51 protein-coding genes and 2 riboswitches (2 of these 53 running past the window's edge) are annotated in these 57671 nt (G+C 65.4%); of the genes, 37 read left to right on the forward strand and 14 right to left on the reverse strand.

Annotated elements, in window-relative coordinates; genetic code table 11:
- The 12 genes from secA2 to ADBZ9O_RS18085 all read left to right on the forward strand — a co-directional run.
- A protein-coding gene (gene secA2 / locus ADBZ9O_RS18030) for an accessory Sec system translocase SecA2 (RefSeq protein WP_526524191.1) crosses the window boundary here: on the forward strand, positions 1-1620 show its 3' portion. The gene continues 729 nt to the left of window position 1, outside the view; 1620 of the gene's 2349 nt are visible here — the last part of the coding sequence; its start codon lies off the left edge, out of view; the stop codon is at positions 1618-1620.
- 25 nt (positions 1621-1645) lie between these two features.
- Complete coding sequence (locus tag ADBZ9O_RS18035; RefSeq protein WP_526524193.1) at positions 1646-2242, forward strand: CDP-alcohol phosphatidyltransferase family protein; 597 nt, start codon at positions 1646-1648, stop codon at positions 2240-2242.
- A 1-nt stretch (position 2243) separates the two neighbouring features.
- The gene (locus ADBZ9O_RS18040) at positions 2244-3161 is read left to right on the forward strand and encodes a DUF881 domain-containing protein (protein ID WP_526524195.1); all 918 of its coding nucleotides are present in this window, start codon (positions 2244-2246) and stop codon (positions 3159-3161) included.
- Positions 3158-3490, forward strand: a complete 333-nt coding sequence (locus ADBZ9O_RS18045) for a small basic family protein (RefSeq protein WP_526524197.1) — start codon at positions 3158-3160, stop codon at positions 3488-3490. The genes ADBZ9O_RS18040 and ADBZ9O_RS18045 overlap by 4 nt, the downstream gene beginning before the upstream one ends.
- A gap of 9 nt (positions 3491-3499) precedes the next feature.
- Positions 3500-4225 (forward strand): DUF881 domain-containing protein, encoded by a 726-nt coding sequence (locus ADBZ9O_RS18050; RefSeq protein WP_526524199.1) that lies wholly within the window; start codon positions 3500-3502, stop codon positions 4223-4225.
- Between the two features lie 54 nt (positions 4226-4279).
- A complete protein-coding gene (gene gcvH, locus ADBZ9O_RS18055) occupies positions 4280-4675 on the forward strand; it encodes a glycine cleavage system protein GcvH (RefSeq protein WP_526524201.1) in 396 nt (131 codons plus the stop codon).
- 141 nt (positions 4676-4816) lie between these two features.
- On the forward strand, positions 4817-5284 hold the full coding sequence (gene garA, locus ADBZ9O_RS18060; RefSeq protein WP_526524203.1) for a glycogen accumulation regulator GarA: 468 nt from the start codon (positions 4817-4819) through the stop codon (positions 5282-5284).
- Entirely contained in the window at positions 5285-6028 is a 744-nt protein-coding gene (ftsR, locus tag ADBZ9O_RS18065) for a transcriptional regulator FtsR (protein ID WP_526524205.1), read from the forward strand.
- A gap of 169 nt (positions 6029-6197) precedes the next feature.
- A complete protein-coding gene (locus ADBZ9O_RS18070; protein WP_526524207.1) occupies positions 6198-6692 on the forward strand; it encodes a bifunctional nuclease family protein in 495 nt (164 codons plus the stop codon).
- Positions 6693-6923: 231 nt separating this feature from the next.
- Positions 6924-7532, forward strand: a complete 609-nt coding sequence (locus tag ADBZ9O_RS18075; protein ID WP_526524209.1) for a MerR family transcriptional regulator — start codon at positions 6924-6926, stop codon at positions 7530-7532.
- 45 nt (positions 7533-7577) lie between these two features.
- Positions 7578-7675: riboswitch (glycine riboswitch) on the forward strand.
- A riboswitch (glycine riboswitch) is annotated at positions 7676-7811 on the forward strand.
- 40 nt (positions 7812-7851) lie between these two features.
- Entirely contained in the window at positions 7852-10674 is a 2823-nt protein-coding gene (gene gcvP, locus ADBZ9O_RS18080) for an aminomethyl-transferring glycine dehydrogenase (RefSeq protein WP_526524210.1), read from the forward strand.
- A 594-nt stretch (positions 10675-11268) separates the two neighbouring features.
- Positions 11269-13605: an Ig-like domain-containing protein gene (locus ADBZ9O_RS18085; RefSeq protein WP_526524212.1), complete on the forward strand. Its 2337-nt coding sequence runs from the start codon at positions 11269-11271 to the stop codon at positions 13603-13605.
- On the opposite strand, the gene ADBZ9O_RS18090 is transcribed toward ADBZ9O_RS18085, so the two are convergent.
- From ADBZ9O_RS18090 to ADBZ9O_RS18130, 9 genes are all read right to left on the reverse strand, one after another.
- Positions 13602-15596 (reverse strand): substrate-binding domain-containing protein, encoded by a 1995-nt coding sequence (locus tag ADBZ9O_RS18090; RefSeq protein ID WP_526524214.1) that lies wholly within the window; start codon positions 15594-15596, stop codon positions 13602-13604. The genes ADBZ9O_RS18085 and ADBZ9O_RS18090 overlap by 4 nt on opposite strands.
- Before the next feature lie 65 nt (positions 15597-15661).
- Positions 15662-17851: a malate synthase G gene (locus tag ADBZ9O_RS18095; RefSeq protein WP_526524216.1), complete on the reverse strand. Its 2190-nt coding sequence runs from the start codon at positions 17849-17851 to the stop codon at positions 15662-15664.
- A 56-nt stretch (positions 17852-17907) separates the two neighbouring features.
- Positions 17908-18777 carry a 3-methyladenine DNA glycosylase gene (locus tag ADBZ9O_RS18100; RefSeq protein ID WP_526524218.1) on the reverse strand — a complete coding sequence of 290 codons (870 nt, stop codon included), beginning with the start codon at positions 18775-18777 and terminating at the stop codon, positions 17908-17910.
- Entirely contained in the window at positions 18770-19843 is a 1074-nt protein-coding gene (locus tag ADBZ9O_RS18105) for a CBS domain-containing protein (protein WP_526524220.1), read from the reverse strand. The genes ADBZ9O_RS18100 and ADBZ9O_RS18105 overlap by 8 nt, the downstream gene beginning before the upstream one ends.
- A complete protein-coding gene (locus ADBZ9O_RS18110; RefSeq protein ID WP_526524222.1) occupies positions 19843-21228 on the reverse strand; it encodes a CNNM domain-containing protein in 1386 nt (461 codons plus the stop codon). Before ADBZ9O_RS18110 ends, ADBZ9O_RS18105 begins: the two co-directional genes overlap by 1 nt.
- A 230-nt stretch (positions 21229-21458) precedes the next feature.
- On the reverse strand, positions 21459-22904 hold the full coding sequence (locus ADBZ9O_RS18115; RefSeq protein ID WP_526524224.1) for a GuaB1 family IMP dehydrogenase-related protein: 1446 nt from the start codon (positions 22902-22904) through the stop codon (positions 21459-21461).
- 3 nt (positions 22905-22907) lie between these two features.
- Positions 22908-24365 carry an NADP-dependent phosphogluconate dehydrogenase gene (gene gnd / locus ADBZ9O_RS18120; protein WP_526524226.1) on the reverse strand — a complete coding sequence of 486 codons (1458 nt, stop codon included), beginning with the start codon at positions 24363-24365 and terminating at the stop codon, positions 22908-22910.
- Positions 24366-24410: 45 nt separating this feature from the next.
- Positions 24411-25361, reverse strand: a complete 951-nt coding sequence (locus ADBZ9O_RS18125) for a M56 family metallopeptidase (RefSeq protein ID WP_526524228.1) — start codon at positions 25359-25361, stop codon at positions 24411-24413.
- 14 nt (positions 25362-25375) lie between these two features.
- Positions 25376-25792 (reverse strand): BlaI/MecI/CopY family transcriptional regulator, encoded by a 417-nt coding sequence (locus ADBZ9O_RS18130; protein WP_526524230.1) that lies wholly within the window; start codon positions 25790-25792, stop codon positions 25376-25378.
- A 231-nt stretch (positions 25793-26023) separates the two neighbouring features.
- Here ADBZ9O_RS18130 and ADBZ9O_RS18135 point away from each other — a divergent pair, with 231 nt between their 5' ends.
- The 8 genes from ADBZ9O_RS18135 to ADBZ9O_RS18170 all read left to right on the forward strand — a co-directional run bounded on the left by ADBZ9O_RS18135 (position 26024) and on the right by ADBZ9O_RS18170 (position 31772).
- Complete coding sequence (locus ADBZ9O_RS18135; RefSeq protein WP_526524232.1) at positions 26024-26842, forward strand: iron reductase; 819 nt, start codon at positions 26024-26026, stop codon at positions 26840-26842.
- Between the two features lie 134 nt (positions 26843-26976).
- Positions 26977-27393, forward strand: a complete 417-nt coding sequence (locus tag ADBZ9O_RS18140) for a PaaI family thioesterase (protein WP_526524234.1) — start codon at positions 26977-26979, stop codon at positions 27391-27393.
- A 24-nt stretch (positions 27394-27417) separates the two neighbouring features.
- Entirely contained in the window at positions 27418-27720 is a 303-nt protein-coding gene (locus ADBZ9O_RS18145; RefSeq protein ID WP_526524236.1) for an urease subunit gamma, read from the forward strand.
- Positions 27721-27732: 12 nt separating this feature from the next.
- Positions 27733-28044, forward strand: a complete 312-nt coding sequence (locus ADBZ9O_RS18150; RefSeq protein WP_526533262.1) for an urease subunit beta — start codon at positions 27733-27735, stop codon at positions 28042-28044.
- Positions 28044-29765: an urease subunit alpha gene (locus ADBZ9O_RS18155; RefSeq protein WP_526524238.1), complete on the forward strand. Its 1722-nt coding sequence runs from the start codon at positions 28044-28046 to the stop codon at positions 29763-29765. The genes ADBZ9O_RS18150 and ADBZ9O_RS18155 overlap by 1 nt, the downstream gene beginning before the upstream one ends.
- A 6-nt stretch (positions 29766-29771) precedes the next feature.
- Complete coding sequence (locus ADBZ9O_RS18160) at positions 29772-30407, forward strand: urease accessory protein UreF (RefSeq protein ID WP_526533264.1); 636 nt, start codon at positions 29772-29774, stop codon at positions 30405-30407.
- Between the two features lie 10 nt (positions 30408-30417).
- The gene (gene ureG, locus ADBZ9O_RS18165; RefSeq protein WP_526524240.1) at positions 30418-31125 is read left to right on the forward strand and encodes an urease accessory protein UreG; all 708 of its coding nucleotides are present in this window, start codon (positions 30418-30420) and stop codon (positions 31123-31125) included.
- Positions 31125-31772: an urease accessory protein UreD gene (locus ADBZ9O_RS18170; protein WP_526524242.1), complete on the forward strand. Its 648-nt coding sequence runs from the start codon at positions 31125-31127 to the stop codon at positions 31770-31772. Before ureG ends, ADBZ9O_RS18170 begins: the two co-directional genes overlap by 1 nt.
- A gap of 2 nt (positions 31773-31774) precedes the next feature.
- Here the strand turns inward: ADBZ9O_RS18170 and ndh are convergent, their stop codons facing one another.
- The 3 genes from ndh to ADBZ9O_RS18185 form a co-directional block, all read right to left on the reverse strand.
- Positions 31775-33160: a type II NADH:quinone oxidoreductase Ndh gene (gene ndh / locus ADBZ9O_RS18175; protein ID WP_526524244.1), complete on the reverse strand. Its 1386-nt coding sequence runs from the start codon at positions 33158-33160 to the stop codon at positions 31775-31777.
- 120 nt (positions 33161-33280) lie between these two features.
- Complete coding sequence (locus ADBZ9O_RS18180) at positions 33281-34210, reverse strand: LLM class F420-dependent oxidoreductase (protein ID WP_526524246.1); 930 nt, start codon at positions 34208-34210, stop codon at positions 33281-33283.
- Positions 34211-34289: 79 nt separating this feature from the next.
- Positions 34290-34967 carry an SDR family oxidoreductase gene (locus tag ADBZ9O_RS18185; protein WP_526524248.1) on the reverse strand — a complete coding sequence of 226 codons (678 nt, stop codon included), beginning with the start codon at positions 34965-34967 and terminating at the stop codon, positions 34290-34292.
- A 162-nt stretch (positions 34968-35129) separates the two neighbouring features.
- Here ADBZ9O_RS18185 and ADBZ9O_RS18190 point away from each other — a divergent pair, with 162 nt between their 5' ends.
- The 4 genes from ADBZ9O_RS18190 (at position 35130) to ADBZ9O_RS18205 (ending at position 38512) form a co-directional block, all read left to right on the forward strand.
- Positions 35130-35924 (forward strand): ABC transporter permease, encoded by a 795-nt coding sequence (locus ADBZ9O_RS18190; protein WP_526533266.1) that lies wholly within the window; start codon positions 35130-35132, stop codon positions 35922-35924.
- Positions 35925-37037, forward strand: a complete 1113-nt coding sequence (locus ADBZ9O_RS18195; protein ID WP_526524250.1) for a sulfate/molybdate ABC transporter ATP-binding protein — start codon at positions 35925-35927, stop codon at positions 37035-37037. It begins immediately after the preceding gene.
- Between the two features lie 105 nt (positions 37038-37142).
- Positions 37143-38141 (forward strand): APA family fibronectin-binding glycoprotein, encoded by a 999-nt coding sequence (locus tag ADBZ9O_RS18200; RefSeq protein WP_526524252.1) that lies wholly within the window; start codon positions 37143-37145, stop codon positions 38139-38141.
- Between the two features lie 47 nt (positions 38142-38188).
- Positions 38189-38512, forward strand: coding sequence for a GlsB/YeaQ/YmgE family stress response membrane protein (locus ADBZ9O_RS18205; RefSeq protein WP_526524254.1), 324 nt, complete (start codon positions 38189-38191; stop codon positions 38510-38512).
- Positions 38513-38516: 4 nt separating this feature from the next.
- Here the strand turns inward: ADBZ9O_RS18205 and ADBZ9O_RS18210 are convergent, their stop codons facing one another.
- Positions 38517-39011 (reverse strand): hypothetical protein, encoded by a 495-nt coding sequence (locus tag ADBZ9O_RS18210; protein WP_526524256.1) that lies wholly within the window; start codon positions 39009-39011, stop codon positions 38517-38519.
- Positions 39012-39110: 99 nt separating this feature from the next.
- Here ADBZ9O_RS18210 and ADBZ9O_RS18215 point away from each other — a divergent pair, with 99 nt between their 5' ends.
- Positions 39111-39695, forward strand: coding sequence for a CGNR zinc finger domain-containing protein (locus ADBZ9O_RS18215; protein WP_526524258.1), 585 nt, complete (start codon positions 39111-39113; stop codon positions 39693-39695).
- 4 nt (positions 39696-39699) lie between these two features.
- Here the strand turns inward: ADBZ9O_RS18215 and ADBZ9O_RS18220 are convergent, their stop codons facing one another.
- Entirely contained in the window at positions 39700-40464 is a 765-nt protein-coding gene (locus ADBZ9O_RS18220) for a CPBP family intramembrane glutamic endopeptidase (RefSeq protein ID WP_526524260.1), read from the reverse strand.
- 100 nt (positions 40465-40564) lie between these two features.
- Between ADBZ9O_RS18220 and ADBZ9O_RS18225 the strand changes: the two genes are divergently transcribed.
- The 12 genes from ADBZ9O_RS18225 to ADBZ9O_RS18280 form a co-directional block, all read left to right on the forward strand.
- Complete coding sequence (locus ADBZ9O_RS18225) at positions 40565-43030, forward strand: phosphoketolase family protein (RefSeq protein WP_526524262.1); 2466 nt, start codon at positions 40565-40567, stop codon at positions 43028-43030.
- Positions 43031-43054: 24 nt separating this feature from the next.
- Positions 43055-45352 (forward strand): CaiB/BaiF CoA transferase family protein, encoded by a 2298-nt coding sequence (locus tag ADBZ9O_RS18230; protein ID WP_526524264.1) that lies wholly within the window; start codon positions 43055-43057, stop codon positions 45350-45352.
- A gap of 8 nt (positions 45353-45360) precedes the next feature.
- Positions 45361-46773 carry an aldehyde dehydrogenase gene (locus tag ADBZ9O_RS18235; RefSeq protein ID WP_526533268.1) on the forward strand — a complete coding sequence of 471 codons (1413 nt, stop codon included), beginning with the start codon at positions 45361-45363 and terminating at the stop codon, positions 46771-46773.
- 24 nt (positions 46774-46797) lie between these two features.
- On the forward strand, positions 46798-48285 hold the full coding sequence (locus ADBZ9O_RS18240; RefSeq protein WP_526524266.1) for an acetyl-CoA acetyltransferase: 1488 nt from the start codon (positions 46798-46800) through the stop codon (positions 48283-48285).
- Between the two features lie 68 nt (positions 48286-48353).
- Positions 48354-49730, forward strand: a complete 1377-nt coding sequence (locus ADBZ9O_RS18245; RefSeq protein ID WP_526524268.1) for a dicarboxylate/amino acid:cation symporter — start codon at positions 48354-48356, stop codon at positions 49728-49730.
- A gap of 22 nt (positions 49731-49752) precedes the next feature.
- A complete protein-coding gene (locus ADBZ9O_RS18250) occupies positions 49753-50472 on the forward strand; it encodes a hypothetical protein (protein WP_526524270.1) in 720 nt (239 codons plus the stop codon).
- Between the two features lie 99 nt (positions 50473-50571).
- Positions 50572-50907, forward strand: coding sequence for an L-rhamnose mutarotase (locus ADBZ9O_RS18255; protein ID WP_526524272.1), 336 nt, complete (start codon positions 50572-50574; stop codon positions 50905-50907).
- Positions 50908-50929: 22 nt separating this feature from the next.
- On the forward strand, positions 50930-52288 hold the full coding sequence (locus tag ADBZ9O_RS18260; protein ID WP_526524274.1) for an MFS transporter: 1359 nt from the start codon (positions 50930-50932) through the stop codon (positions 52286-52288).
- Positions 52285-53418 (forward strand): L-rhamnose isomerase, encoded by a 1134-nt coding sequence (gene rhaI / locus ADBZ9O_RS18265; RefSeq protein WP_526524276.1) that lies wholly within the window; start codon positions 52285-52287, stop codon positions 53416-53418. Before ADBZ9O_RS18260 ends, rhaI begins: the two co-directional genes overlap by 4 nt.
- 2 nt (positions 53419-53420) lie before the next feature.
- Positions 53421-55457 carry a bifunctional aldolase/short-chain dehydrogenase gene (locus ADBZ9O_RS18270; protein WP_526524278.1) on the forward strand — a complete coding sequence of 679 codons (2037 nt, stop codon included), beginning with the start codon at positions 53421-53423 and terminating at the stop codon, positions 55455-55457.
- Positions 55454-56902 carry a rhamnulokinase gene (locus tag ADBZ9O_RS18275; RefSeq protein ID WP_526524280.1) on the forward strand — a complete coding sequence of 483 codons (1449 nt, stop codon included), beginning with the start codon at positions 55454-55456 and terminating at the stop codon, positions 56900-56902. Before ADBZ9O_RS18270 ends, ADBZ9O_RS18275 begins: the two co-directional genes overlap by 4 nt.
- A gap of 5 nt (positions 56903-56907) precedes the next feature.
- On the forward strand, positions 56908-57671 hold the 5' portion of the coding sequence (locus tag ADBZ9O_RS18280; protein WP_526524282.1) for an alpha-hydroxy acid oxidase. It continues 472 nt past the right edge of the window; the window shows 764 of its 1236 coding nt (coding positions 1-764); the start codon lies at positions 56908-56910; the stop codon falls past the right edge of the window.

Consider the following 57671-nt stretch of genomic DNA (forward strand, 5'->3'; position numbering starts at 1 on the left):
ACGCCGCGGCTGGAGATCGTCGCGCTCGTCGGCACCATGACCGCCGATGTGGACTACGCCGTCGACCCGGACCGGCGCAATGTGCACCTGACCGAAATGGGCGCCCAGAAGGTCGAAGCGGCCCTCGGCGGTATCGACCTGTACTCCGAGGAGCACGTCGGCACCACGCTCACCGAGATCAACGTCGCGCTACACGCCTACGAACTTCTGGTCCGCGACGTGCACTACATCGTGCGTGACGGCGCGGTGCACTTGATCAACGCCTCGCGCGGCCGGATCGCGTCGCTGCAGCGCTGGCCCGACGGGCTGCAGGCCGCGGTCGAGGCCAAGGAAGGTATCGAGACCACCGAGACCGGTGAGGTCCTCGACACCATCACCGTGCAGGCACTGATCAACCGGTACCCGACGGTCTGCGGGATGACCGGCACGGCCCTGGCCGCCGGCGAACAGCTGCGCCAGTTCTACAAGCTCGGTGTCTCACCGATCCCGCCGAACACGCCGAATATCCGTGAAGACGAGACCGATCGCGTCTACATCACCACTGCGGCCAAGATCGAAGCGGTGATCGAGCACATCAGCGAGGTGCACGCCACCGGCCGGCCGGTGCTGGTCGGTACCCACGATGTCGCCGAATCCGAAGAATTGCACGAGCGGCTGCTGCGCCGCGGTGTGCCCGCGGTGGTACTGAATGCCAAAAACGATGCCGAGGAAGCCGCCGTCATCGCCGAGGCCGGCGCCCTGAACGTCGTCACCGTCTCCACCCAGATGGCCGGGCGAGGCACCGATATCCGGCTCGGTGGGTCGGCCGAAAATACCCATGACGAGGTCGTCGAACTCGGTGGCCTGCACGTCGTGGGTACCGGACGGCACAACACCGAACGCCTAGATAACCAGCTGCGTGGTCGCGCCGGCCGCCAGGGTGACCCCGGTTCGTCGGTGTTCTTCGCCAGTTGGGAAGACGAAGTGGTCATCGGCTATCTGGAGAACGACAAGCTGCCCACCGAAACCGATGACGACGACGGCAGGATCTCCAGTCCCAAGGCCGCCACGCTGCTGGACCATGCCCAGCGCATCGCCGAAGGTCGGCTGCTGGAAGTGCACGCCAACACCTGGCGGTACAACCAGCTCGTCGCCCAGCAGCGCGCCATCATCGTGGAACGCCGCAACACCCTGTTGAGCACGTCGGCAGCCCGCAACGAACTCGAAGAGCTCGCGCCGGCGCGCTACGAGGAACTCGGCGGCCCGGACGGGCCGCTGTCCGAGGAACAGCTGGTGCGGATCTGCCGGCTGATCATGCTCTATCACCTCGATCGCGGCTGGGCCGACCACCTGGCCTATTTGACCGATATCCGGGAGAGCATCCATCTGCGGGCGCTCGGGCGACAGAACCCGCTCGACGAATTCCACCGGATGGCTGTCGACGCCTTTGCCTCACTGGCGGCCGACGCCATCGAGGCCAGCCAGCAGACATTCGAGACTGCCGATCTGGTCGACGGTGAAGTCGGGCTCGATCTGTCGAAGCTGGCCCGGCCCACGTCGACGTGGACCTATGTGGTGCACGACAACCCCCTGCAGGACGACACGCTCTCCGCGCTGAGCCTGCCCGGCGTGTTCCGATAGACCTGCCCGCACTAGGTTTAGCCCCATGACGCCACCGGGTGGCAATACCGACCGGGTGCTGACCGTGCCGAACGTGCTCAGCGTGGTGCGCCTCGTCCTGATCGGCGTCTTCGTCTATCTGCTGCTCTGGACCGACGCCTACGCACTCGCTGTCGCCGTCCTGATGATCTGCGGCGCGTCGGACTGGCTCGACGGCAAGCTGGCCCGCCTGCTGGACCAGTACTCCCGGGTGGGCGAGCTGCTCGATCCGGCCGTCGACCGGCTCTTCATGGTCATCGTGCCGATCTCGTTCGCCATCGCCGGGATCGTGCCCTGGTGGGTCATCGTGGTGCTGATCGTCAGGGACGGTCTGCTGGCGGCGATGCTGCCGATCCTGCGCAGTCGCGGCCTGTCCGCCCTACCCGTCACCTATATCGGGAAGGCGGCGACGTTCGCATTGATGTCGGCGTTCCCACTGATCCTGTTGGGCCAGTGGGATGCCCTATGGAGCCGCGTCATCGGCGCCTGCGGCTGGGCGTTCCTGATCTGGGGCATCGGTATGTACCTCTGGGCGTTCGTGTTGTACGTCATTCAGCTCGTCCTGGTGGTCCGGCAGATGCCCAAGATCCCGAATGCGAGATGACGTGCCCGACCGTCTGACCGGACGAGGTGACCCCGCTCTCGGCGGTTACGACCCCGACGCCGGACTGAGCCCGCGCCAAGCCGCAGCGGTGCACAAACTTCCCGTGCCGTCGCTGCTGCGCTCGCTGCTCTCTGAACACCTCGACCCCGGCTACGCCGCGGCGGCCGCCGGCCCCACCAGCTCGCGTGCGGTGGGCTGGGTCTGGCAGGCCGTTGCCGCGCTGTTGATCGCCGCCGTCTTCGCCGCCGCCGTCGCGCAGGCCAGGTCGGTGGCGCCCGGCGTCAGCGCCGCCCAGCATGTGCTGGCGGGCAGCGTCCGTTCCGCCGAGGGCACCACCGACGACCTCACCCGGCGCCGCGACGAGCTGGCCACCGAGGTCGACGACATTCAGCGCCGCCAACTCAAAGACGACGCAGAGGGCAGGCAGCTGCTGAGCGGTCTGGACGCGCTCACCCTGGCCGGTGCGAGCACCCCGGTGATCGGTCCCGGCCTGACGGTGACGGTCAACGATCCCAGCGTCAGCAGCGACCTCACCGATGTGTCCAAACAGCGAGTCCCCGGCAGCCGGGCGGTGATCCTCGACCGCGACCTGCAGCTGGTCGTCAACTCGCTGTGGGCCTGCGGCGCCGAAGCCGTCGCGGTCGGCGGTATCCGGATCGGGCCGAACGTGACCATCCGGCAGGCGGGCGGCGCGATCCTCGTCGACAATCACCCGATCAGCACTCCGTACACCATCGTGGCGATCGGCCCGCCGAACTCCATGCGCGAAGGTTTCGAGCACAGCTCCGGGTTGATGCGGATGCGGCTGCTCGAAACGTCCTACGGCGTGGGGGTGAGCGTGAGTGCGGGCGACGGACTCACGGTGCCCGCAGGTGCTGTCCGAGATACCAAGTTCGCCAAGCGGATCGGAGCCTCATGATCGGAATCGCCGCGCTCGTGGTCGGCATCGTGTTGGGCCTGATATTTCATCCCAGCGTTCCCGAGGCCATTCAGCCGTATCTGCCGATCGCTGTCGTGGCCGCCCTCGACGCCGTCTTCGGCGGATTGCGCGCCTACCTGGAACACATCTTCGACGCGAAGGTGTTTGTGATCTCGTTCGTGTTCAACGTCTTGGTCGCCGCCCTGATCGTCTACGTCGGCGATCAGCTCGGGGTGGGCACCCAGCTGTCCACCGCGATCATCGTCGTTCTCGGCATCAGGATCTTCGGCAACGCCGCCGCCCTGCGGCGACGTCTGTTCGGGGCGTGACATCCAGATATGACTGAACAGCCACCCGCCAAGCCGCGCCGGACACGTTCCCAGGTGACGTTCGGGGCGCTGGCGGCGTTGCTGTGCCTGGTGCTGGGGGTGGCCATCGTCACCCAGGTCCGGCAAACCGAAACCGGCGACGCGCTGGAGACGGCCCGGCCCGCCGACTTGCTGGTGCTGCTGGATTCGCTGCAACAGCGTGAGGCCGCGCTGAATACCGAGGTCACCGAACTGCAGCGCACGCTGGCGTCGTTGCAGGCATCGGGCAGCTCGGATCAGGCCGCGATCGACAACGCCAGAGCGCGTCTGGCCGCACTGTCGATTCTGATCGGCACGGTCGGTGCCACCGGGCCCGGTGTGATCATCACCATCGACGACCCTGCTGGAGGGGTGGCACCCGAGACGATGCTCGACGTGATCAACGAATTGCGGGCCGCCGGTGCCGAAGCCATGGAGATCGCGGCGGGCAATCAGGCGGTGCGGGTGGGTGTCGACACCTGGGTCATTGGACGCCCCGGCGCGCTGGCCATCGACAGCCTCACCCTGGCCCCGCCGTATTCTGTTCTGGCTATTGGCGATCCACCCACTCTGGCCGCTGCGATGAATATTCCTGGCGGTGCCGTCGACAGCGTGGAGCGGGTGGGCGGCACAATGGCGGTCCAACAGACTGACCGTGTTGACATCACCACCTTGCGACAACCGAAACCCCGCCAATACGCTCAGCCCGTCAAATGAGCCACGACCGCTCGACGACCTGAGCCCGGCCCAGCCGCATCACGAGGGAGAATTGTGACCGAGATCCCACCCGATCTGCACTACACCGTCGAACATGAGTGGGTTCGCCGCACCGCTGACGACACCGTCCGCGTCGGTATCACCGACTTCGCCCAATCCGCGCTGGGCGATGTTGTCTTCGTGCAGCTGCCCGATATCGACAGCCAGGTGAGTGCGGGGGAGTCATTCGGTGAGGTGGAATCGACCAAGTCGGTCTCTGACCTGTACGCCCCGGTTTCAGCGAAAGTGGTTGCGGTCAACGGTGATCTGGAAGCCAGCCCGGACCTGGTGAACTCCGATCCCTACGGTGACGGATGGTTGCTGGAACTGCAGGCCGACCCGGCTGTACTCGACGAGAGCCTGGCCGGTTTGCTCGATCCAGAGGCGTACCGCGCCACATTGACCGAATGAATGTTGTTAGGGTTCCTGCCAGCAGCCTTTCCGGCCGTGCTGGGCACAATGAGGCTCGTCGCACGGTAACGTCGAGTCGACGGTTAGGGCGGGCCAAGACCACTGGCAATATCGCCACAAGCAGCCTGTGAGGAGCAGCGAGTGACGGATAAGGACAACGACTTGTCTGAGGAAGTCACCGTGGAGACGACATCTGTCTTCCGTGCGGACTTCCTCAATGAATTGGATGCCCCGGCGACAGCCAGCGGCGATGGGACGGTCTCGGGAGTCGAAGGACTCCCGGTGGGATCGGCTCTCCTCGTCGTCAAACGCGGGCCCAACGCCGGATCCCGGTTCCTGTTGGACCAGGCGACCACGTCGGCCGGCCGGCACCCCGACAGCGACATTTTCCTCGATGACGTCACTGTCAGTCGTCGCCATGCCGAGTTCCGGTTGGAGACGGGTGAATTCCAGGTGGTCGACGTCGGCAGCCTCAACGGCACCTACGTCAACCGCGAGCCGGTGGATTCGGCAGTGCTGGCCAACGGCGACGAGGTGCAGATCGGGAAGTTCCGGCTGGTATTCCTGACCGGACCGAAAACCGACGACGATGGGGGAACGGGCGGCTAGATGACACAGCCCGATACTCCCGCACTTGCCGGGATGTCGATCGGAGCGGTGCTCGAGGCGCTACGACCCGATTTCCCGGATGTCACCATTTCCAAGATTCGCTTCTTGGAGGCCGAGGGTCTGGTCACGCCGGAACGCTCTGCGTCGGGGTATCGGAGATTCACCGCCTATGACTGTGCGCGGTTGCGGTTCATCCTGACCGCGCAGCGCGATCAGTATCTGCCGCTGAAGGTGATCAAGGCCCAGCTGGACGCCCAAGCGGACGGCCAACTGCCCGAGAGTGGAACGTCTTATGGCGTACCGCGTTTGGTACGTGATGCGGACACTTCCGGACAACCCGGCGACATGCGGGCCGCTACGGCGGCCTCCGCCCGGGTCCGGCTGCGTCGCGAGGACCTCCTGGAGCAGTCCGGCGTCGATGACGCCTTACTCAGTGGGTTGATCAAGGCCGGCGTGATCAGTTCCGGGCCCGGCGGATTTTTCGACGAGCATTCCGTGGTGATCCTGCAGTGCGCGAGCGCGCTGGCCGACTACGGCGTCGAGCCCCGTCATCTGCGGGCATTTCGCTCAGCGGCCGACCGGCAGTCCGATCTGATCGCGCAGATCGCAGGCCCGATGGTGCGGGCCGATAAGGCGGGCTCCCGCGACCGAGCCGACGATCTCGCGCGGGAGGTGGCCGCACTGGCCATCACCTTGCACACGTCGCTGATCAAATCAGCCGTGCGCGACGTGCTCCACCGCTAGGCCCAGATGGAAGTCCTCGTCTCCGGGCTGGCACTTCGGCAGTCGAACCAAGGCAGGGCTAGACTCCGTTAACGGGTTGGTGTTCGGCACGCGCCGGAGGGATGTGCTTTGAGAATCCCGCACCACCGGCCCTTTTCCAGCAGCGCGGTTGTGCGGAGGGCAGACACAGATGGGTGAAGTTCGTGTGGTCGGCATTCGCATCGAGCAGCCTCAGAATCAACCGGTATTACTCCTCCGTGAGTCCAATGGAGACCGGTATTTGCCCATCTGGATCGGGCAGTCTGAGGCGTCGGCGATCGCCCTGGAACAGCAGGGCCACGAACCGGCTCGACCGCTTACTCACGATCTGATTCGCGATCTGATCACCGCCCTTGGGCATTCGCTCAAGGAAGTACGAATCGTCGATCTGCAGGAAGGCACGTTCTACGCCGACTTGATTTTCGACCGCGATATCAAGGTCTCGGCCAGGCCATCGGATTCTGTGGCCGTTGCCCTTCGCGCCGGCGTACCGATCTATGTCGAAGAGGCAGTGCTGGCCGAGGCCGGCCTGCTGATTCCCGATGAGAACGACGAAGAAGCCACTGGCGCTGTCCGCGAGGACGAGGTAGAGAAGTTCAAGGAATTCCTCGACAGCGTGTCGCCCGATGACTTCAAGGCGACCTGAGCATCACCAGATCGTCGAACATCACGGATGCGTCTCATCTGGTAGTGAGGGTTCGACACGCCCGAGAATTCACGACCCACGGCGGTCGAAGCGGCCATACTTGGCGGACGAAGACGGGGTCCAGGATTGCATCGGGAGCCCCACAGGAAGCGTATGCTCGGGACACTCGGGCTCGGGCATGGCGACTGGAGACGGCCGCAGTGACGAGGCCGATCGGCGAGAGGATTCAGGGTGGGTGACCAGCCACGTCAGGAGCAGCTAGAGCTCGACGCCACAGGTGACGAGGCTGCCGTGACGGAGCCGGTGCAGGGTGGTCTGTTCCCCGACGATTCGGTTCCCGACGAGCTCGTCGGCTACCGCGGGCCCAGTGCCTGCCAGATCGCCGGCATCACCTATCGGCAGCTCGACTATTGGGCGCGTACCTCTTTGGTCGTGCCCTCCATCCGCAGCGCCGCCGGATCGGGCAGCCAACGGCTGTACTCGTTCAAGGACATCTTGGTTCTCAAAATCGTGAAGCGACTCCTGGATACGGGCATCTCGCTGCACAACATTCGCGTCGCCGTCGATCATCTGCGCCAGCGCGGAGTATCCGACCTGGCGAATATCACGTTGTTCTCCGACGGCACCACGGTCTATGAGTGCACCTCCGCCGAAGAAGTCGTCGACCTGCTGCAGGGCGGCCAGGGCGTATTCGGTATCGCTGTCAGCGGCGCGATGCGTGAGCTGACCGGTGCGATCGCCGACTTCCCCGGCGAGCGGGCCGACGGCGGCGAGTCGATCGCCACTCCCGAAGACGAACTGGCCTCGCGGCGTAAGCACCGCGACCGCAAAATCGGCTAGATCGGCGAGATCGTTTCGACCCGCTAGAGCTATGCTGTTGGGGCATCGCCCTGTGCGGGAGAGTTCCGTGATTGCCAGTCACGGACGCCGAAGGAGCAACACCTCTCCGTCAACCTCTCAGGCCCCCGGACCGCACCAGGCCACGATGCCTCTGGAAAGCGGTGGAACTCGGACTCGAAAACCGGGCCACCCGCCCATGGGGAAAGGCAACGCCGACACTTAGCCGTCGGCCGCCGAATCTCTCAGGCGCCCGGTCGGGTGGACGACAGAGGGAGAGGAACACGACGTTCCGCCCTGTGCCGCGCCGAGGAGTTCCGAATTGTCTGAAGCCCGTTTTGCCGATCGCCATATTGGTCCCGACAATGACGATGTCGCCACGATGCTCGACGTCATCGGGGTCGATTCGCTCGATGAGCTTGCCGCCAAGGCACTTCCCGCGGGCATCCTCGACGCGGTCGACGCCGACGGCATCGCGCCCGGCCTCGATCGGCTGCCACCCGCGGCCACCGAGCATGAGGCGTTGGCCGAGCTGAAGGCGATGGCCGATACCAATACCGTCGCCGTCTCGATGATCGGTCAGGGCTATTACGACACCCTGACGCCACCGGTGATCCTGCGTAACGTCCTGGAGAACCCCGCCTGGTACACGGCCTACACGCCGTATCAGCCCGAGATCAGCCAGGGCCGGCTCGAGGCGCTGTTGAATTTCCAGACGATGATCGCCGACCTGACCGGGCTTGATGTCGCCAACGCGTCGATGCTGGACGAAGGTACCGCCGCCGCCGAGGCGATGACGCTGATGCACCGCGCAGTGCGCGGCCCGGCCAGCAAGCTGGCCGTCGATAGCGATGTATTTGCCCAGACGGCAGCCATTCTGGCCACGCGCGCTGAACCACTCGGTATCGAGATCGTCACTGCCGATCTGCGTGCGGGCCTGCCAGAGGGTGACTTCTTCGGCGTGATCACCCAGCTGCCCGGCGCCAGCGGTCGGGTTACGGACTGGACGGCACTGATCGAACAGGCCCACGAACGCGGCGCCCTGGTCGCCGTCGGTGCCGATCTGCTGGCCCTGACGTTGATTGCCTCGCCCGGTGATATCGGTGCCGATGTGGCCTTCGGTAGCGCTCAACGATTCGGCGTGCCAATGGGATTCGGCGGACCACACGCCGGCTATTTGGCCGTGCACACCAAACAGGCAAGGCAGCTGCCCGGCCGCCTCGTCGGGGTGTCGGTCGACAGCGACGGATCACCTGCGTATCGGCTGTCTCTGCAGACTCGTGAGCAGCACATCCGCCGCGACAAGGCGACCAGCAATATCTGTACCGCGCAGGTGTTGCTGGCGGTGATGGCCGCCATGTACGCGAGTTATCATGGCGCCCAAGGGCTTACCGCGATCGCGCGTCGTGTACACGGGCACGCCGAGAAGATCGCGACCGCGCTGGGCGATGGGCTGGTCCACGACAAGTACTTCGACACGGTGCTGGCTCATGTCCCCGGGCGAGCCGACGAGGTGATCGCCGCGGCAAAAGCCAGTGGCATCAACCTATGGCGGGTCGACGCCGATCACGTGTCGGTGGCCTGTGACGAAGCCACCACCGACGCTCACGTGGCTGCGGTCCTGGCGGCCTTCGGTGTTTCCGCTGTGGAACCTGTCTGTGCGGGAATCATCAACCGCAGCTCGGTATTCCTGACCCACCCCGCCTTCACCACCCACCGCACCGAGACCTCGATGATGCGGTATCTGCGCATGCTGGCCGATAAAGACATTGCCTTGGACCGCAGCATGATTCCGCTCGGTTCGTGCACCATGAAATTGAACGCCGTCGCCGAGATGGAAGCGGTCACCTGGCCGGAGTTCTCCCGTCAGCACCCGTTCGCGCCTGCCTCGGACACCCCGGGACTGCGGAAGTTGATCGCCGACGTCGAGGGCTGGCTGACCGAACTCACCGGTTATGACGGAGTGTCGTTGCAGCCCAACGCCGGATCGCAAGGGGAGTACGCCGGCCTGCTGGCGATCGCCGACTATCACGCCTCCCGCGGTGAGAAGCATCGCGATGTGTGCCTGATCCCGTCCAGCGCGCACGGCACCAACGCCGCGTCGGCCGCTCTCGCCGGGATGCGCGTGGTCGTGGTGGCCTGCCGGGAGAACGGCGATGTGGACCTCGATGATCTGCGGGCCAAAATCGAGGCGCACGCCGATAAGTTGTCGGCGCTGATGATCACCTACCCGTCGACCCACGGGGTGTTTGAGCATGACATCGCCGATATCTGCGCTGCCGTACACGATGCGGGCGGTCAGGTCTATGTCGACGGCGCCAACCTGAATGCTCTGGTGGGGCTGGCACGGCCCGGGAAGTTCGGTGGCGATGTCAGCCACCTGAACCTGCACAAGACGTTCTGCATTCCCCACGGTGGCGGTGGCCCAGGGGTCGGCCCGGTCGCAGTGCGTTCACATCTTGCGCCGTTCCTCCCCGGCCATCCGCTGGCAGCCGAACTGCCGCACGGACATCCGGTGTCGTCGGCGCCGTACGGTTCGGCGTCGATCCTGCCGATCACCTGGGCCTACATCCGGATGATGGGTGCAACCGGATTGCGCGCCGCGACGCTGACGGCGATCGCGTCGGCCAACTACATCGCTCGCCGCCTCGACGAGTACTACCCGGTGCTCTACACCGGCGAGAACGGCATGGTTGCCCATGAGTGCATCCTTGACCTGCGTGGGATCACCAAATCGACCGGCGTCACCGTCGACGATGTCGCAAAACGGCTGGCGGACTACGGCTTCCACGCACCGACGATGAGCTTTCCGGTCTCAGGCACGCTGATGGTGGAGCCGACCGAAAGTGAAAGCCTGGCCGAGGTGAACGCATTCTGTGAGGCGATGATCGCGATCAAGGCCGAAATCGACAAGGTGGGTTCCGGTCAGTGGCCGGCGGATGACAACCCGCTGCGCGGTGCCCCGCATACCGCGGAGTGCCTACTGGTGCAGGAATGGAACCATCCCTACACCCGTGAAGAGGCGGCCTATCCGTTGGGCAAGAACTACCGTCCCAAGGTCTGGCCGCCGGTCCGCCGAATCGACGGTGCCTACGGTGACCGCAACCTGATGTGCTCGTGCCCGCCGGTGGAAGCGTTCGCCTGACCGGTTGCTCGGCACTGTGCCAGCACTCGTTTTTCCGTTGCGTTGCCAGCTCGGTCGGCAGCGTCGAGATCGAACTGAGGACGCCGCCGTGCGCGGATTAGCCGGTGTGCCCGTTCGGTTCACCGACTCGGTGGCGGTGCCTAGCGCAGCAACGGAGGCCTGACGCATTGGACACGCATACGGTGCGATCTGTAGGAGCACCGAAATTGTTGTCCAACAAGCGGTTTCATATTTTGACCGATGGCGTTGATGGCCGGAGGAATCCCGTACGGGTCATGGCACAGCTTTCTCGTGCAGAGATGTGATGCCCGTGGTGCCTGCGCCCCCGGTCGGTTTGCCGGCGACAGGCGCAGATTTCTTCGGCTTGTCGAGCATGGCCCGTCGGATCCATCCGAGGTTCTCTTGCCAGTGCAACTAACTGAGAATTTCCTGCACCCAACACGGTAAACATGCTGGTAGCGTCCTCCCGGCTTGTTACTTTTGAGGGGGGTCTCAATGGCACGTCAGGTTTCGATGCGCAAGCCTCGGACTAGTAGCTACCGACACAAGCGCCGGTCCGGGGTGAAATCAGAGAAGTGCCTACGATGGCTGCGAGTGGGGGCCTTCACTGCGGGCCTTGGCGCGGCGATGACCGTCGGGCATGGTGTTGCCGCAGCCTCTACCGGCGATGGTTCAGCTAGCGCTGGCGCTACCGCGCACTCGTCGTCGCACAGCTCCAAGGCGACGCGGTCGGCCAGTCCAAAGCCGAAATCGCCCCCAAGCTCGACGCTATCGGCTGCGAATGTGAAACCTGCTGACAGCACCAAGATTTCGTCGACTCCGGCGAGCAAGCGCAGGCTGGCAGTACAGTCGACGGAGACCTTCGCGCATGCCGCGACGACCACCGCGGACCCGGCCGGCGGTTTTCTGGATGACATCGTCCACCAGTTCTTCAACACCAGCCCGACGCTGACGCCGGCCCAGAAGAGCAATTCACTCGACGGCGGGGTTACCGGAACACTCGGAGCTGCCGACGCCGACGGAGATCCATTGGTCTACACAGTGACGGAACTTCCGGCGCACGGCGAGGTGACGATCCACGCGGACGGCAGCTACGACTACACGCCATCTGCGCTGGGCGACTCTGCACAGACCGATTCGTTCGTCGTCACTGTCACCGAAGCAAACGCAGACACCCATGTTCACGGCCCATTGGGACTGTTGACCGGGCTGCTCAATGCGCTTACTTTCGGCGCGTTCCAGTTGAACGACGGCCGAAGTGCCTCCACCACAGTGCCGGTCACCGTGCTGCCGGCCGGCACGATCGGACAGGTCCAGGGGATACCCAACAGTCCAACGGTGTTGGGCACCACCGGGATCGGCTACCAGCCGGTTATCGGCGGAGTCTTCGGACTACCGACTGGACCGACCAGGGTCTTGGTGATAGGCCCGGACGGCTCGGCCATCGCCACCGGCGACATCCCGGGTATCACGACATCTCAACAGATGCTCCAGGCACCGAACGGCGGCGCCTTCCTGCTCACCTACAACGTGCTCAATAACCAGAGCACGCTGTCGTACATCAGCACCGCTGGGCAGGTGACGAGTTCAACCAGCGGCGATGAAGTGATCGGATCGGTGTTCGTCGATCCCGACGGCACCGCCTACATGACAACGGGCACGATCAGCCTGCTCGGTGCCGGCCAGATCACCGTCACCGCGGTCAATGCAGACGGTACCGTCGCAACCCGGTCATTCGCCGGACTCACCGACCAAGGTGTCCAGGTAGGTACCGACGGCACGGCCTACCAGGGGTACCAGGATGCCGACGGCGTCAAGGTCTTCATTTGGAAATCCGATGGCTCCACATCGACCACGGCACCGGTTTCCGGTGAGCTGGTTGGTGTTTCGACGGGACCGGGCGGCGTCAACTATCTCACCATCGATACCACCGATGACACTGGCGAAAGCACGAAAATCTACAACGTCACGTCGGCGGGCCTGGGCGCGCAGCGCGTCCTACCCGGTGCGCCTTCCGGGGTAGTGGCCTTCGGAGCCGATGGTAGCGCCTACCAAGTCACCAGCAACGGTAATGTCTTTGACTTCGACCGAAGTGTGCGGATCTCGGTCATCACCCCGGCTGGTGTCATCATCGGTGCACCGACGGGCGGAGAGTTTTTTGCCTTGAGCAACGTCCAGGTGGCGTCGGACGGCACCGCGTATTTCCCCATCGGATTTGATTCGCCCCATAACCTGGGCTCGCGAATCGTGATCGTCAAACCCGATGGGTCGATCAAAGTAGTGCCCGTCGATTCTCTGTACGCGGCATTCGATGTCGTCATCGGTCCGGACGACAAGTTGTATATACGCGATAGCGCTGGCACCGTCGTCGCTCCCAACGGGACCAAAACTGGAACCCACCTCATCCTCGATTTGGTGTTCGGCTCCGACGGGACGCCTTACGAAAGAATTTTCGTCGACGGCGGGTCCGGGGTGACGAATCTCAAGACCGGTGTGACCAGCGCGGCGTTGCCCGGCGGGGGCAACGGGGGCTCTCTGACCGTGGGCACAAACGGTGTCGCGTACGTGACGTCAAACACTGGCCCAGAAGGGGTTTCACCCGACACCGTCAACATCCTGGCGGTCAATCCCGACGGGTCGACGCTGGCCACCCTCACCCAGTCGGGCATCACCGTCGATGTCGGGATCAACGAGACCACCCACACGGCGTACGTGACGATTCTCGATGTCGACGAGAACCAGGTACCGAGCATCACCGTCTGGTCGATCGCATCCAACGCCACCGTCACCAAACTTGCCACGTACGCCAATCAAGCTAGCAGCGGCCCGGTGACCGTCGCACCCAGCGGTGCGGTCTACCTGACGACGTTCACCGTCAACGAATCGCTACAAGCGATCACCAACGTGCAGGTGGTAGTGGCGCCGGCTTAGCTCAGCATTGAGTTGACCGCCGTGGCCAGCTCAGGTGAATCCGACGCGGGCACGTTCTGGTAGGTGCCGCCGCTGATCTGGGCAACCGACTCCCAGGTGGCCCGGTCGGGATCGTTGCCGACGTTGATCACGTCGACCGCAACGGGTCGGGCCGGATCGGCACTCTGGCGGATCAGGTCTTGCAATCCCGCGGCGTCCAGCGATTGATCGGTGTGCGGGCCGGAGGTGATCACCAGCACCGAATTGTTCTGTCCCTGGCGGAAGTTCGTCAACGCGTCAGCGTAAACGTTGCGCAAGGTGGTGAACGATACGGCGCCGCCCGCCGTGCTCAGGCCCTGCAGGGTAGAGGTGAGCACCTGGCTGCGGGGCTTGCCGTCGATGTCATCGCCGAGCGGGCCCAAGGTGACCTGGGTGGTGCCCGTGCTGGCGTCGAATGTGGTCAAGCCGATTGCCGCATTCGGTGGCAGCGCGGTGATCCTGGCCTCGAGCGCGGTGGCCACCGGCGCGAGATTGAGCGAACGATCCAACATGATCGTGGTGGCCGGTCCGGTGGAGGGAGTGGATAGTGCGTTCGCCAGCGTCGCGCGGGTGCTGTCGTCACCGACCGACAACGTCGCCCCCAACGCAGGGAAGCTGATCACGTCGTTGGCCGGTGGAGTCCCACCACCGTCGGTGCGAAAACCCGCCTTGGTCAGTTCGGCGAGCTGCTCGGGTTTGCGCAGGAAGCGCTCGAATTCGCTTGCCGCACTGACTTGTTCTTCGCCGAGCCAGTCGCCGCCGAGCAGGACCGTGGGGAAGTCCGCGACCGCCACCGGTCCGGGTGGCAGCCAGGACGCGAGGTCGGTCTTGGCGTCTGCCAACCCGGCGGCCCGTTTGAACAGCTGCTGTTCGGTGGTGACGACGGCGTGCACTGGTGCCGCAGCGGGATCACTGGCCTGGAGCAGCGCGTTCATCGCTTCGTCGGCAGAGTTGTTGTCCAACTTCGGCTGCCCGGCGACCAGCGCACTGACCGCAGCCGAACCAGCGGTGGGCGGTGCACCGGCGGGAGCCGAGGCCGCCGCGACCGCTTCGGCCGCCAAGTACGAACCGTCGCTGTCCCCGGTCATCGGTAATGCCAAACGCAGTCCACCCCAGCCCGGCAGGTTCACACCATCCAGGCCGGCAGGATTGTTCTGGAGCGCCGGCAGCGTCGACCAGTTCTGTTGATCGAGAGCCGATTTGAGCTCCGGGCGGACCGCGAGCACCACCGGCGACGTGACCAGCGACTTGCTGGCGCTGACGGTCTTGGCGTCGACCGCGCTCTGCAGACGTGCCACCGATATGGAACTACCCGGTATCCACAGGGCCGGCTTTTCGCCGAGATCCGCAGGCCAGTTCCCGATCAGACCCCCAACGACGGCATCGGAATCGGCGGCCTTGACCTCGATCGACAGGCATTTATCCCCGACCGGCTTCGCCGTTTCGTTGAAGGTTTTGGCCGACTGACTGATCAGATCGGCAATGGCGGGATCGGCGAGCACGGCGACATTCGATTTGCCGTCCAGACAGGTGGCCGCCGCCTGCTTGGAGCGATCCCCGAGCACATCGCCGAAGAATCGCCACAGGATGACGGCCGCCACCACCACGACAACGGTGACCAACGCTGCGATCACGCCTACGCTCACGCCGCGCCGACCCTGCGCGGCTATGCGGTGGCTACCGGTCCATTCCCCGGTGTTGACATGCCCGCCAGAGACCTGGGTTGGGGGCAGCGGGGGTTGGGCGGCGGGCAGCACCGCGGTGTGGTCGTCGTAATCGTCGGTGTAATCGCGGGTGTAGTCGTCGGTGTATCTGCGACTCTCCGACGGTGGGTCGTCGGCGTCGTAGTCGTCGGCGGCGTAGTCACCGTCACCGTCGTCGTAATCGTCGTTGTAGTCACCATCGACGTGGTCGGCGGGCTCGTCACCAGAAGGATCAGCGTCGTCAGGCCCGGGAATACTGTGTCTACCCACGCCTACTAGACCTTTCCATCGACCCCGTTATCGCCTTACCTGTGCGCACCCCGCGCCGAGTGTAGTCAGCCGGCAACACTGGCCTTGAACTCGCGACGACGTCGGTGCAGGATCGGCTCGGTATAGCCGTTGGGTTGCGCGGCACCGGACAGGATCAGTTCCTCTGCTGCGGCAAAGGCGATGCTGGTCTCGAAATCCGGGGCCATCGGCCGGTAGGTGGAATCGCCGGCATTCTGCCGGTCAACGACAGGTGCCATCCGTTCCAGGCTGGCCCGCACATCCTCGGCCGTGATCACGCCGTGGCGCAACCAGTTCGCCAAGAGCTGGCTCGAAATACGAAGTGTGGCGCGATCTTCCATCAGTGCGATGTCGTGGATATCGGGCACCTTGGAGCAGCCGACACCGGCGTCGATCCAGCGCACCACATAGCCGAGGATGGACTGGCAGTTGTTGTCGACCTCTTGGTGGATCTCTTCGGATGACCATTTCAACGAAGCGTCGGCCAGCGGAATGGTCAGCAACTCATCGATGGTGGTGCGGGTTTGGCCCTCGAGTTCTTTTTGCACCGCGAACACGTCCACCTGGTGATAGTGCAGCGCGTGCAGCGTGGCGGCCGTCGGCGACGGCACCCATGCCGTGGTGGCACCGGCCTTCGGCTGACCGATTTTCTGCTCGATCATGTCGGCCATCAGGTCAGGCATTGCCCACATACCCTTGCCGATCTGCGCCTTACCGGACAGACCAGCGGCCAGACCGACATCGACGTTCGCGTCTTCATAGGCCTTGATCCACGGCTGCGATTTCATGGTGCCCTTGCGGACCATTGGTCCGGCTTCCATGGACGTGTGAATCTCGTCGCCGGTGCGGTCGAGGAATCCGGTGTTGATGAACACCACCCGGTCGGCGGCCGCTTTGATCGACGCCTTCAGATTGAGCGTCGTGCGCCGCTCTTCGTCCATGATGCCGACCTTCAGGGTGGCCTGCGGCAGCCCGAGGACATCTTCGACCCGGCTGAACAGCTCGCAGGTGAAGGCCACTTCGTCGGGGCCGTGCATCTTGGGCTTGACGATGTAGACCGAGCCGGTCCGGCTGTTGAGCAGGGGACCGTTCCCGTCGGAATCTTTCAAGCCGTGCATCGCGATCAAACTGGTGAACAGGGCGTCCTGGATGCCTTCGGGGATTTCGTTCCCGTCTGCGTCGAGGATCGCGTCATTGGTCATCAGGTGGCCGACGTTGCGGACGAACAGCAGGCTGCGCCCGGGCAGGGTCAACTCACCGCCATCGGGCGTGCTGTAGGTGCGGTCGCCGTTGAGCACGCGGGTGAAGGTCTTGCCACCCTTGCTGACCTCTTCGCTCAGATCGCCGCGGTTCAGACCCAGCCAGTTGCGGTAGCCGAGCACCTTGTCGTCGGCGTCGACGGCGGCCACGGAATCCTCGAAGTCCATGATCGTGGTGATCGCCGATTCCAGGACGACATCTTTGACGCCGGCCTGATCGGTCGACCCGACGGGGGAGTCGGGGTCGATGAGGACCTCAATGTGTAGACCGTGGTTCACCAGCAACAGCGAGGTCGGGTGTTCGGGCTCGCCCAGATAGCCCGCGAACTGCTCGACGGTGGCCAATCCGGCCGAGAGATCATCGCCAAGTCTGACGAGCAGTTGGCCGTCCTCGACGGTGAAACCGCGTGCCTCGGTCCAGGACCCCGACGCCAGCGGCGTGGTGTCGTCGAGGAACTTGCGTGCGAAGGCGATGACCTTGTCGCCGCGGACCCGGTTGTAGCTGTCGCCCTTCTCGGCGCCGTCGGTTTCCGCGATGACGTCGGTGCCGTACAGCGCGTCATAGAGCGAACCCCAACGCGCGTTGGATGCGTTGAGTGCGAAGCGGGCATTGAGCACCGGCACCACCAGCTGCGGTCCCGCGGTCGAGGTGATTTCGGGATCCACGCCTGCGGTGGTGATGGTGAAATCGTCGGGTTCTGGCTGCAGATAGCCGATTTCGATCAGGAACGCCTTGTACGCCTCGGGGTCATGGGGTTCGATCGCCCGCATCCGGTGGTACTTGTCGATCTGCGCCTGCAGTTCATCGCGGCGGGCCAGCAGCTCTTGGTTCTGCGGCGTCAGATCGGTGACGACTTTGTCCACCCCCGCCCAGAAGCTGTCCGGGTCGATCCCGGTGCCAGGCAGCGCCTCGTTGGTCACGAAGTCGTGCAGCACTTTGGCCACCTGTAGGTCGCCCACGGTCACACGCTCAGTCATTGGTCCTCCTCGCCCGGCAATTGATCCATCTTATCCGTCACCCACCAGCGCTCCGGTCAGGCGGCGGCCTGCAGCAGCAGGTCACACTGTCGCCGTAGTGCAGATCGCAGTGGTTCCGCACGGTGTGCCAGATCACTCTGGCAACGCACATACTCCGCCCGACCGGATGGCTCTTCCACCCGGATGGGGGTGTATCCGTAGGCGTGTAAGTCATACGGGCTGGCGCGCATGTCCAGCTCACGAGCGTCGGCGGCCAGCTCGAGGCAATCGAGTAACAGTCCTGAGTGCGCCAGCGGCCCCAACTTGTAGCACCACTTGTACAAATCCATCGTGGCGTGCACGCAGCCCGGTTGTTCGCGCTGTACCTGGGTGTCCCGAGTCAGGGCGGTGACGTTGCGGGGCGCGGCAGCGGGGGTGAAGAAGCGGAACGCGTCGTAATGGCTGCACCGCAGCGGCGACGCGGTTTCGACCACCTGGTCAGTGCCCGCCTGCCCGAGTCGCAACGGCACCGCAGAATGACGCACTTCGTCGCTTCGGTAGACCATCGCCCATTCGTGCATACCGAAACAGTTCAGCTGCGCGGGTCTGGCGGCGGTCGCGGCGAGCAACTCGGCGATGAATTCCACGGTCTTGCGTCGGGCATCCAGATAGTCCGCGCCGACGGTCACTCCGCCCGGCACGGCGACATAACCTGTGCGGCCCAGGTATTGGGCCGCGGCATCGCCGGTCAGGATGTGGCCGTAGCCGGGATTCCAGCGCAGCAGTTGGCGGGGCCGCAAGCTGTAATACGAAAAGAGGAAGTCCCACACCGGATGCGGTTCGCCGGCCGCGGCGCGCTCACGGTGTGGTGCGACGAAACGCTCCGCCCGCTGCCGATGCGCCTCGGCGCGCGTGATCCACGTGTCTGCGACCGCCAGGTCAGACACGGTGTGTGCCGTCCCGGACGGTACCGACGAGGTCTTCCACCAGATCTTCGAGCGCGACCATCGCCACCACCGGCTCGTCGGTCGCGGGATGCTTGGCGGAGCTGGTCACCAGGGCAAGGTGGCTGTTGCTGCGGCGCAGCCGCGACAGCGCATCCGGCAGCGGCAGCGTCTCGGGCAGCCGCGGTAGCGGTCGCACGACGGACAGATCGATGACCGTGTCGGGATCGTCGTCCAGGGCCAGCAGGTCCTTGATGTGCAGATAGCCGATGTAGGCACCGTCGCCGTCGACCACGGGGAAGCGGGAGTAGCCGGTTTCGGCCAGTGCCTGCTCGACCGCGCGCACCGCCGGGCCGCTGCCAGGGGCGGCCACCGGCACGGCTCGGATATCGCTCAGCGGTAGGGCGACGTCGGCCACCACCCGGTTGCGAATCTGCAGCGCCCGTGTCAGCCGGGTGTGCTCCTCGGGATCGAGCAGACCTTCCGATACCGATTCGGCGATCATCGCGGAGAGTTCGACGGTGGAGACGGTGATGGCGAGTTCGTCGACGGCCTCGACGCGCACGGCTCGCAGGGTGATGTTGGCGCACCAGTTGTAGAACGCGATGAGCGGCCGGACCGCCCGCACGTAGAGCAGATACGGCGGGATCAGCAGCATCGCGGCCGACTCGGGCCCGGCGATCGCGATGTTCTTGGGCACCATCTCGCCGAGCAGCACGTGCAGGATGACCACCAGCAGCAGCGCCACCACGAATGAGACGGTGTGCAGGAGCGCGTCGGGGATACCGAGCAGGTCGAAGGGCTTTTCCAGCAGGTGGGCCACTGCGGGTTCGCCCACGCGGCCCAGCAGGATCGAACAGATGGTGATGCCGAGCTGGGCGCCCGCCAGCATCAGCGAGAGCTGTTCACCGGCCCGGATGACGGCGACAGCGCTCTTTTTGCCCTGCTCGGCCAGCGCTTCGAGTCGGTCGCGGCGCGCCGAGATCAGCGCGAACTCCGAACCGACGAAGAAGGCGTTCGCGGCGAGCAGCAGAACCGTCAGCAGGACGCCGAAGATATCGGATCCCATCAGCGTCCCTTCCGGTCATCGGAGCTGTCGTCCCCGGAGTTCTCGGAGCGTCGGCCCAGATAGTTGAGTTCGAGTTGATCGATCCGGCGACCGTCCATCGCCACCACGGTCGCCTGCCAGTGCACGGGATCCTCCAGCGGACCGTCGGGGTCGAACGCGGTGAGCTCGACGGACTCCCCGGCTTCGGGGATATGGCCGAGCTCCTGCAGGACGAGCCCGCCGATGGTGTCGTATTCGCCTTCGGCTGCGCGGTATCCGGTCGCGGCGGCGACCTCGTCGATGCGTAACAGCCCGGAGACCTGCCAGCCGTTCCCGGCGATCACCACATCGGGCGTGGCGTCATCGTGTTCGTCGCGGACATCGCCGACGATCTCCTCGATCAGATCCTCGACGGTGACCATGCCTGCCGTGCCGCCGTACTCGTCGACCACCAGCGCGGTTTGCAGGCCGTTGGCGCGGATCTGGGTCATCACGGCGTCGCCGTCGAGGGTCGACGGCACCACCGCCACCGGCTGCGCCACCGACGACAGCAGTGTGCGCTTACGGTCGGCGGGCGCGATCTCGAAGACCTGTTTGACGTGGACGATGCCGATCGTCTCGTCGAGGTCGCCTTCGACGATGGGGAAACGGGAGAACCCACTCTCGGTGGCGGCGGCAACGAGATCGGCAACCGACTCATCGGCCTGCAGCACCACGATTTTCGAGCGGGGCGTCATCAGTTCGTCTGCGGTCAGTTCGCCGAATTTCAGCGACCGGTCCACCAAGGTGGCGGTCACCGCGTCCAGGGAACCGTGGCGAGCCGACGTGCGCACCAGGGATACGAGTTCCTGAGGTGAACGGGCGGACCGCAATTCCTCGGCGGGTTCGATACCGAGACGGCGCAGGATCCAGTTGGCGGTGCCGTTGGTGGCGAGGATGGCCGGTTTGAGGATCATCGAGAAGACCAGCTGCAGACCGGCGACGGCGCGGGCGGTCGCGACGGGTCTGGCGACAGCGAGGTTCTTGGGCACCAGTTCGCCGAAGATCATCGACACCGAGGTGGCGATCAGCAGTGACAGCGCCAAAGCGATCCCGCCGGAAACGCCCGCAGGCAGTCCGAGGGCACGCAGGCCGGGCTCGATCAGCCTGGCCACCACAGGTTCGGCCAGATAACCCGTCGCCAAGGTGGTGATCGAAATGCCGAGCTGGGCGCCGGAGAGTTGGAACGACAGAGTCTTGTGGGCGCGCTGGACGAAGAGGTCGCGCCGGTCACCGGATTTCGCGTTGTTGTCCACGGTGCTGCGCTCGAGCGCGGTCAACGAGAATTCCGCGGCCACGAACAATGCGGTGCCCGCGGTCAGGATGATGAACGCCAGCAGGCTCAGCGCTGTGAACCAGGCGCTCATAGTTGCACCACCGCTGGCATATTCAGTGAGAAGAAGCCGGGCCGCGAGCCCGGCTGCCTACTGGATGGCTCGGCGTCCTGCGCGTCGTCCGAATGATCCGCGGTGACGACCGCCGGACCGTCGGCATCGATAGGTACCTGCGGCATTACTTTGCTAAGTGCCTGTGGCACTGAAGCCCTCTCCCTTAGTGGAAGACCTCATCGTACCGGGGCGGGCGCGCGCAGAACGACTCACCAGCCGGTAGGCAGCGGATGGCCCTCGGCGAACCCGGCCGCCGACTGCACCCCGACGACGACCTGTTCGTGCAGCTCCGCGATGGTCGACGCGCCCACGTAGGTGCAGGTACTGCGCACCCCGGAGGTGATGTGGTCCAACAGATCCTCCACGCCACCGCGGGTGGGGTCCAGGCTCATCCGCGACGTCGAGATGCCCTCCTCGAAGAGTGCCTTGCGGGCCCTGTCGAACAGGCTGTCACCGGCGGTGCGGGCCGCGACCGCCCGTTTGGAGGCCATTCCGTAGCTCTCCTTGTACAGCTGGCCGTCACGGTCGCGCAGCAGATCGCCGGGGGATTCGTAGGTGCCGGCGAACCAGGAGCCGATCATCACGTTCGACGCACCCGCGGCCAGGGCCAGGGCAACATCGCGTGGATGACGAATCCCCCCGTCGGCCCATACATATCCACCGAGTTCCTTTGCTGCAGAAGAACATTCCAGCACGGCAGAGAATTGCGGCCGGCCGACACCGGTCATCATCCTGGTGGTACACATGGCGCCGGGGCCGACACCGACCTTGACGATCGACGCGCCGGCGCTGAGCAGATCGCGGGTGCCCTCGGCGGAGACCACATTGCCCGCCGCCAGAGGCAGGCCAAGATCCTGCGCAGCCACGATCTTGATCGCGTCGAGCATCTTGCGCTGATGTCCATGCGCGGTATCGACTACCAGAACGTCGACCCCGGCTTCGGCCAGCGCCCGCGCCTTCGCGCCGACGTCACCGTTGATCCCGACCGCCGCAGCGATGCGTAACCGGCCTGAGGAGTCCACCGCCGGGGTGTAGATCCCGGCCCGGATCGCCCCGGTCCGGGTCAGCACACCCGCCAGGGTGCCGTCGGCCTCGGTCAGCACGGCGACGTCTGTGTGTTTTCCGGATGAGTGTTCGAAGAGGTCGAAGACTTTGCGCGGGTCGGTACCCAGCGGGGCGGTGACGAAATCACTGATCGCGATATCGCGCACCCTGGCGAACCGGTCGACACCGACACACGCCGCCTCGGTGACCAGCCCGATCGGTCGGCCCTCGAACACCACGACGGCAGCGCCGTGGGCCCGCTTGTGGATCAGTGCGGTGGCATCGGAGACCGAATCGTCCGGCGCAAGCGTGACCGGGGTGTCTGCGACGAGATCCCGGCTCTTGACGAAGTCCACCGTCTGTTTGACGGCATCGATCGGCAGATCCTGCGGCAGGACCACGATCCCGCCCCGCCTGGCCACTGTCTCCGCCATCCGGCGGCCGGCGACCGCCGTCATGTTGGCCACCACCACCGGGATGGTGGTGCCGGTGCCGTCGGCGGTGGACAGATCGACATCGAACCGCGACGTGACATCGCTGCGATTGGGCACGATGAACACATCGTCGTAGGTCAGGTCATAGGGCGGCTGCTGGCCCGGCAGGAACTGCAAAACTCAGGCCTCGATCTCGCTGCGGTCGCCGCTCCACAACGTGTGGAACTTCTTGTCACGGTCGGCGTCGATGCGCCCATAGGTGTGCGCGCCGAAGAAATCGCGCAGCCCCTGGGTCAGCGCGGCGGGCAACCGCTCGGTGCGCAGCGCGTCGTAATAGGACAGCGCCGAGGCGAAACCGGGGACCGGGATGCCCAGCTCGGTGGCGGTGACCACGACGCGGCGCCAGCTGTCGATCCCCGCCTCGACGGCATCGCGGAAGTACGGCGCGGCGATCAACGTGGCCAGCTCCGGGTCCTGGTCGTAGGCCTCTTTGATGCGGTTGAGGAATTTGGCCCTGATGATGCAGCCGCCACGCCAGATGGTGGCCATATCGCCCAGGGTGATGTCCCAGCCGTATTCGGCGCTGCCGGCCTGAATCTGGTTGAACCCCTGGGCATACGCGATGATCTTCGACGCATAGAGCGCCTTGCTGACGTCGTCGATGAACTGGGTGGCATCTGCCGGCTTTGCACCCAGAGTGCCCGAGGCGAGGCCGGTGGTGGCCTTGCGCTGCGCGACGGAGCCCGACAGCGCGCGCGCAAAGACGGCTTCGGCGATACCGGTGACGGGTACGCCCAAGTCCAGCGCCGATTTCACCGTCCAGCGCCCGGTGCCCTTCTGTTCGGCCTCGTCGATGATGACGTCGACCAGCGGTTTGCCGGTTTTGGCGTCGACCTGCTGGAGGACATCGGCGGTGATCTCGATGAGGTAGCTGTCCAGATCGCCCTTGTTCCATTCGGCGAAGATCTCGGCAATCTCTGGCGCGGATTTGCCGAGCCCGTCGCGCAGGAGCTGGTAGGCCTCGCCGATCAGCTGCATATCGGAATACTCGATGCCGTTGTGCACCATTTTCACGAAGTGCCCAGCCCCGTCCGGGCCGATGTGGGTGCAGCACGGCACACCGTCGACGTGAGCGGAGATGTCCTCCAACAGCGGGCCGAGGGATGTGTAGGACTCGGCGGGGCCGCCGGGCATGATCGAGGGACCGTTGAGTGCGCCCTCTTCGCCGCCGGAGATGCCCGCGCCGACGAAGTGCAGGCCGCGATCGCGAATGGCCTTCTCGCGCCGGATGGTATCGGTGTAGAGGGAGTTGCCGCCATCGATGATGATGTCGCCTTCCTCCATCGCATCGGCGAGCTCATTGATGACGGCGTCGGTCGGATCGCCCGCCTTGACCATGATGATGACGCGTCGCGGCTTCTCCAGGGCGGCCAGGAACTCCGGGATTGTTTCGCTGCGGACGAAGTTGCCCTCCGAGCCGTGGTCGGCGAGCAGCGTGTCGGTCTTGGCAACGCTGCGGTTGTGCAGCGCGACGGTATAGCCGTGATGTGCGAAGTTGCGTGCGAGATTCGAGCCCATCACCGCCAACCCGGTGACCCCGATCTGTGCGGTGCCGTCAGTGGAATCCTGGCCAGTCATGTAAAGCCTTTCGGTTTAGTTGTCGCACAGCATTATTCGAAGAAGTTACGCGTTGAACAGCCGATGCAGTTCGGTCAGCCATGGCACCGCCACCGCGATGGTGGGGACCACCAGCACCGCGATCGCGCACAGGTAGGCGCCTGCCGAGAAGGCCACACTGTTCGGTTGTCCGGCCAGCCGCCGGACCCGCAGGACGGTGGTAGGGCCGCCCGCGGCCAGCGCGCCGGACGGCGCCCGACCGGATGCGCAGGCGACCAGGGCTCTGGCCAGGGGAGTGGGACCGGCCGCGCGGACCGCGGCATCATCGGCGAGCAGTTCGATCAGCAGCCGGACAGCATCGAGGGCGCTGGCGCTGCGCACGTAGCGCGGAAATGCCGCATGTACTGCAGTGAAGGCTTCCAGGACGAGGTCGTGCCGCGCACGTAGGTGGGCTCGTTCATGGGTCAGGATCGCCAGTACTTCGGCATCGGCCAGCGTGGTCAGTGTGCCCTCGCTGACCACAACGCGGCTCTGGACGCCGGGCAAACAGTAGGCCAGCGGCTGCTCGACATCGAGGATGCGCAGATCCCTGGCCCGCATACACGCCTGGGCGGCCGCCGCGTCGTGTTCGACTCCGAGCAGGTCGACGAGCATCCGGTGATGCGCGCGCCGCCGGCGGGTGGCGATGGCCACCTGGACGACGGCGACCATCAACCGGGCACCGATCAACAGGGTGATCGCGAAGACGCCGACGTAGACCAGCCACAGTGGCAAGCCCAACTTGTCGATCTCGCCCACGACGGTGGCGGTGGGATGACCGTCCGGCCCCGGCGCGAAAAGCCTGCTGGCGATGGCGATACCGGCGCTGAATGCAGAGAGGACTCCGGCGACCGCGATGGCCTGCCACAGCACCAAGGCCGCGCGTGGCGCCCGTAGCGGCCAGGCCGCCCGCGCCAGCAGCGCCGGCACAGGGCCGACAAGCAGCAGCGCGAGAAGAGTAAAGGCCAGCGCGGACACGCTGTCAGTGTCCCTCAGTCCGAGGTTGTCCCGCCAGCCGACCTCGTCATGCCGTGTTTTGCTTCCAGCTCGGCGAGCGCGCGACGTAGCGCATCGGCCTCATCGACACCGACCCGTTCGACGAAATGCACCAGCGCAGCGCGCCTGCTTCCGGTATCGGAGGCCTGGTCAAGCGCATCGACCATCAGTCCGGCGACGAGCTCGTCGCGCCCGTGTGTCGGTGCGTACCGGTGCGCGCGATCGTCGCGGTGCTGCAGGACCAAATGCTTCTTCGCCAACCGCTGCAGAACCGTCATGACGGTCGTGTACGCGAGGTCGCGTTGTGTGGAAAGCGCTTCGTGCACTTGACGCACAGTCTGGGGCTCGGGCGCGGACCACAAATGGTCCATCACCGCCTGCTCCAGTTCCCCTAGACGAGCCTGTTTCGCCATGATCCGTTCATCTCCCGATGCGTTGTCGCCAGACTACTCGGTTTACTACCGAGCGTCGTACCCAACTGTGTGCCAATCAACCGCGACGCACCCGTCCCGATTCCCTGCAGCGATAAAAGTGCATTGATCCGGCCTTTTGCCGCTCCCGTCGTGTGAATGCGGTCACAGGTCTCGACCGATGTGCCCTAAACTCATATGGTTAGGCTTACCTAAGCATACCGAGGAGGTGTCATGACAGTCGTCGTCGACGACCCACTGATCGCTGGGATGGCCATCGAGCGGATCCTTCCGCTTCATGAGTCCAGTCGCCGGTTGCGGACGCTCTACCCGGAATGTCCTCGGGTCTACGGCGTTGCGGTCATGGCCGACGTGTCGAAGCGACGCTGGTGGCCGTTGATCTCGGCTGTGACCGGTGACCGGCTGCAGGAGATGTTCGACGCGTCCGCCCACGAGATGGACAGCACGACCGCGGCGGCCCAGCAGTTGGCCGCCACGTTGGCGCACGCGGTGATCGGCCGGGTCGTCGCGCTGGTGGTCTTGGAAGGGCGCGCCTGGGACACCGGCCTGGAGAACCTGTGGGTGCACGTCGACTCTGACGGGGTGATCGACTGGTTGGGAGTGGTCGATCCGACGCTGCGCGTACTGCCCGACGATCCCTGCAGTGCGACTGCCGGGCCAGGTGAAGGGACGGTGGGGCTGCCCAGCGAGGCGGCGCTGGCTACCTGGATCGCGCATCGATGCCACAGGTCGATGGCGCCGCTGTTCGCCAAGCTGCATGACGTCAGTGGCGGCGCAATGAGCATCGCCTCGATGTGGCACACCGTGGGTACGGCCATCGTGGTGGCGGCCACCCAGGTACCGATGCTGGCCGGTTCCAGTGAAGTCATCGGCATGCGCCGGGGACAGGCGGTGCTCGATGCGCTGGTCGGATTCGGTCTGCCGGTGCGCGGTCAGCGCGTAGCGGTGCCGACTTCGGCCCGCGGTCGAGGGCAATTACGGCTCAATCGCACCGAAGGGCTTGCCAAATTAGGGCAGCCTTGCCTATGGTGAGTGAGTCGAGACGAACGGACCGAGCCGGAGTCCTGAGGGCTGCAGAGACCCCCGGTCCACTCGAAAGGGCGAGCCCCGCGCATTGCGCGGGGCTCGCTCGTTTTTGTGCGGCGGCACGGTGTAAACACGTCCACATGCAAGCAATCCCATCCGGGCTCCCGTTCGATTTCTCCGCGCCGTTCGACAACGAACTGGGGCTGGTTTTCACCGAAGTCACTCCTGATGGCGCCAAGGCGCAGCTGGACGTCAAACCGTCCCTGCTGCAGCCGATGGGCATCGTGCACGGCGGCGTGTACTGCTCGATGGTGGAGAGCATGGCCAGCACCGCGGCGTACGTCTGGCTGGCCGCGAACGGCGGCGGCAACGTCGTCGGGGTCAACAACTCGACCGATTTCCTGCGGGCCATCACCGCGGGCACGGTGTACGGCACCTGTGAGCCCGTACACCGCGGCCGTCGTCAACAGTTGTGGCTGGTGACGATCAAGGACGACAACGACCGGCTGATCGCCAGGGGACAGGTCCGGCTGCAGAACTTGGAGAAGCAGGACTGACTTCGCCGTGGCAGGATCGCTCGAATGCGCCTGTCACCGCATGAACAAGACCGGCTCCTCATCTCCTATGCCGCCGAACTCGCCCGCCGCCGCCAGGCGCGCGGGTTGACGCTGAACCACCCCGAGGCCGTCGCGCTCATCACCGATCACCTTCTCGAAGGTGCCCGCGATGGCCGCACGGTGGCGGAGTTGATGATCAGCGGTCGCGAGGTGCTCAGCCGTGCCGACGTGATGGAGGGAGTCCCCGAAATGCTCTATGACGTCCAGGTCGAGGCGACCTTCCCCGACGGCACCAAGTTGGTCACCGTCCATCATCCGATCCCCTGAGTGGACAGCGAGATGATCCCCGGCGAAATCCTGTTCGGACAGGGCGATATCGAGATCAACCCCGGTGCGGCCCGCATCACGTTGGACGTGGTCAACACCGGCGACCGTCCGGTGCAGATCGGCAGCCATGTACACCTGCCGCAGGCGAATGCAGCGCTGTCCTTCGATCGGGTCGCAGCGCATGGCTATCGGTTCGATATCCCGGCAGGCACCGCGGTGCGCTTCGAACCCGGTGTGCCGCAGCAGGTCACGCTGGTCCCATTGGGTGGAACGCGCGAGGTGTACGGGCTGTCCCTGACACCGCCAGGAAAGTTGGATACCTGATGGCCGAGTTGACGAGGTCTCGCTACGCCGCGCTGTTCGGCCCGACGACGGGTGACCGGGTCCGGCTGGCCGATACCGATCTGCTGATCGAGATCACCGAGGACCGCAGCGGCGGGCCAGGTCTGGCGGGTGACGAGGCGGTCTTCGGCGGCGGCAAGGTGCTGCGTGAGTCGATGGGGCAGTCGCGCGCCACCAGAGCCGACGGCGCACCCGATACCGTCATCACCGGCGTGATCATCGTCGACCACTGGGGAATCATCAAGGCCGATATCGGTATTCGGGACGGCCGCATCGTCGGTATCGGTAAGGCAGGCAACCCCGACATCATGTCCGGGATCCACCCCGACCTGGTGGTGGGGCCCTCCACCGAGATCATCGCGGGCAATGGTCGCATCGTCACCGCGGGTGCCATCGACTGCCACGTGCACCTGATCTGCCCGCAGATCATGGAGGAGGCCCTTGGCGGTGGTATCACCACGATCATCGCCGGCGGTACCGGTCCCGCCGAAGGGACGAAGGCGACCACGGTCACCCCCGGTGCCTGGCATCTGGCCAGAATGCTTGAGGCGCTGGACTCCTGGCCGATGAACATCGCCCTGCTCGGTAAGGGCAACACGGTCAGCGCGGATTCGATGTGGGAGCAGTTACGCGCCGGCGCATCGGGATTCAAACTGCACGAGGACTGGGGTTCGACGCCCGCTGCGATCGACGCCTGCCTGCGGGTGGCCGATGAATCCGGCGTCCAGGTGGCGTTGCATTCCGACACGCTCAACGAGGCCGGCTTCGTCGAAGACACCGTCGGCGCCATCAAGGGCCGGTCGATCCACGCCTATCACACCGAAGGTGCCGGCGGTGGCCACGCACCCGACATCATCACCGTCGCCGCAGAATCCTATGTGCTGCCCAGTTCGACGAACCCCACCCGGCCGCACACGGTCAATACCCTCGACGAACACCTGGACATGTTGATGGTGTGTCATCACCTCAATCCCAGTGTGCCGGAGGATCTGGCCTTCGCGGAGAGCCGAATTCGGCCGTCGACCATCGCCGCCGAGGATCTGCTCCACGATATCGGCGCCATCTCGATGATCGGCAGTGACGCCCAGGCGATGGGTCGCATCGGTGAAGTGGTGTTGCGCACCTGGCAGACCGCGCACGTGATGAAGAAGCGCCGCGGCGCCTTGGAGGGTGATGGCGCGGCCGATAACAACCGGGTGCAGCGCTACGTGGCGAAATACACGATCTGCCCGGCGATTGCGCACGGCTTCGACCATGAGATCGGCTCGATCGAAGTGGGTAAGCTGGCCGATCTGGTGTTGTGGGAACCCGCCTTTTTCGGGGTGCGCCCGCATGCGGTCATCAAGGGCGGCATGATCGCGTGGGCCGCGATGGGGGATGCCAACGCCTCGATCCCGACGCCGCAGCCGGTTCTGCCGCGGCCGATGTTCGGCGCAGCGCCCGCTGCTGCGGCCGCGACGTCCGTGCATTTCGTTGCGCCGCAGGCGATCGAGGACGGACTGGCGGATCGGCTGGACATCCGGCGTCGGCTGGTGGCGGTTGGCAACACCCGCAAGGTCGGCAAGGCGGATATGGTCAACAACGACGCGCTGCCGCAGATCGAGGTGGATCCGGACACCTTCACCGTGCGCATCAACGGCGAGGTGTGGCAGGAACAGCCAGCGACCGAACTGCCGATGGCGCAACGCTACTTCCTTTTCTAGCCGGGTCTGACCATGTTGGCCACCCTTCTCACCCTCGCCGACTCGCGGTTGCCCACCGGCGGGCATGTCCACTCCGGCGGGGCGGAAGAGGCGATCACCAGTCGCCGCGTCATCGACCTGACCACCCTGGATGCGTTCCTGCGTCGCAGGATCCGCACCAACGGCATCGTGGCGGCGTCGATCGCCGTCGCCGTACACACCGGCGCCCTTGACGTCGCGGCCGCGCATGACGAAACCGATGCCCGCACACCGTCACCCGCTGCCAGGGCCGCCTCACGCGGGCAGGGCCGCGGGCTACTGCGGCTGGCGAAGCGGGTGTGGCCCGACACCGAGTGGTCTGCGCTCGGGCCGACGCCACATCTGCCGGTGGTCGCCGGGATCGTCGGGCGGGCCAGCGGTATCGCGCCCGAACACACCGCGCTGTCGATCGTCTACACCACCATGACCAACTCGGCCACGGCGGCGCAACGCCTGCTGGCGCTGGATCCGGCCGACGTCGCCGCCTTGACGTTCGGCCTGTCCGCGTTGTGCGAATCCACGGCGACCGAAGCGGCGGCCGGACTGGCCGACCTCTCCGATCCACTGCTCGACATGCTGGCCCAAGGCCACGCATCCCGTGACCGTCCGTTGTTTGCTTCCTGAAAGGCCATCCATGCCACCACATTTCATCGACGGCCAGCCGCACAACCATGTCGACCGGCCCCGGCGGGTGCGCCAACCGGGGGAGCCGCTGCGGATCGGTATCGGCGGTCCCGTCGGCTCCGGTAAGACGGCGTTGGTCGCCGCGCTGTCCCGCACTCTGCGTGACGAGCTGTCGTTGGCCGTGCTGACCAACGATATCTACACCACCGAGGACGCGGACTTCTTGCGCCGCAACGCGGTGCTCCCAGATGACCGGATCGCCGCCGTGCAGACCGGCGGCTGCCCTCACACCGCGATCAGGGACGACATCACGGCGAACCTGGACGCCATCGACGATCTGATCAGCGCGCACTCGGGATCCGAAGCGCTGGATCTGATCCTGGTCGAATCCGGGGGCGATAACCTCACGGCGACGTTCTCCTCGGGGCTGGTCGACGTCCAGATCTTCGTCATCGATGTCGCCGGGGGAGACAAGGTGCCCCGTAAGGGTGGCCCCGGTGTGACGTTCTCAGATCTGTTGGTGATCAACAAGACTGACCTCGCACCGATGGTCGGCGCCGATCTTGACGTGATGCGCCGCGACGCCGCCATCGCACGTGGGGATCGGCCGACCGTGCTGATCAGCCTGACCGATGATCCGTCGGCGACGGCGGTACTGGCCTGGGTGCGTGACCAACTGAGCAGTCAGGTCACCATCGCAGCGCCCGCTGCTCTCTGATGCACTCCGAGGTCCTCATCGTCGCGACACCGAATCGACTGCCGCGGATCGAATGTCGCGGTGGTATCGCGGCGCGCAGCACCCTGGCCGATACCGTGCACCTGATTTCGGCCGCCGCCACCCCACTCGGTGGTGACACGATCGAGATCCGGGTCATCGTGGCGGCGGGCGCCCGGCTGAACGTGCGCAGTGCAGCTGCCACCATGGCCCTGCCCAGCGCGCAGACCCCGATCTCGCATGCGCGTATCGCCCTGGAGGTGGCGGGTCATCTTGACCTCGATCTGGAACCAACGGTGGTGGCGGCTGGTGCGGTGCACCGGTCGACGGTCACCGCGGTCGTCGACGGGGGCGGCTCGTTGCGGCTGCGGGAACGCGTGCAGATCGGCAGATCCGATGAGCGGCAAGGTTTCTGGAGCGGAACTCTGCGCGCTGAGGCGAAGGGTCAACCGTTACTGAGGCACCGGGTCGAGCTCGGGGCAGGCGCGGTGGCCGATGACGCGCTGTCGTCACCGCGTGCTTGCATCAGCGAATTGCGTTATCCGGCAGCCGAATTCGACATCCCAGCCGGGGGTGTGATGCTCGAACTGGCCGCCGGGGGAGTGTTGATGACGTGGCAGGGCGACCGTCTGATCGCCCTGCCCCGCTAGGCCTAGCTGGCCGCCCGCTCCGTTTCCTGCGCGGAGGCGGTCATCTCTTCGAGCTGTTCGAGTCTGGTTCTGGCATACGCCTGCTGCTCGGTGATGGTGAGCTGTCCTCGGTCGCGGCCCAGGAACGTCACCGCCCACGACAGCAGGGTGGCGATCTTCGTCCGGAAACCGACCAGATAGATCAGGTGCAGCCCCAGCCACGCGAGCCACGCGATGAAACCGCCGAACTCCAGCTTGCCGACCTGGGCAACGGCGTTGTACTTCGAGACCGTCGCCATCGATCCCTTGTCGAAGTACTTGAACGGTTCGCGCGGTTTCGGCATGTTGCCGTGGGCGCGCGCCGCGACCTCGTTCTGGATGATTTTCGAGACGTACTTGCCGCCCTGGATGGCACCCTGGGCCATGCCGGGGACGCCGGGCACGAAGGCCATATCGCCGACGACGAACACGTTGGGATGCCCGGGGATGGACAGGTCGGGGTTGACCTTGACTCGTCCCGCCCGGTCAACCTCGGTATCGGACTGCGCGGCCAGGTCATGCCCGAGCGGGCTGGCCTGCACGCCTGCCGACCACACCTTGCACGCCGATTCGATGCGCCGGATGCTGCCGTCCTTGTCCTTGACGGTGATCCCATTGCGGTCGACATCGGTGACCATGGCGTTCAGCTGGATCTCGACGCCCATCTTCTCCAGTCGGGCCTTGGCTTTGAGGCCGAGCTTCTCACCCATCGGTGGCAGCACCGCGGGCGCGGCGTCGAGCAAGATGACATGCGCTTCGGTGGGGTCGATGTGGCGGAAGCTGCCCTTGAGGGTCTGATCGGCCAGCTCCTGGATCTGGCCGGCCATCTCGACACCGGTGGGGCCTGCGCCGACGACGACGAACGTCAGCAGCTTCTTGCGACGCTCCGGGTCGCTGGAGCGTTCGGCCTGCTCGAACGCGCCGAGGATGCGGCCGCGCAGTTCCAAAGCGTCGTCGATGGACTTCATGCCGGGAGCGAACTCGGCGAAATGGTCATTGCCGAAGTAGGACTGTCCGGCGCCGGCAGCGATGATCAGGCTGTCGTACGGCGTCCGATAGGTGTGCCCGAGCAGCACCGAGTCGACGGTCTTGTTGGTCAGGTCGACGTGTGTGACCTCACCCAACAGCACCTGCGCGTTCTCCTGCTTACGCAGGATCAGGCGCGTCGGCGGGGCGATCTCACCCTCGGAGATGATGCCGGTCGCCACCTGGTACAGCAGCGGCTGGAACAGGTGATGGGTGGTCTTGGCGATCAGCTTGATGTCCACGTCGGTGCGCTTGAGGGTCTGCGCGGCGTTCAAGCCACCGAACCCCGAACCGATGATGACGACTTTATGCCGATCCGTTGCCGTAGCTCCGGGGTGGCTCATTGCTGCTCTCCTTGACGATGAAGTCCGCCTACTAACTACCCAATACAACCTCTAGGTTAGTCGGCGGACTTCCCCGCAGCGCGGTGAGATGACCCACCGCACCCGTTATTCACCGGTGAATCACCCGGCGAGCACCGGCTTGAGCTTCTCGGCGACCTCGGTGACGGGACCCGCGTGGTAGCCGTCCAGGCTGGTGACGGGACTGAGGATCACCCCGTCGACGCCGGCGTCGAGCACCTTGGTCTTGATCTGGTCGGCGACCTGCTCCGGGCTGCCGAAGACAGCCTGTTGACGGAAGTCCTCCGGAATGATGTCGGCGGTGATGCCCTCCCCGATGATCGCCACCACCAGCATGCTGGTCTCCAGCGTGGCCGGGTCACGGCCGATCTTCTCGCAGCTCTCGCGGACGACCTGGATCTTGCGGGGCAGTTCGTCGAAGCCGGCGATGATGTTGAGGTGGTCGAAATGCTTGGCCGCCAGTGGGATGGTCTTCTTCTCGCCGCTGCCGCCGATCATCAGCGGAACATGGTCGCGGAACCGCGGCTCGGCCATCGCCTCGATCGTCTTGTAATACTTGCCGGTGAACGTCGGACGTTCCCCCTTGAGCATCGGCAGGATGATCTCCAACGCTTCGTGCAGCTTGTTGAACCGGTCGGTGAAGGTGCCGAACTCATAACCCAGTGAGTCGTGCTCGAGCTCGAACCAGCCGGTGCCGATGCCGAGGATGGCCCGGCCCTGGCTGATGACGTCCAAGGTGGTGATCTCCTTGGCGAGCAAGGCGGGGTTGCGGTAGGTGTTGCCGGTTACCAGGGTGCCGAGCTGTACGCGTTCGGTCACCGCGGCGAGTGCCCCGAGGGTCGTGTAGGCCTCCAGCATCGGCTGGTCGGGGGTACCGAGGCCGGGCAGCTGATAGAGGTGGTCCATCAGGAAGACGGAGTCGAAACCGGCCGCTTCAGCTTCCTGCGCCTGCGCGACGACGGTGGGGAAGATCTGTGGCACGCCAGTGCCATACGAGAAGTTGGGGATCTGTAGGCCAAGTTTGATAGTCACGGCTACCGACCCTAGACACGGTTAAACGGAACCGTAACCCCGTTTCGCTCGGGGCGAAGCGGGGAATAAATCAGCCTGCTCAGCCAAAGTGAGCCGGGGTGCCGCTGCTGACGTGCAGCGTCTGCCCGGTCACGTGGCGTGCTTCCGGCGTCGCCAAAAACAAGGCCAGGCGGGTGAGCTCGGCGGCAACCGAGGGCGAGGGACTTGTCAAGCCGTCATAACCCGATTCGTGCGCACGGCCCGCGGCCACCACGTTGATGGTGATGCCCCTGGTGCCGAAATGGGTGGCCCGACCTGCGGTCCACTCGGAAAGGGCGGCCTTGACAGCTGCCTGCGCGCTGCCGTCGCGGGGACTTTCGGTGACGATGCTGATCACCGAGCCACCGGAGCGGAGGTGATCGCCGAGGGTATGCAGCGTGAGCACGGGCGCCAGTGCCGTGGCGTCAAGTGCATTGCGCCAGGCCGTGGCGTGTTCTGCCAGGTCGAAGGTGCGCGGGTCGCCACCTTCCCAGCGTGGTGCTGGCACGTTGATGATCGTGTCGAGGTGGTGCGGGAACAGTGTGCGGGCCTCGGCGAGGCTGGCGGGGTCGGTGTTATCGCAGATGATCGCATCGACATCAAGTTCTTTGGCAGCGACCTCAAGTTCATCGCGACGCGCACCCGAGATCACGACTCGGTGCCCGGCATCGCGGAAACCTTCCGCAATCGTCCGGCCGATTTCGGTATCACCACCGGTAACCAGCACTTCCATCGCCATGACCTCCTCGTGTTCAACGCTGAACCCAGCGCCGGACGGCGTCGATCGTGCCAATGTTACTGGACAGTAGCTAGGTGATGAAACTTGACGCGGCCCGGATCGACAAACGAATCACCGAACGCCGGTGGCCGATCCTCTAATATTCGGCCGGTGAGCCATCAGCTGGGGCAAGCGGCAGCCCTGCCGCGGTGGGTTTACCTACCCGCGGCGGCGGGTGCCGCGTTCGTCGTGCTGCCCCTGATTGCGATGGCGGCAAAGGTCGACTGGCCGAATTTCTGGTCGCTGATCAGCAGTACATCGTCGACGACGGCGTTGCTTCTGAGCCTGCGGACGGCGTTGGCGAGCACGATCATGTGCTTGATCCTCGGCGTACCGATGGCCCTGGTGCTCGCCCGCAGCGAGGCCCGGCTGGTGCGCTGGCTTCGCCCGCTGATCCTGCTACCGCTGGTGCTGCCGCCGGTGGTTGGCGGGATCGCGCTGCTCTACACCTTCGGCCGCCTCGGACTGCTCGGTCAGTATCTGGATGCCGCAGGTATCCGTATCGCCTTCACCACCACGGCGGTGGTCCTGGCTCAGACGTTCGTTTCACTGCCCTTCCTTGTTATTGCGCTGGAGGGAGCTGCCCGGACCGCGGGCCGCAATTACGAGGTGGTCGCGGCGACGTTGGGCGCCAGGCCGACGACGGTCTGGTGGCGGGTCACCTTGCCGCTACTGGCGCCGGGCCTGGTCTCAGGGGCGGTGTTGGCTTTCGCTCGGGCGCTGGGTGAATTCGGCGCGACGCTGACCTTCGCGGGATCTCGCGAGGGGATCACCAGAACGCTGCCGCTGGAGATCTATCTACAACGCGAGTCCGACGCCGACGCTGCCGTGGCGTTATCGATCCTGCTGGTCGTGGTGGCCGCTGTGGTCGTCCTCGGACTCGGCGCCCGCAAACTGGGCAGTGCCGGTGTGGGCTAGATGAGCCATTTGCAGGTGCGCGCCGTCCTCGCCGAACGCGATATCGACCTGGCATTCGATGTCGCCGCTGGTGAGGTCTTGGCAGTACTCGGCCCCAACGGGGCAGGGAAATCGACTGCACTACATGTGATTTCAGGTCTGGTACGACCCGATGCCGGAGTTGTGCGCCTTGGTGGTCGGGTGCTGACCGATACCGAGGCCGGGGTTTTCGTCCCCACCTATGCCCGCAGGGTAGGCCTGCTGCTACAGGATCCGCTGCTGTTCCCGCATTTGAGCGCGGCGGCGAATGTGGCCTTTGCGCCACGCATTCGTCGTCGCGGTAAGACCGCCGCCAAGCAGGCCGCGCAGCGCTGGCTGGCCGAAGTCTTCGACGACGATCAGGCGGCGCAGTTCGCGGATCGTAAACCGCGTCAGCTCTCCGGTGGTCAGGCGCAGCGCGTGGCGATCGCGCGGGCGCTCGCCGGGGAACCTGATGTGCTGCTGCTCGATGAACCGTTGGCCGGGCTGGATGTGGCCGCCGCCGCGTCGATCCGGGCCTTGTTGCGCCGGGTCCTCACCAGCGATGGCCGCGCGGCAGTTCTTGTCACGCACGACGTGCTCGACGTTCTGACCCTGGCTGACCGCGTCATGGTCATCGAGGGCGGCCGAGTTGCCGAGATTGGTCCAGCTGCCGGGGTGCTGACCTCGCCGCGTAGCGGCTTCGGCGCGCGCATCGCGGGCGTCAACTTGGTCAACGGCACCCTGGACGGCGACGGTGTCCTGGTCACTGCGACCGGCGACCACTGGCATGGCACTGCGGTGGAAAACCAGCAGCGGGCACCGGCCGGGCAGCGGGCGGTGGCGGTGTTCGCCCCCGGCGCGGTCGCGGTCTTTGCCGACAGGCCGCACGGCAGCCCGCGCAACATCGTCGAGCTCACGGTTGCCGAACTCGACTCGCGCGGTGCCGCCATCCGGGTTCGGGCCGCTGGGCCACCCGACGGTGCGCCCGGCCTGGCCGCTGACATCACCCCCGACGCGGCGTCGGATCTGCGGGTGGTGCCGGGGATGCGACTCTGGTTTGCGGTCAAGGCACAGGAGGTGGCGATTCATCCGGTGTTCAGCAACGCTGATTGAGCCGCTCGGGGGCTGATAATTGTCGGCTGGCGACAGCGTGAGAATGGTTCACATAGTAAGCAACCCACACTTGCGTCACGGCCGTAACACGGTAGGTTCGTCGCCATGGATGAGCCGGACCCGATCGTGAAGCGGCAAAGGGGCCGATGGACCTCGCTGGGGGTGGCCGCGGTCGCCTGTGTCAGTGCGGTGACGCTGGCACTGCCCACGACGTTGGCATCAGCGGATCCGGTGGCACCAGCGCCGCCGAGCCCGACCGTGGCACCTCCGGTCGATCCGAACGCGCCGCCCCCGGCGCCGGTCGACCCGAACGCGCCGCCACCGGCTCCGGTAGATCCGAACGCGCCCCCGCCGCCACCCGCCGACCCCAACGCGCCGCCGGCTGATCCCAATGCGCCGCCCCCACCGGCGCCCGAACCCGGTCGGGTCGATAACGCCGCAGGTGGCTTCAGCTTCGTCGTGCCCCCGGGTTGGGTGCTCGGCGACGCCAGCAAGCTCAACTACGGCCAGGCGTTGCTGACCAAGGAGACCGGTCCCGCCGTCAACGGCCAACCCGCGCCGGTCGCTACCGATACCAGCGTCCTGCTGGGTCGCCTCGATCTGAAGCTGTTCGCCGGGGCAGAACCCGATAACGCGAAGGCCGCAGTCCGGTTGGCATCGGATATGGGCGAATTCTTCATGCCGTTCCCCGGCACCCGCGTCAATCAGCAGTCCACTCCGCTGGATGCGGCCGGGATGGCAGGCAGCGCAGCGTATTACGAGGTGAAGTTCACCGATACCACCAAGCCCAACGGTCAGATTTGGGCGGGCGTGGTCGGCAATGCCGCGGTCAACGCGCCCCGCGGTCAGCGCAACGAACGCTGGTTCGTGGTCTGGCTGGGCACCGCCAAAGATCCGGTCGACCCCGGTGCGGCCATCGCCCTGGCCAATTCGATCCGGCCGTGGAGCCCACCGCCTCCGCCGCCGCCGGCCGAGCCGCCGCCACCAGACCCCAACGCACCCCCACCGGATCCGAACGCACCACCGCCGCCGCCCGCGCGGGCTGCCGTCGGCGTGCCGGTCCCGGTGACCACGCCGGTGCCGGAGATGATGCCGCCAGGCTGACACTCTTCGCTCGCCGAATCGTTACTGGCGACGGGTATACCTAAGTGATGGATACCGCATTCGTTGCCAATTCTGTGGCGCAGGCGAGCACTGAGGTTCTGGCTCGCTCGACCACGCTGACCAGCGTGGGTGTGATCGGGTACATCATCATCGGTGCCCTCGCAGGCTGGATCGCCGGCAAGATCGTCAAGGGCGCCGGGTCCGGCATCCTGATGAACATCGTGATCGGCATCATCGGGGCGTTGATCGGAGGCTTTCTGCTCAGCTTTGCCTTCGATACCGCGGACGCAGGCTGGTGGTTCACGTTCTTCACGGCGATCCTCGGCTCGGTGATCCTGTTGTGGATCGTCGGCAAGGTCAGGAAGAGCTAACCCGCTAGAGCGCTGCCAATACACCGCGAAGCTCGGCGGCCAGACTGCCGTGCCCCGCGTCGAAAAGCGGCCCCGCGCCGTCGGAGAGCAGTAGCCGCAACCGGGCCATCCCGCGGGCCCGGACGGGCAGCGGGGCGTGCAGTCGCAGTGTCACCTCGTCGATGGTGTTCTCCGCCGCCGCGATCCTGGCGGCGTGCAACGGAATTCGATAGGAGAGCCCTCCGCCGCGCGGTTCGTTTGCCCTGCGCAGTGCAGAACGCAGAGCGCGGCCCAACTCTTCGCGCTCCCTCGATGCGACGATGCGTGCGGCGTGTGCGGCCAAGGCGCTCCCCGGCGTGACGGGCACGCGATTTTCGATCGCGCGGTCGTAGCGGTCGGCGAAAATCCGGGCCGCCAGGCGCGCCGACCATGGGGTGCGTGCCACGGCGCCGCGCTTCGACCCGTAGGGCGGCGACTGAGTTCCCAGGGCGGTAGCGAGTTCGATCCTGTGTTGTGTCATCTCTGAACCCCATTTCTGTGCGTGACTGGTAAAAACCCTATACCGGTCATGCATGACCAGTCAATCGCATTTAGAGGTCATGCGAGGTAGGATCGGGCCATGGCAGATGTGTCGTTCCAGTGGCTCAACGAAGAAGAGTCCAAGCCGGCCCCCGGCGCTCTTCGTCAGGTGCAGGCACTGATCAACACCATCGATCGCGAATCGGGGGAGGACCGGTTGGCCGATCCTGCGAACGCGGCCCCGTGGCTGGTCGCCAATCACCTGCTAGATCCAGGCGCGCTACTTGATCTCGACGATCTTCACACTGTGATCGATGTGCGGGAAGCGTTGCGCACCATGACCATTCGTAACACCGGTGGTCAGGATCCCAGTCGGGAAGCCCTGGCGCCGTTGCGCAAGGTGGCGGCCGCTGCCAGGGCGCGCACGGAGGTGGCCGGTGACGGTACGGTACGGCTGCGCGCGGACGGTACCTCGTTGCCCGATCGGTTGCTCAACCTCCTGCTGATCGTCAAGGATGCGCAGCTCGACGGCAGCTGGGAGCACTTGAAGGCGTGTGCCAACGAGGACTGCCAGTGGGCCTTCTACGACAGATCTCGCAACCACGGCGGTACCTGGTGTGTGATGTCGTCATGTGGAAACAAGCTGAAGAATCGCGAGTTCCGGGCCCGCAAGCGCGGGACGTGAGCAGCTAGCTCGACAGGTGCCAGACCAGGGCTGCGGCCAGTGCACCCAGCCCGTTGAGCGACCAGTGCAGCGCGATCGGTGCGATCAGGCTGCCGCTACGGCGACGCAGCCAGGTGAATACAAAACCTGCGCACCCGGTCGCGATCACGGCCATCACCACCCCGGCGAGCATGCCGAACACACCACCGCCGAGCAGCCGGGTGAACCCGACATTGCTGCTGGTCAACCCGAAAGATGTGGCGATATGCCACATTCCGAACAACAGTGAGCCCGCCGCTGCCACCCCGCGAACACCCCAGGCCCGGTCCAGCGCACCGTGCAGCACACCACGGAAGGCCAGCTCCTCGGGGATGACGGTCTGCAGCGGGATGATGATCATCGACGCCAGCAGCGCGCCGGAGATGGTGGCGTAGTGGTCATTCATGAACATCGGGCGGGTCCACGGGAGCAGCGCCCCGATGGCGATCACCGAGAGCACGACCCCGACGGCCGCTGCCGCGTAACCGGCGCCGGAGCGCCAGTGCTCACGGCCGAGGCCGAGTTCGGACCAGCCCAGCCCGCGGAAGCGAACCAGGACCAGCAGCCCCACCGCCGCGGCGGGCACCACGGCAACGTTCGCCCACGGGGTGGTGAAATGCGCAAGAAGGTTGGTCAGCGCCAGCACGACGACGACGATCGCGATATCGGCGTAGATCCGGAAGTGGTGCAGCGCAGACAGCTGACCGATCAGCGGGTGTGGTGGCGGCTCCACAGCGATCAAATCAGACATAACCACCCCAGTGTACGGGCCGAAACTAGTGACCAAAGGCCCTCGATGAACACCTGGTGCCGTCCTGCGTAAAGCCCCGATTCAGGGGAAGGATAGAGCTATGACGTCTGAACCCTCCGCGTGGCAAAGCGCGACCGCCGAACCGCTGTCCGATGACGTGCTCGCTGCGCTCGACGGTTGGTGGCGCGCCGCGAACTACCTGTCGGTGGGGCAGATCTATCTGCTGGCCAACCCGCTGCTGCGCACGCCGCTGGACCGCGAGGACGTCAAACCCCGACTGCTGGGCCACTGGGGCACCACACCCGGGCTCAATTTCATCTACGCCCACCTCAACCGGGCGATCAAGGCGCGCCAGCAGTCGACCATCTACGTCACCGGCCCCGGGCATGGCGGCCCGGGCCTGGTCGCCAACGCCTACCTCGACGGCACGTACTCGGAGGTCTACTCCGATATCACCCGCGACGCCGAAGGGATGCGGCGGCTGTTTCGCCAGTTCTCTTTCCCCGGCGGCATTCCGTCGCATGTCGCCCCGGAGACCCCAGGTTCCATCCACGAGGGCGGGGAGCTGGGCTATGCGCTCTCCCATGCCTACGGCGCCGCGTTCGACAACCCGGACCTGCTGGTCGCCACGGTCGTCGGTGACGGCGAGGCCGAGACCGGCGCACTGGCCACCAGTTGGCATTCCAACAAGTTCACCAATGCCGCCAAAGACGGTGTGGTGCTGCCGATCCTGCATCTCAACGGGTACAAGATCGCGAATCCGACGGTGCTGGCCCGCATCCCCGAAGATGAGTTGCGCAGCCTGATGATCGGCTACGGACACAAACCACACTTCTTCGAGGTCAAAGACGAGCACGAGGATCACTTCGACGCGCACCGGCGTTTCGCGGCCCTGCTCGACACGGTGCTCGACGAGATCGCGGAGATCAAGGCCAAAGCGAGCGACGACGTGCCCCGGCCGAGCTGGCCGATGATCGTCTTCCGTACGCCGAAAGGCTGGACGGGGCCGGCCTACATCGACGGTAAGAAAACCACCGGGTCCTGGCGGGCACATCAGGTGCCGCTGGCGAACGCGCGCGACACCCCCGAGCATCTGCAGGTGTTGGCCGACTGGCTGGGGTCCTACCGCGCCGAGGAGCTGTTCGACGAGAACGGCACGCTGGATCCGTCGATTGCCGCGCTGGCACCGGCGGGCACGCTGCGGATGAGCGATAACCCGCACACCAACGGTGGCCTGCTGCTCAAGGATTTGCGGCTGCCCGATTTCCGCGATTACGCGGTCGACGTGCCGGCTCCCGGTGCGACGGTCGCCGAGGCGACCAGGGTGCTCGGCGGGTGGCTCACCGATGTGGTTCGGCTCAATCCGGATAATTTCCGGATCTTCGGGCCGGACGAAACGGCGTCGAATCGCCTGCAGGGAGTGTTCGACGCGACCGATAAACAGTGGAACGCCGAGTTCTTCGGTCCCGAGGTCGACGATCACCTGGCCCGCGCCGGCCGCGTCATGGAGATGTTGTCCGAGCACCAGTGCCAGGGTTGGTTGGAGGGCTATCTGCTCACCGGTCGGCACGGCTTGTTCAACTGCTACGAAGCGTTCATCCACATCATCGATTCGATGTTCAACCAGCATGCGAAATGGCTCAAGGTCACCAACCACATCCCGTGGCGACGGCCCATCGCCAGCCTCAATTACCTTCTGTCCAGCCATGTCTGGCGCCAGGATCACAACGGCTTCAGCCACCAGGACCCTGGCTTCATCGACCATGTGGTGAACAAGCGCGCCGAAGTGGTCCGGGTCTACCTGCCACCGGATGCCAACACGCTGCTGTCGACGTATGACCACTGCCTGCGATCGCGGCAGTACGTCAACGTGGTGGTCGCGGGCAAGCAACCCGCCCCGAACTTCCTGACCATGGAACAGGCCGTCGCGCACTGCACCAGGGGGCTTGGCATCTGGGAATGGGCAGGTACGGAGATATTCGGCGAGGAGCCGGACGTCGTGGTCGCGACGTGCGGTGACGTCCCGACACTGGAGGGGCTCGCGGCTGTCGACCTGCTCAAGCAGAACCTGCCGGACCTGAAGATCAGATTCGTCAATGTGGTTGACCTGATGCGCTTGCAGGACGAGGGCGAGCATCCGCACGGGCTGTCCAACCAGGCGTTCGACATGGTCTTCACCCGCGATAAGCCGGTGATCTTCGCCTATCACGGCTATCCCTGGTTGATCCATCGGCTGATCTACCGCCGCACCGGGAGCAACAACTTCCACGTTCGCGGCTACAAGGAGGAGGGCACCACAACGACGCCGTTCGACATGGTGATGCTCAATGACCTGGACCGCTTCCACCTGGTGATCGATGTCATCGACCGCACACCGTCGTTGCAGACCAAGTACGCGACGTTCCGCCAGGAGATGGTCGATCGGCGGCTCGTGGCCCGGGAGTACACCCGCGAGCACGGCGACGATATGCCCGAGGTGCGTGATTGGGTGTGGCCAGGCGCACCGGGAGCGGTGACAACCCCGAGCATCGCCGCCACGGTATCGACGGGCGGTGACAACGAGTAGGCCGTCGCCACTAAGGTGATCGCCATGGTCGCCGGTGATCGCCTTCTGACGTCACTTCGGGTGCTGGATCTATCAAGCGGGGCGGCTGATTCGGTCACCCGCATGCTCGCCGACCTCGGGGCCGATGTGCTCAAGGTTGAGGGACCCGGCGGTAGCCCCGGCCGCGATGAGCGACCCACCCTGGATGGGGTGAGCATCCCGTTCGCGCTGCACAACGCCAACAAACGCGCCGCGGTGCTGGATCCAGCCGTTGATTCAGATCGCGCACGCCTGATCGCATTGGCCGGGGACGCCGATATCGTCGTCGACTGCGGTGTGCCGGGTCGGGCCGTGGCCTACGGCACGTCCTGTGCGGCGCTGGCCGATTCGTTCGACCACCTGGTCACGTGCTCGGTCACCGATTTCGGCCTGACCGGCGACCGGGCGTCGTGGCAGGCCACCGATGCGGTGCTGTACGCACTGTCGGGAGCCCTGTCGCGGTCCGGACCGGCCGATGGTGCACCGGTGCTGCCCCCGGATGGGATAGCGTCGGCCACCGCGTCGGTCCAAGCCACCTGGGCCATTCTGGTTGCCTACTACCATCGATTACGTTGTGGCAGAGGCGATTATCTGGACTTCAGCCGCCTGGACGCGGTGGTCACCACCCTCGATCCGCCCTTCGGCACCCAGGGGCAGGCGGCGCTGACCAAGCACAGTGCCGAACGGTGGCGGGGTAGGCCGCGTAATCAGGAGCTTTACCCCATCTTCGCGACCACCGACGGCTACGTGCGGATCTGCCTGCTTTCCCCGCGACAATGGCACGGCCTTCGGGCCTGGCTGGGGGAACCGGAGCAATTCCAGGACCCGAAGTTTGACAAGATCGTCGCCCGCTACGCAGCCTGGAGCCAGATCGGTGCGCTGTTCGCGACGCTGTGCGCGAGCAAGACCATGGACGAACTGGTGAGTGAGGGCCAGGCCCATGGTGTGCCGATCGCCGCGGTGCTGTCGGCATCGGAAGTGCTGACCTCCGAGCACTTCACCGCGGTGGGTGCGCTCGCTGAAACCGAACTGGTCCCGGACGTGCCGGTCACGGTGCCGGTCGGATACCTGACCGTCGATGGTGCACATGCCGGATTCCGCACGCCTGCACCGATATTGGGCCACGACGACGCCGCATGGCCGTCACCGAACACCCCATCGACTGGAGACGGCACACCGGGCACCGGGCTGCCGTTCGCGGGTCTGCGCATCATCGATCTGGGCGTGATCGTCGCCGGTGGTGAGCTGAGCCGACTCTTCGGTGATCTCGGCGCCGAGGTGATCAAGGTCGAGAGCGCACAGTTCCCCGATGGTCTGCGTCAGACCAGGGAAGGCCAACCCATCAGCGATTCCTTCGCCTGGGCGCACCGCAACAACTACGGGTTCGGTCTGGAGTTGCGCAGCCCGCAAGGCGCCTCGGTGTTCGCCGAACTGGCCGCCTCTGCTGATGCCGTCTTCGCCAATTTCAAGCCGGGAACCCTTGCCGCACTGGGTTTTTCCTACGATCGGCTACAGGAGCTGAACCCCCGCCTGGTACTCGCCGAGAGCAGCGCGTTCGGTGACGTCGGCCCGTGGAGTGCCCGGATGGGGTACGGCCCCCTGGTGCGCGCCACCACCGGTCTGACCCGACGCTGGGGCTTTTACGACGCGACGACGATCTTTCCGGATCATGTGGCCGCGCGTGTCACCGCCATCGGGGCGCTATCCGCCCTGATCCACCGCGAGCGCACCGGGGCGGGGGCCCGGATTCACGTGTCTCAGGCCGAGGTCGTCGTCAATCAGCTCGACACCACCTATGTCACCGAGGCTGCGGCCGCGCGCTACCCGGGCCGGGTCGACGCCGATACCGGACTGCATGCGGTGTATCCCTGCGCCGGTGAAGACGAGTGGTGTGCCATCTCGATCCGCGACTCCGATGACCAGACGGCGGTGACTGCGCTTATCGGCGCGACGGAACTGGCGCAGTGGACGGCGCAGCGGCCAGCCACCGAGGTCAGTGCGCTATTGCAGGCCGCGGGCGTACCTGCCGGGCAGATGAATCGGCCACCCGATGTCTACGCGGAGGCCCAGAGCGCTGACCCACAGTTGTTCACCGATATGGAACATCCGCTGATCGACCATCCGCTGCCCACCGAGACCAGGCCCACCCGGTACCGGCACATCCCGCCGGCCCCGCTGCGGCCCGCTCCGATGCCGGGGGAGCACACCCGCGAGATCTGCCACAAGGTCCTCGGACTCACTGATGACGATATCGAGCGCCTGATCGCAGAGGGCGTGCTGTTTACCGATGGGGTGACCAAGTGACCGCACAGATGTACATCGATGGCACGTTCCGCGCCGCCGAGCAGGTCCAACCCGTCATCGAGGCGGCCACTGGCGAGCCGCTCGGCAACGGCGCCAGCGCCAGCCCTACCGATATCGATGACGCCGTAACGGCCGCCAGAGCTGCACTGCCGCAATGGCGTTCGATGCCACCGCAGGACCGTGCCGCGGTGCTGTTCGCATTCGCCGCCGCGTTGAAGGCCCGCGCGGAGAGCACCTACGAGCTGGTCACCCGTGAGAACGGAATGCCGATCTCGCTGTCGCGCGGCGCCAACGGGGCGTTTCCCGCGCTGTTGGTGAACTACTACGCGAAGATGATCACCGAATCCGCGATCGAGGAGATCCGTCCGGGCGTCACGGGCCACACCATCGTCCGCAAGGAACCGGTCGGCGTGGTCGGGGCGATCACCCCGTGGAATTACCCGCAGGCCCTGGCGGCGTTCAAGATTGCCCCCGGTCTGGCGTCAGGATGCACGATGGTGCTCAAGGCCGCCCCCGAAACTGCCTTGGATGCCTTGGTTTTCGCCGAAGCGGCCGCCGAGGCCGGGCTGCCGCCAGGGGTGCTGAACATCGTCGCGGGCGGGGTGGCCGCTGGGGCGCATCTGGTGGCGCATCCCGGTATCGACAAGGTTGCCTTCACCGGTTCGACGGCGGCCGGGCGGACCATCGGCGAGATCTGCGGCCGGCTCATGCGTCCGGCAACCCTTGAGCTGGGCGGAAAGTCGGCTGCGATCATTCTCGACGATGCCGATCTGGACGCCACCATCGCCGGGTTGCGCACGGCCTCCTTCGTCAACAACGGGCAGACCTGTCACCTGAGTTCACGCATCTTGGCCCCGCGGTCGCGCTACGACGAGATCGTCGATGCGATGGCCGCACTTGCCGAGAGTCTGACAGTCGGCGATCCGCTGGATCGGTCGACCGAGATCGGGCCTCTGGTCAGCGAGCGCCAGCGTGAGCGGGTGCTGGACTATATCGAGATCGGCAAGGCCAGCGGCGCGAAACTCGTTGCCGGCGGTTCGGTTCCAAAAGAGCAGTCGCGCGGCTGGTTCGTCTCGCCGACGGTATTCGCGGGAGTGGACAACGCCGATCGCATCGCCCAGGAGGAGATCTTCGGCCCGGTGCTGGCGGTGATTGCCTATGACGGCGACGCCGAGGCGATCGATATCGCCAACGACAGCGAGTTCGGCTTGGCGGGCACGGTCTGGTCGACCGATACCGAGCGGGCGACGGACGTGGCCAGGGCGGTGCGCACCGGGACGATCGGCGTCAACGATTATCAGCTCGACATCCGGGCCCCGTTCGGCGGCGTCAAGGCCAGCGGGCTGGGCCGCGAGCTGGGCCCTGAGGGGCTGGACGCCTACCGAACGGTGAAATCCATGTACCGGGTGGGACCGGCTTGACACGTGTCAACTAACGTGTTCCCCATGTCACTGGATCCCACCACACCTGTGCTCGTCGGCTACGGCCAGGTCAACCAGCGCGATAACACCCCGGACCCCGTTGAACCGACAGCATTGATGGCCGCGGCGGCCCGCGAGGCCGCTGATCCGCGGGTGCTGGCGGCCGTCGACGCCATTCGGGTGGTCAACCTGCTGTCCTGGCGCTACCGCGATCCCGGCCTGTTATTGGGCGGTCTGATCGGAGCCGATAAACCAGACACCAGGTATTCCGGTGTCGGCGGCAACGTCCCGCAGTCCCTGCTCAATCAGGCCTGCCTCGATATCGCGGGCGGGCGCGCCGGTGTGGTGCTGCTCGCCGGAGCGGAGACCTGGCGGACGCGGAAACGGCAGAAGGCCAACGGTATTCGACCTGCCTGGAGTACTCAGGACGAGTCGGTGCCGAAAGCGCCGGGGTCCGATGACGGGGTCGAAATGGCCGGGCCGTCGATGCAGCGGATCGGCCTTGGGATGCCGTCGGATATCTACCCGATGTTCGAAGAGTCGGTCCGCGTCGCGGCGGGGGAGTCGCAGACCGAGCACCGGCGCCGGATCGGCGCATTGTGGGCGCAGTTCAACGAGGTGGCCCAACATAATCCGCACGCGTGGAGCGACCGAGCCTGGACCGCCGACGAGATTTGGCAGCCCGGGCCCGATAACCGGATGATCAGCTGGCCGTATACCAAGCTGCTCAATTCGAACAATATGGTCGATCAGGCTGCCGTGCTCATCCTGACCTCGGTGCAGAAGGCCAAGGATCTGCAAATCCCCTCCGAGCGTTGGGTTTTCCCGTGGGCGGGCAGCGACTCCCACGACACCTACGATATCGGTGAGCGCTGGGAGTACCACCGGTCACCGGCAATCCGGATCGCGGCCGCGCGGGCACTGGAGCTCGCCGGCCTCGGGATCGACGAGATCGACCTGGTAGATGTCTACTCCTGCTTCCCGTCTGCGGTGCAGGTGGCGGCGGCCGAGATCGGGTTGCCGGTCGGTGACCCTGGACGGCCGCTGACGGTGACCGGCGGCCTGACCTTCGCGGGCGGGCCATGGAACAACTACGTCATGCATTCGATCGCCACCATGGCCGAACAGTTGGTGGCGAATCCCGGCCAGCGCGGCCTGATCACCGCCAACGGCGGCTATTTGACCAAACACAGCTTCGGTGTCTACAGCGCCGAACCGCCACCGGTCGCGTTCCGCTGGGAAGACGTCCAGGTGCGCGTCGATGCAGAGCCGACCCGCACGTCCCTGGCCGAATGGGAGGGCACCGGCACCGTCGAGACGTGGACGGCACCCTTCGATCGAGAAGGTAAGCCGCAGAAGGCTTTCGTTGCGGTTCGCACCCCCGATGACGCCCGCACCCTGGCCGTCATCGCCGATCCCGCAGCCGCCGCGGCCATGGTGGCCGACGATGGCAATGATCCCACCGGGGCGAAGGTCGTGGTGCAGACCGACGGCACGGCCTCAATGGTCTAGGGGTTGGTTTAGCGCTGCGGTAACGCGCCCCAAACGCGGCAGACACGTAGACCCGCTACACCTGGGAAATGACCGACAGTCTGACTCCTGTTGCAGGCGAGCCGCGTGCGCCGTGGTACAGATCGCTTTTCCTGCAGTTGCTGCTGGCCATCGTCCTGGGCATCCTGGTCGGATGGTTGTGGCCCGCAGTGGGCGCCGATCTCAAGCCGCTGGCCGACGGTTTCATCAAGCTGATCAAGATGTTGATCGCGCCAATCATCTTCTGCACGGTGGTGATCGGCATCGCGCACGTCGGCGATCTGAAGTCGGTCGGCAGAATCGGCGTCAAGTCGTTGATCTACTTCGAAGTGGTGACCACGTTCGCCCTTCTGTTCGGCCTGGTCGTCGGCAATATCGTCAAACCCGGGTCGGGTTTCAACATCGACCCCGCGACCCTGTCCGCCGGCGCCGATGCGGTGGCCAAGAAGACCGGTGACGGCGAACTACCGCACACCGTCGACTTCCTGCTCAACATCATTCCCACCTCGGTGATTTCGGCGTTCGCCGATAACGTCCTGCTGCAGGTGCTGTTCTTCGCCGTGTTGTTCGGGCTGGCGCTGGCGAAATTCGGTGAGCACGGACCGCCGGTCATCTTCGAATTCATCGATCACCTCAGCCAGATCTTCTTCACGATCATCGGTTGGATCATGAAGCTGGCTCCGCTGGGTGCGTTCGGTGCGATGGCCTACATCATCGGGCAGTACGGCATCGCATCATTGGGCAGCTACGCCAAACTGATCGGTGCCTGCTACCTGGCGGCCGCATTGTTCATCCTCATCTTGGGTGCCATCGCCTACTTCCTGGCCGGGGTGAACCTGTGGCGCTTCTTCCTGTACACCAAAGACGAGTTCTTCCTTGCCCTGGGCACGGCGTCGACCGAAGTCGTATTGCCGCGCATCATGACTAAATTGATCAACGCCGGATGTTCGCGCACCACAACAGGTCTGGTGGTGCCCACCGGTTATTCATTCAACCTGGACGGTGCGACGCTGTACCTGTCGATCTGTGTGCTGTTCTTGGCACAGGCCCTCGGTGTCGATCTGAGCCTGGGGGAGCAGATCACCGCGGTGCTGGTGTTGATGCTGACGTCCAAAGGTATGGCCGGGGTGCCGGGTTCGTCGTTCCTGGCACTGTCGGCGACCGTCGCGGCCATCGGGCACGGGGCGATCCCGGTCGCCGCGGTCGCGCTGCTCCTGGGTGCGGACCGCATCATGGACTCAATGCGGGTCTCGGTGAACCTGATGGGTAACTGCGTGGCCACGCTGGTGGTCGCACGGTGGGAGGGTCAGCTCGATTCCGACCGAATGGCCAAGGTACTGCGCGGGGACGAGGTTCCTCCGCTGGAGGACCCCATCGAGGTCAAACAAGCCGAGGTGGACGCTGACGAAAGATCAGTCGTCACCTGACCGGCGGCGCTACCGTGTTCGCGTGAATCTCCGGACCGTTGCCGTCCTCCTCGCCACGTGGTGCTTCTTGGTGGTGGCACCAGCCTTTCTGGTGGTCGCCCTCTTCACCGGCGCCGATCCGGATACCCCAGTCTTCGGCTGGGCCTTCGGCATCTGGATGGTCGGCTACCTGGCGCAGCTGGCGGTGTTCATGGCCGCGACCCGAAAGGCCGGCAGCAGCGCCATCCTCGGCTGGTTCATCGCCTCTCTGGCGCCGTGGGCCGCAGACTGGTCCGCACCCGCAGCCTGGTGGGGTCCGATCCTCGTTCTGGTCATCGTGGTGGCCTACGCGGCATGGTTCTATTCGACGCTGGCCCGCAGCGCCGATCTTGCGCAACATGGCATTCGTGGCACCGGCACCGTCCTGGAGGTCAAGGAACCGTTGATGAACACGGTCATCAACGACGTCTACATCCGTCGGACCATGCGGTTGCGCATCGACCGATCCGACGGCGCGCCCCCGTACGAGGCGACGTACGCGGGAACGTTCATGATCGGCAACATCCCTAGCCCCGGAGACGTATTCAACCTGCGGGTGGACCCGAAGGACCCCACTCACTTCGAGACGACCGACGGCGGGCAGAGCGCGCCCGAGGCTTCGTTGACCGATCAATTGCAGCACCTGGCCGATCTGCACAGCCACGGTGACCTTGACGACGCCGAGTTCGCGGCGGCAAAGGCCCGGTTACTCGGCCGGGCCTGACGCAATTGAGGTACGCCCCGGGCGGGTGTTGACTTCCCCATAGCTCGGGTTTACAGTCGCCCACATCACATTTTGAAACGTTTCAATCATGGAGGCCTGATGTCTGGAGACACCCAGCGGGTGTGTTTCCTGCTTGCGCTCAAGCCGGATCGTGTCCAGGACTATCTGCGGGCACACCACGACGTGTGGCCGGAAATGCTCGACGCCTTGGGCTCAGCGGGCTGGCACAACTACTCGCTGTTCGTCCGCGAGGCCGACGGGCTGGTCGTCGGTTACCTCGAAACACCGGATTTCGCGCTCGCTCAACAGCGGATGGCCGAGACCGATATCAACGCGAAGTGGCAGGCCGGGATGGCCCAGTACTTCGTCGGAGGTGACGGTGCCGACCCTGATGAGCAGATGACACCACTATCCGAGTACTTCCACCTCTCTTAACGCCGAGACCTAGGAACTTTTCATGAAAATTGGCGCACGCTCGACAACAGGTTGGCGCGCCACCATCTCGGTGGCGATGTCGAATTACATCGAGGCCGGATCGATCATCGCGATCGCCACCAGCCTCGGCTTCTGGCAGTCCGCCTTCGGGATCAGCAATTTCGCGGTTGGCCTGCTGGCAGCGTTGAGCGCCAACGCTTTTGGTGCCGCCATCGGTGCCATTCTCGGTGGCCCACTGTGTGACCGGTTTGGCCGCAAGGCCATCTACACCTACGACCTACTGGTGTACATGGTCGGTGTGCTGTTGGCCGCGTTCGCCGTCAACTTCACGATGCTGTTGGCGGCGTTCATCGTCACCGGTATCGCGGTGGGCGCCGGCGTTCCGGCGTCATGGACCTACATCGCGGAACAGGCGCCGTCTGCTGACCGGGCAAAGCACGTCGGAACGGCCCAGTTGGCCTGGTCGATGGGCCCGCTGATCGGTTTCGCTCTCGCCGCCGCGATGGCCCCGCTCGGTCTGTTCGGTTCCCGGCTGATCTTCGTGCACCTGTTCGTCGTCGCCGCCATCGTCTGGTGGATCCGACAGGGCTTGGCTGAGTCGCAGATCTGGAAAGACGAGGTCGCGACAGGCAGAGCCGAGATCGAGCCCACCGAGGTGGCGTCCGCGGTCGGCGTGCGTGGACTGCGTGGATTGTTCTCCCGGAAGGTCAACATCACTGCCCTGTTGTTCCTCGGCGGCATCTACCTGTTCTGGAACACCGTCGCCGGCCAGGCGGGCATCTTCATGCCGCGGGTTTACGACGCCGCCGGTCTGCACAGTCCGGTGGCCCAGGACCTGCTGCAGGTGCTGGTCTGGGGCTGCACGGTCGCGGCCACCTACTTCGGCTTCATGCGGTACGCCGACCGGGTCTCGCAGCGGTGGCTGTATGTGGTCGGTGCGGCACTGGGCATCGTCGGCTGGATCGTGCTGGTGGCGTTCACCGACGGCGGCGTCCCGACCATGCTGGTCTTCGCGGTCCTCTGGGGAGTCTCGGCCGGTATCGGTGCGCAGGCGTTCTACAGCCTGTGGGCCAGTGAGCTTTTCGCTACCCCGTACCGGGCCAGCGCGCAGGGCGTGATGTTCTTCGCCGTCCGCAGCGTCACCGGTCTGCTGAGCTACTTCTTCCCGACGCTGCTGGCGGCGACCGGCCTGACCATGGTCGGCATCCTGTTGGTCGCGCTGCTGACGGTCGCCATGGTGATCGGCGCGATCTGGGCGCCCAAGACCCAGGGCAAGTCACTGCAGGAGATTGAAACCGAGCGTTACGGGCATCCGATCTCCACCGATAACTCGGCAGCAGCACCGCTGGCCACCCTCGACACCACCGGAGGTACCCGATGAAACTGGCCATCGAACTGCCGTCATGGGCCTTCGGTAACTCCGGCACCCGCTTCAAGGTGTTCGGCACGCCGGGGACGCCGCGGACCGTGCAGGAGAAGATCGCCGACGCCGCCACGGTGAACCGGTTCACCGGGCTGGCACCCACGGTGGCCTTGCATATTCCGTGGGACGCCGTCGACAACTATCGTGCCCTCGGCGAATACGCCGAGGATCTGGGTGTCACGCTCGGCACCATCAACTCCAACACCTTCCAGGACGACGACTACAAGTTCGGCAGTCTGACCCATACCGATAAGACGGTGCGGCAGAAGGCGATCGACCACCACCTGGGCTGTATCGAGGTGATGAACGAAACCGGGTCACGCGATCTCAAGGTGTGGTTGGCCGATGGCACCAACTACCCCGGTCAGGGTGATATCCGTGGCCGCCAGGAACGCCTGGCTGAATCACTGGCGACCATCTACCAGCACATCGGCGACAACCAGCGACTGGTACTGGAGTACAAGTTCTTCGAACCGGCCATGTACATGACCGATGTACCGGACTGGGGCACCTCTTACGCTCACACCCAGGCTCTCGGCGAGCGGGCCATGGTGTGCCTGGACACCGGCCACCATGCCCCCGGCACCAACATCGAATTCATCGTCGCCCAGCTGCTGCGCCTGGGAAAGCTGGGGTCCTTCGACTTCAACTCGCGGTTCTATGCCGATGACGACCTGATCGTCGGTGCGGCCGACCCCTTCCAACTGTTCCGCATCATGTTCGAGGTGCTGCGCGGTGGAGGGCTCGACGATGACTCGCCGGTCGCATTCATGCTGGATCAGTGCCATAACGTCGAAGCCAAGATCCCGGGCCAGATCCGCTCGGTGCTCAACGTGCAGGAAATGACCACCAGGGCATCCCTGGTGGACGTCGACGCCTTGACCGTGGCGCAGGAAGGCGGAGATGTGCTGGGCGCCAACGAGATTCTGATGGATGCCTTTTACACCGATGTCCGGCCGCGGCTGGCACAGTGGCGAACCGAACAAGGGCTGCCCGCCAACCCGATGTCTGCCTTCGCCGAGTCGGGCTACCAGGACACCATCAACGCCGACCGCGTCGGTGGAACCCAATCAAGCTGGGGAGCATAGCGATGACCAACTCGACCGTTGCCGAGCTGATCGCCAGGTCCAACCGGCTGGGCTCGGACCCGAAGAACACCAACTACGCCGGCGGCAACACCTCCGCCAAGGGTTCCGCTATCGACCCGGTGACCGGCACCCCGGTGGACCTGTTGTGGGTCAAGGGATCCGGGGGAGACCTCGGCACCCTGACGGAGAGCGGACTGGCCGTCCTGCGACTGGACCGGATGCGTGCCCTGGTCGATGTCTACCCGGGCGTCGAGCGCGAGGACGAGATGGTCGCCGCGTTCGACTACTGCCTGCACGGGCGTGGCGGCGCGGCCCCCTCGATCGATACCGCGATGCACGGGCTGGTCGACGCCAACCACGTCGACCACCTGCACCCCGATTCGGGGATCGCACTGGCCACTGCCGCCGACGGTGAGGCGCTGACCAAGCAGATCTTCGGTGACCGCGTGGTGTGGGTACCCTGGCGGCGCCCCGGTTTTCAGCTCGGTCTCGACATCGCCGAGATCAAAAAGCGCAATCCGCAGGCCATCGGCACCATCCTCGGCGGTCACGGCATCACCGCGTGGGGTGACACCTCCGCCGAGGCGCAGGCGTACTCGCTGGAGATCATCGATACCGTCGAGCGCTACCTCGACGCCAACGGTCGTCGGCAGCCTTTCGGTGCACCGCTTGACGGCTACGGCGCGCTGCCCGATATGCAGCGGGTCACCAAAGCGGCCGAGCTGGCACCGTTCATCCGCGGGCTGGCGTCCACCGACAAGGCGCAGGTCGGCCACTTCACCGATGACCCCCGGGTGCTCGAATTCCTCTCCAGCAGTGCACATCCGCGGCTGGCGGCGCTCGGTACCAGCTGCCCGGATCACTTCCTGCGCACCAAGGTCAAACCGATGGTGCTTGACTTGGCTGCTGACGCCTCGATCGAGGACGCCAAGGTGCGGTTGGCGGAACTGCACGAGCAGTACCGGGCCGACTATGCCGACTACTACCAGCGCCACGCCACGCCCGAGTCGCCCGCGATGCGCGGCGCCGATCCGGCCATCGTGCTGATCCCCGGCGTCGGAATGTTCAGCTACGGCAAGGACAAACAGACCGCGCGGGTGGCGGGCGAGTTCTATCTCAACGCCATCAACGTGATGCGCGGCGCCGAGGCCATCTCCACCTACGCTCCGATCGACGAGGCGGAAAAGTTCCGCATCGAATACTGGGCGCTGGAAGAGGCCAAGCTGGCCCGGATGCCCAAGGCGAAACCGTTGGCCACCCGGATCGCGCTGGTCACCGGGGCTGCCTCCGGTATCGGTAAGGCCATCGCCGAACGGCTGGCCGCCGAAGGGGCGTGTGTGGTGATCGCTGACCTCGATGCCGAAAAGGCTTCCGCTGCAGCCGAACAGATCGGCAACACCGACACCGCGATCGGGATCGCCGCCGATGTCACCGACGAAACCGCGGTGCAGGCCGCGATCGACGCATGCGTGCTGGCGTTCGGTGGGATCGACATCGTCGTCAACAACGCCGGTCTGTCGCTGTCGAAATCGCTGTTGGAGACGACCGCGGCCGACTGGGATCTGCAGCACAATGTGATGGCCCGTGGCTCCTTTCTGGTGTCCAAGGCGGCTGCGCGCGCGCTGATCGACCAGAAGCTGGGCGGCGATATCATTTACATCTCGTCGAAGAACTCGGTGTTCGCCGGGCCCAACAACATCGCCTACTCCGCCACCAAAGCCGATCAGGCCCATCAGGTGCGGTTGCTCGCGGCCGAACTCGGTGAGTACGGCATCAAAGTCAACGGCATCAACCCCGACGGCGTAGTGCGCGGGTCGGGCATCTTCGCCGGTGGGTGGGGGGCCAAACGGGCCGCCGTATACGGCGTTCCCGAGGAGGAACTCGGCGCCTACTACGCGCAACGCACGCTGCTCAAACGTGAAGTGCTGCCGGAGAATATCGCCAACGCAGCCTTCGCCCTGTGCACATCGGACTTCTCCCATACCACCGGGTTGCACGTGCCCGTCGATGCCGGTGTGGCCGCGGCCTTCCTGCGATGAGCGTGGCACAGTTCGTCGCCGTGGACCTCGGGGCCACCAGCGGGCGCGTCATGCTGGCATCGGTGGGGCCGGGTTCGTTCGAGATGCGCTCGGTCAACCGGTTCGCCAACGACCCGGTCTATCTGTGGAACGGCCGCCGCACGGCGATGCACTGGGACCTACCCGGACTATTCGCAGGTGTCTGCACAGGCCTGGCCGAAGCCGCTCGACAGGCACCGGAGCTGACCAGTGTCGGGGTGGACTCGTGGGCGGTGGACTACGGATTGCTGCGCGACGGGAAACTGCTTGGCCTGCCGTACAACTACCGTGACTCCCGCGGTGCGATGGGCGCGGACCTGGTGCATGCCCGCCTGAGTCAGGAGAAGATCTACAACCGCAACGGCCTGCAGTTTCTGGCCTTCACCACGATGTTCCAGCTGGCTGCCGATTCAGTAGAAGGCCTGATCGGGGTCGCGGACACCGCACTGCTGGTGCCGGATCTGATCGGCTATTGGCTGACCGGAGCCACCGCCACCGAGCGCACCAACGCGTCGACCACCGGCCTCCTCGGTGTCGACGGGCGCTGGGACGACGAGCTGATTCCGTTACTCGGCCTGTCCGGGCGGTTATTTCCCGAGCTGGCCGAACCTGGTAGCGCCCTGGGCGTGCTGCTGCCCGAGCTGGCCGACCGGGTGGGTGTGAGCCGCCGTCTGGCGGTCACCACGGTCGCCTCGCATGACACCGCGTCCGCCGTGGTGGCCGTCCCGATGGCCGCAGAGTCTGCGGCCTATATTTCCTGCGGGACCTGGGGTCTGGTCGGTGTCGAATTGCCGCATCCCATCGTGACCGAAGCGACTCGCGCCGCGAACTTCACCAACGAGGTCGGCGCCGATGGTCGAATCCGGTTCCTGCGCAACGTGATGGGCCTGTGGTTGCTATCGGAATCGGTCCGGCAGTGGGCCCGCCAGGGCATGGCGATCGAGCTGCCGAACCTGCTCGAGCAGGCCGCGCACTGCCCCGACACTCCTGACGTATTCGATGCTGATGACCCCCGCTTTCTCGAACCAGGTGACATCCCCGGTCGGATCTGCGCGTGGTACGCAGAACACAATCTGCCTGCTCCCGCTACGTTGCCCGAGATGGCGCGCGCCATCGTCGAGAGTTTGGCGGCGGGATTCGCGCGCGGCGTCGAACAGGCCGCCGACCTGTCGGGTACCCCCGTGGAGACGGTGCACATCGTCGGCGGCGGTGCCCAGAATCGGCTGCTGTGCCAACGACTCGCCGACCGGGTGGGACGGCCGGTCGTCGCCGGCCCCGTCGAGGCGACGGCCATCGGTAATGTGTTGATCCAGGCTCGCGCGCACGGCGTGCTCAGCGGTGACCTGGAGGCGCTACGTGCCGATATGGCCACCACGCTGTCAACGCAAACCTATGTGCCGCAACGGACTCCGGCAGGAAAGGCGTGAACACTATGAAACGTCGGATACCGAACAGGCATGACCTTGCACCGCTCATGCAGATCAAGAAGCCGCAGTTCGACGCCACCCGGCGCCGCCTGGACAAGGCGCTGACCATCGACGATCTGCGGCGAATCGCCAAGCGCCGGACGCCGCGCGCGGCATTCGACTACACCGACGGCTCCGCCGAGGCGGAGTTGTCACTGGCCCGGGCGCGCCAAGCCTTCCAGGACATCGAATTCCATCCGGCAATCCTGCGCGACGTCTCCAAGGTGAGCACCGGCTGGGATGTGCTCGGCGCCCCGGTCAGCTTGCCGTTCGGGATCGCGCCGACGGGTTTCACCCGGATGATGCATACCGAAGGTGAGATCGCCGGCGCACACGCGGCGGCCAGGGCGGGGATCCCGTTCTCGCTGTCCACCATGGGCACCACCTCCATCGAAGATGTCAAGAGAGCAAATCCTCTTGGGCGCAACTGGTTTCAGCTATACATGTGGAAGGACCGCGACCGCTCGATGGCATTGGTCGAGCGGGCCGTCCAGGCCGGCTATGACACGCTGTTGGTGACGGTGGACGTACCCGTGGCCGGCGCCAGACTGCGCGATACCCGCAACGGCATGTCGATCCCGCCGGCGCTGACGCTACGAACCATTGCCAACGCGTTGCCCCGACCGCAGTGGTGGATCGACTTTTTGACCACCGAACCGCTGGCATTCGCATCCCTGGACCGCTGGTCAGGCACGGTGGCCGAACTGCTCGACACCATGTTCGACCCCAC

Source organism: Mycobacterium sp., from assembly GCF_965229105.1.
Lineage (GTDB): Bacteria > Actinomycetota > Actinomycetes > Mycobacteriales > Mycobacteriaceae > Mycobacterium.

Excerpts from the sequence above, each read along its gene's own strand:
- ADBZ9O_RS18035 (WP_526524193.1), top strand. The coding sequence starts at position 1,646 with ATGACGCCACCGGGTGGCAATACCGACCGGGTGCTGACCGTGCCGAAC.
- ADBZ9O_RS18045 (WP_526524197.1), top strand. The coding sequence starts at position 3,158 with ATGATCGGAATCGCCGCGCTCGTGGTCGGCATCGTGTTGGGCCTGATA.
- ADBZ9O_RS18050 (WP_526524199.1), top strand. The coding sequence starts at position 3,500 with ATGACTGAACAGCCACCCGCCAAGCCGCGCCGGACACGTTCCCAGGTG.
- ftsR (WP_526524205.1), top strand. The coding sequence starts at position 5,285 with ATGACACAGCCCGATACTCCCGCACTTGCCGGGATGTCGATCGGAGCG.
- ADBZ9O_RS18070 (WP_526524207.1), top strand. The coding sequence starts at position 6,198 with ATGGGTGAAGTTCGTGTGGTCGGCATTCGCATCGAGCAGCCTCAGAAT.
- ADBZ9O_RS18095 (WP_526524216.1), bottom strand. The coding sequence starts at position 17,851 with ATGACTGAGCGTGTGACCGTGGGCGACCTACAGGTGGCCAAAGTGCTG.
- ADBZ9O_RS18105 (WP_526524220.1), bottom strand. The coding sequence starts at position 19,843 with ATGGGATCCGATATCTTCGGCGTCCTGCTGACGGTTCTGCTGCTCGCC.
- ADBZ9O_RS18110 (WP_526524222.1), bottom strand. The coding sequence starts at position 21,228 with ATGAGCGCCTGGTTCACAGCGCTGAGCCTGCTGGCGTTCATCATCCTG.
- gnd (WP_526524226.1), bottom strand. The coding sequence starts at position 24,365 with ATGACTGGCCAGGATTCCACTGACGGCACCGCACAGATCGGGGTCACC.
- ADBZ9O_RS18130 (WP_526524230.1), bottom strand. The coding sequence starts at position 25,792 with ATGGCGAAACAGGCTCGTCTAGGGGAACTGGAGCAGGCGGTGATGGAC.
- ADBZ9O_RS18135 (WP_526524232.1), top strand. The coding sequence starts at position 26,024 with ATGACAGTCGTCGTCGACGACCCACTGATCGCTGGGATGGCCATCGAG.
- ADBZ9O_RS18140 (WP_526524234.1), top strand. The coding sequence starts at position 26,977 with ATGCAAGCAATCCCATCCGGGCTCCCGTTCGATTTCTCCGCGCCGTTC.
- ADBZ9O_RS18145 (WP_526524236.1), top strand. The coding sequence starts at position 27,418 with ATGCGCCTGTCACCGCATGAACAAGACCGGCTCCTCATCTCCTATGCC.
- ADBZ9O_RS18150 (WP_526533262.1), top strand. The coding sequence starts at position 27,733 with ATGATCCCCGGCGAAATCCTGTTCGGACAGGGCGATATCGAGATCAAC.
- ADBZ9O_RS18155 (WP_526524238.1), top strand. The coding sequence starts at position 28,044 with ATGGCCGAGTTGACGAGGTCTCGCTACGCCGCGCTGTTCGGCCCGACG.
- ureG (WP_526524240.1), top strand. The coding sequence starts at position 30,418 with ATGCCACCACATTTCATCGACGGCCAGCCGCACAACCATGTCGACCGG.
- ADBZ9O_RS18170 (WP_526524242.1), top strand. The coding sequence starts at position 31,125 with ATGCACTCCGAGGTCCTCATCGTCGCGACACCGAATCGACTGCCGCGG.
- ndh (WP_526524244.1), bottom strand. The coding sequence starts at position 33,160 with ATGAGCCACCCCGGAGCTACGGCAACGGATCGGCATAAAGTCGTCATC.
- ADBZ9O_RS18185 (WP_526524248.1), bottom strand. The coding sequence starts at position 34,967 with ATGGCGATGGAAGTGCTGGTTACCGGTGGTGATACCGAAATCGGCCGG.
- ADBZ9O_RS18195 (WP_526524250.1), top strand. The coding sequence starts at position 35,925 with ATGAGCCATTTGCAGGTGCGCGCCGTCCTCGCCGAACGCGATATCGAC.
- ADBZ9O_RS18200 (WP_526524252.1), top strand. The coding sequence starts at position 37,143 with ATGGATGAGCCGGACCCGATCGTGAAGCGGCAAAGGGGCCGATGGACC.
- ADBZ9O_RS18205 (WP_526524254.1), top strand. The coding sequence starts at position 38,189 with ATGGATACCGCATTCGTTGCCAATTCTGTGGCGCAGGCGAGCACTGAG.
- ADBZ9O_RS18210 (WP_526524256.1), bottom strand. The coding sequence starts at position 39,011 with ATGACACAACACAGGATCGAACTCGCTACCGCCCTGGGAACTCAGTCG.
- ADBZ9O_RS18215 (WP_526524258.1), top strand. The coding sequence starts at position 39,111 with ATGGCAGATGTGTCGTTCCAGTGGCTCAACGAAGAAGAGTCCAAGCCG.
- ADBZ9O_RS18220 (WP_526524260.1), bottom strand. The coding sequence starts at position 40,464 with ATGTCTGATTTGATCGCTGTGGAGCCGCCACCACACCCGCTGATCGGT.
- ADBZ9O_RS18225 (WP_526524262.1), top strand. The coding sequence starts at position 40,565 with ATGACGTCTGAACCCTCCGCGTGGCAAAGCGCGACCGCCGAACCGCTG.
- ADBZ9O_RS18230 (WP_526524264.1), top strand. The coding sequence starts at position 43,055 with ATGGTCGCCGGTGATCGCCTTCTGACGTCACTTCGGGTGCTGGATCTA.
- ADBZ9O_RS18235 (WP_526533268.1), top strand. The coding sequence starts at position 45,361 with ATGTACATCGATGGCACGTTCCGCGCCGCCGAGCAGGTCCAACCCGTC.
- ADBZ9O_RS18240 (WP_526524266.1), top strand. The coding sequence starts at position 46,798 with ATGTCACTGGATCCCACCACACCTGTGCTCGTCGGCTACGGCCAGGTC.
- ADBZ9O_RS18245 (WP_526524268.1), top strand. The coding sequence starts at position 48,354 with ATGACCGACAGTCTGACTCCTGTTGCAGGCGAGCCGCGTGCGCCGTGG.
- ADBZ9O_RS18255 (WP_526524272.1), top strand. The coding sequence starts at position 50,572 with ATGTCTGGAGACACCCAGCGGGTGTGTTTCCTGCTTGCGCTCAAGCCG.
- ADBZ9O_RS18260 (WP_526524274.1), top strand. The coding sequence starts at position 50,930 with ATGAAAATTGGCGCACGCTCGACAACAGGTTGGCGCGCCACCATCTCG.
- rhaI (WP_526524276.1), top strand. The coding sequence starts at position 52,285 with ATGAAACTGGCCATCGAACTGCCGTCATGGGCCTTCGGTAACTCCGGC.
- ADBZ9O_RS18270 (WP_526524278.1), top strand. The coding sequence starts at position 53,421 with ATGACCAACTCGACCGTTGCCGAGCTGATCGCCAGGTCCAACCGGCTG.
- ADBZ9O_RS18275 (WP_526524280.1), top strand. The coding sequence starts at position 55,454 with ATGAGCGTGGCACAGTTCGTCGCCGTGGACCTCGGGGCCACCAGCGGG.